This window comes from Roseateles sp. (genome assembly GCF_039595295.1).
Taxonomy (GTDB): Bacteria; Pseudomonadota; Gammaproteobacteria; order Burkholderiales; family Burkholderiaceae_C; genus Roseateles.
Genome location: NZ_JBCNLU010000006.1, coordinates 170,632 through 223,283, shown reverse-complemented (window position 1 = coordinate 223,283; position 52,652 = coordinate 170,632). Strand labels below are relative to the sequence as shown.

The following is a 52,652-nucleotide window of genomic DNA, read 5'->3' as shown; positions in this document are numbered from 1 at the left end:
TCCATCGCCTGGTTGCCGGCGAAGCCGAGGCCATACGGCGCGATGTCGAAGGCCGGAGAGAGCCTCCAGGCCCCGTCGACGAACAGCAGGCCGGTGTTGCGCGGATGGTCGTCGCCGTTGGCCAGCACGGCATTGACCACGAGGCGCCGGAACAGCTCGCGTTGATCCTCGATGACGGTGTCCTCGCCCGCCCGGCCGCCCCACCGCCTCAGCTCCAAGGCCAGGGCGACGTAGGAGCGCTCGCGGCTGCCGCGCGGTTGCTTGTCCAGGCCCAGCACGGTGTGCGCGCTGGCGTAGAGCCGGCGCGTCACCACGCCCCGCTCGTCCACGTGACGGTCGAATCGACGCACGAGGATGACTTCGCGCTGGTCCACGCGCTTGAACTGCACTTCGGCGGCGTTGACGCCCAGGGCTCTCGCCACCCGCATGGCGACGAATTCGCGCAAGGGTGAATGCGGCCGGTCGCCACGATCCTGGAGCTTGGCCAGCCACTGCTGCCCCTCATGCAGGACGGTCAGCTTGGGACGCTCCCCGCCGGCGCTGGTGCCCACGATGCCCTTGACCTCCCGAACCGCATCGCTGGCCGGGCGGGTGTCGGGGATGTGCCCGAGGATCGCCAACAGATCCTGCGACGGCGGACTGTGGAAGTCCTGCTTGCGCGAGACGTCGTCGCAGACCGCGATCGCGCCGACCGAATCACCTTCCGCCTCTTCGAGCACCGACATGTGATCGTCGACACCGACCTTGCGGATGTGGGACAACAGATCCAGGCCGTAACCCTCCGGCTTGGCATCGCGGATGACGCCGAACAAGCCGTGCTGCTTGGTCTCCTTGATCGTCCGGACCCTTGACGCGAGCGCGAGATGAACCGGGTCGAGCGCCGGGCCGTCGGCATCAAGATGGCTCTGCCGATACTCGAAAGTGCCCACCGCGTTCTTGAGCGTGAACAGGCCGCACTCGGTCGGCTGCGATTCACCGGGTCGCCAGATCCATACGGGCTTCGTGGACTCGCTCATGTCGTCTTGCGCTTGGGCGAGCGCACCTTCAAGGGCACCGAATCCGCCATCAGCTCCGACAGCTCCTTGTCCGAGCCCAGCGCCGAGAGGGTGTCGAAAGTTCCTTCCAGGCCAAGCGCCCACAGCACCATCAGCACCGAGCCGATCTGCACGGTCGGCGCGCCCTTCTCGATCGAGAGCAGCGTGCTGAGCCCGATGCCCGCCTTCGCGGCGAGATCCGGCTGCGTGAGCCGACGTGCCCGTCGCGCAAGCGAGATGCGCTCGCCCAGGTCCTCCAGGGAGTCCTCGACGATGAACGGAAAGGTCTTCAAACTCTTCATAAAGCAAGAGTTATACAGAAATACTCTTGCCAAAACAACATTTAAATCCCGCGATCATCCACCCGCGTCGTACACGATCTCCGCCGGCTTGAGCTTCTCCAGCGCCTCGTCGCTGGGCCAGAACTTGCCCGCGCCGCCCAGGCCGAGCTCGGCCACCGCGCCCTCGCGCTTGATCGGGATGCGCAGCTCCAGCCCCTGGCTGAGCACGCCCTGCTCGGTCTCGACCCGCTTGGCGGGCCAGCTCTTGATCAGGTCCAGCACCTCGGCCGCCGGCAAGTTCGGCGCCGTGCGCAGGTAGCGCCCGAAGCGCGCCCGCGCCGCCGCCAGACCGAACACCTGCTGCACGTTCATCCGCAGCCCGCCGGAGAACCGGTCGTTCTGCACCTTGCCGACCGCGATGATCAGCTCGTCCTCCGCCAGCAGCTCCTTGTTGGCGTTGAGCAGCTCCTCGTTGGCCACCGCCTCGATCGCGTCGGTCTTGTCGTCGATCTTGAAGATCGCCACCCGGCCGCGCGAGCCGTTGATCACCCGCATGTCCGACACGATGCCCGCCACCGTCGTCGGCTCCCGGCTGTCCTGCAGGTCCACGATGCGGCGCTTGACCATCTTGCGCAGCTCCGTCTCCGCCTGGTCGAACAGGTGACCCGAGAGATAGAAGCCGATGGCGGTCTTCTCCAGGCTCAGCCGCTCCTTGATGCTCCAGGGCGGGACCTCGACGAAGTCGGGCTCCGCCGTCGACGAGCCGTGCGTGTCGTCGAAGTCGAACAGACCGCCCTGGTTGACGTTCTGCGCCAGGTTGTCCGCATAGGTGTAACCCAGTGCCACGCTGGCCAGCAGCCTCGCCCGATCGGGATGCAGCGCGTCGAAGGCGCCGGCCTTGATCAGCGCTTCCACCACCCGCTTGTTGACCGCCTTGCGGTCCACGCGGGCGCAGAAGTCGAAAAAGCTGGTGAAGGGGCCGCCCTCGGTGCGCGCGCGCACGATGGCCTCGATCGCGCCGGCACCCGTGCCCTTGATCGCGCCCAGGCTGTAGTTGATCTTGCGAGCGCGCGGCGTGACGCCCGGCTTCCCGGCGTCCTTGGGCGTGGACTTGACCGTGCCCTCGTCCGCGCCCATGGGCTCGAAACGGCCCACGCCCAGGTTGATGTTGGGCGGCTCGAACTCGATGCCGAACAGCTTCGCGTCGTGCATCAGCACCTTGAGCTTGTCCGTGTCGTCCGATTCGATGGTCATGTTCGCGGCGAAGAACTCCGCCGTGAAATGCACCTTCAGCCAGCCCGTGTGATACGCCAGCAGCGAGTACGCGGCCGCATGCGACTTGTTGAAGCCGTAGCCCGCGAACTTCTCCATCAGGTCGAAGACCTCGTCGGCCTTGTTCTGATCGATGCCCTTCTCGGCCGCGCCCTTTCGGAACAGGTCGCGGTGCATGGCCATCTCTTCGGCCTTCTTCTTGCCCATCGCCCGGCGCAGCATGTCCGCGCCGCCCAGCGAGTAGCCGCCCAGCACCTGGGCGGTCTGCATCACCTGCTCCTGGTAGACCATGATCCCGTAGGTCTCGGACAGCACCGGCTCCACCAGCGGATGCGGGTACTCGACCACTTCCTTGCCGTGCTTGCGCGCGACGAAGCTGGGGATCAGGTCCATCGGACCCGGGCGGTACAGCGCGTTCAGCGCGATCAGGTCCTCCAGCCGGGACGGCTTGGCGTCCTTGAGCATGCGCTGCATGCCGCTGGATTCGAACTGGAACACCGACTCCGTCAGCCCGTCCGAGAACAGCTTGTAGGTCCGCTTGTCGTCCAGAGGAATCGTCTCGAAGGCGAAGTCCTTGTGCTCCGGATAGCGGCCGACGATGAAGTCCTTGGCCAGCTCCAGGATCGTGAGCGTCGCCAGACCCAGGAAGTCGAACTTCACCAGGCCGATGGCCTCCACGTCGTCCTTGTCGTACTGGCTGACCGCCGAGGTCGAGCCCGGCTGCTGGTACTGCGGGCAGAAGTCGGTGATCTTGCCCGGAGCGATCAGCACGCCACCGGCGTGCATGCCGATGGAGCGCACCGTGCCCTCCACCCGCGCCGCCATCTCCAGCAGGCCGGCGACCTCCTCATCCTGCGCCTCGCGCTCCTCGATCTCGGGCGACTCGTGCCGCGCGTAGACCATCTTGGCCTTGTCCGGGTCGAAGTCGGGCGGGAGCTTGGCCAGCGTCACCGTCTTGCCCGGGGGGGCCGGGACCAGCTTGGCGATCGAGTCCACATGACCGAAGCCCATGCCCAGCACCCGACCGATGTCGCGCAGCGCGCCCTTGGCCGCCATCGTGCCGAAGGTCGCGATCTGGCTCACCGCCGGGCGGCCGTACTTGTCCTTGACGTACTCGATGACGCGGTCGCGGTTGCCCTGGCAGAAGTCGATGTCGAAGTCGGGCATCGAGACCCGCTCGGGGTTCAGGAAGCGCTCGAACAGCAGGTTGTATTGCAGCGGGTCCAGGTCGGTGATCAGCAGCACGTAGGCCACCAGCGAGCCCGCGCCCGAGCCCCGGCCCGGGCCCACCGGGCAGCCGTTGGTCTTGGCCCAGCGGATGAAGTCGCCCACGATGAGGAAGTAGCCGGGGAAGCCCATCTTGATGATGGTCTCCAGCTCGAACTCCAGCCGCTCGACGTAGCGCGGCCGCGCCGCGTCGCGCTTGGCCGCGTCGGGAAACAGCAGCTGCAGCCGGTCTTCCAGGCCCTCGTAGGAGAGCATGCGGAAGTACTGCTCCATCGGCATGGGCTGACCGTCGGCCTGGATGGGCGTGGGGAAGTTGGGCAGCTGCGGCTTGCCCAGCACCAGCGACAGGCTGCAGCGCCGCGCGATCTCCACCGTGTTGGCGATCGCGCTGGGCAGGTCGGAGAACAGCTTCTCCATCTCCGCCTGCGTCTTGAAATGTTGGCTCGGGAGGAAGCGCTTGATCCGTTTGGGATTGGCCAGGGTCTCGCCGTCGGCCACGCACACCCGCGCCTCGTGGGCCTCGAAGTCGTCCTCTTCCAGGAACTGGATGGGGTGGGTCGCGACGACCGGCAGCCCGGCCTTGGCCGCCAGCGGCACCAGCTGGCGCAGCAGCGTCTCCTGGCCGGGCAGACCGGCGCGCTGCAGCTCGATGTAGAAGCGGTCCGGATAGATCGCGGACAGGCGGCGCGCCCAGTCCAGTGCGCGGGCCTCGTCACCGGCGACCAGCGCCTGGCCGATCGGGCCGAACTGGAAGCCGCCCAGGCAGATCAGGCCCTCGTTGAGCTCCTGCATCCACTCGATCTTGAGCAATGCCTGGTTGCGCTGCACGTTCTGGATCCAGGCGCGGGACAACAGCTCGCTGATGTTCAGATAGCCCTGCGTGTTCTGCACCAGCAGCAGGATGCGGCTGGGCGGCTTGTCGGCCGAGTCCGGCTCCAGCCAGGCCTCGACGCCCAGCACCGGCTTGACGCCCTTCTTGCGGCAGGCGTTGTAGAACTTCACCCCGCCGAACATGTTGGCCAGGTCGGTCAGCCCCAGGGCGACTTGCCCATCCTTGGCGGCCGCCTTGGCGGCGTCGTCGATGCGCAAGGTGCCGTCGACGACAGAGAACTCGGTGTGGAGACGAAGGTGAACGAAAGCCATCCCGGGATTGTAGGGAGGCTATGCTGCTCCCCCATCGAACACACCCGGAGCCGATGGATGAAGACCCTGCCGCTGATGGCCACGCTGGCCCTTGCCTTCCCGTTGCTGGCCCAGGCCGCCGACCCCGCGCCGGCCGCTCCGGCCACCGCCCCGGCCAGCGAGGTCAAGGCCACGCCGGCGACCGAGTCGGGCAAGGTCAAGGCGGGTGCGAAGGCCGCCGTCCGGCCGACCGCCAAGCCGGCCCGCGGCAGCGCCGACATCATCGCCACCGCGCCCGCCGCCGACTGGCGCGACGTCGACCCGGACAACCTGCTGGTCATGACCCTGCCCAAGGGCCAGGCCTTCATCGAACTGGCGCCGCGCTTCGCGCCGGCCCACGTCGACAACATCCGGGCGCTGGCCCGCGGCGGCTATTGGGACGGGCTGGCCATCGTCCGCGTCCAGGACAACTTCGTCACCCAGTGGGGCGACCCGGACGCCGACGACGAGGACGCCGGCATCAAGGGCAAGGCCAGGCCCTTCCCCACCGGCGCCAAGAGCCACCTGCCGGCGGAGTTCTCCATCCCGCTCAAGGGCCTGCCGCTGAGCGTGCTGCCCGACGTCGACGGCTGGGCGCCGCGCGCCGGCCATGTGGACGGCTTCCCGGTCGCCGCCGACCCCAAGGCCGGCAAGGCCTGGCTGGCGCACTGCTACGGCACGGTGGGCGCGGGCCGCGGCAACGCGGTCGACTCCAGCACCGGCGCGGAGCTCTACACCGTCATCGGCCACGCGCCGCGCGGTCTGGACCTGAACATCACGGTCGTGGGCCGGGTGCTCAAGGGCATGGAGTTCCTGTCCTCGCTGCCGCGCGGCGGCGGCGCGATGGGCTTCTACGACAAGCCCGAGCAGCGTCTGGGCATCGAGAAGATCGCGCTCGCCTCCGCCCTGCCCGCCGATCAGCGCCCCGCCCTGCAGGTGCTGCGCACCGACACCGCGACCTGGAAAGAGCTGCTCCAAGCGCGCCGGCATCGCGGCGGCTGGTTCGTGCACAGCCCCGATCACACCGAGATCTGCAGCGCCTCCGCGCCGGTGCGCGCCAAGCCGGTCGAGCAGGACGTGAAGCTCAACGAACCCAAGTCGCCCGATACCAAGCGCTGAGCCGGAGACAGCGTCCGAGCCCGCGTGCGACGGCCGCCCCGCGCCTACAATCGCGGGTTTTTGCTGATTCCGAGCGGTTCGATGCTCAACATTTCCTGCTACCTGTTCGTCGGCATCGACGATCCGCACGCCCTGCGCGAGCGGCTGCACGCGCACGCGCTGGCACTGGGCCTCAAGGGCACGGTGCTGATCGCCGAGGAAGGCATCAACCTGTTCCTGGCCGGCCCCGCCGGGGCGGTCAACACCTGGGTCGACGCGCTGCGCGCGGATCCGCGCTTCGCCGCGCTGGCGCCCAAGGAGAGCTGGAGCGAGGACGTCCCCTTCCGCAAGCTGCTGGTCAAGGTCAAGCCGGAAATCATCCGCATGAACCACCCGACCATCCGCCCGGATCGGGCGCCCCGCGCGCCCGCGCTGCCGGCCGCGACGCTCAAGCGCTGGCTGGACCAGGGCCATGACGACGATGGCCGCCCGGTGGTCACGCTGGACACGCGCAACGCCTTCGAGGTCGACGTCGGCGCCTTCGACGGCGCCATCGACTGGCGCATCACCAAGTTCAGCGAGTTCCCCGACGCCGTGCGCGCCCACCGCGAGGAACTCGCCGGCAAGACCGTGGTCAGCTACTGCACCGGCGGCATCCGCTGCGAGAAGGCCGCGCTCTTCCTGGAACAGCAGAACCTGGGCGCCACCGTCTATCAACTCGAGGGCGGCATCCTCAAGTACTTCGAGGAAGTCGGCGGCGCGCATTACCACGGCGACTGCTTCGTCTTCGACGAGCGCCGCGCGCTGGATCCGGCGCTGGCACCCTCGCCCATCGTCGAGCCGCACGAGGCTGCCGCTGCCGCTGCGGCCGAGGCCGCCGCGCGATCCACCGAATCCGCATGAGCCGCCGCGCCGGTCAGCCGATGAGCGACCGCCCCACCCTCGGCGCGCGGCTGATGAAGCTGCTGGGCTTCCTGGTGCTGATCACCGCCATCCTGGCGATGGCCTTCCGCGCGCCCGACCGGCCGCTGGAAAGCCTGATCGTGCGCTGGGGCGCGCCCCCATCCGATTTCCTGGAGCTGAAGCTGCCGGGCGGTCAGACGCAGCTGGTGCATTACCGCGACGAGGGGCCCCGCTCCGACACCACGCCCATCGTGCTGATGCACGCCACGCTGTCCAGCCTGCACACCTGGGAAGACTGGGTGAAGACGCTCGGCACCACGCGGCGCGTCATCACGCTGGACCTGCCCGGATTCGGTCTGACCGGTCCGTCGCCACTGGGCGATTACAGCGACGAAGCCTACGAGCAGTTCCTCCAGCTGTTCCTCGCCAAGCTCGAGATCAATCGCCTGGTGCTGGGCGGCAACTCGCTGGGCGGCGAGATCGCCTGGCTCTACACGGCCCGCCATCCAGAGCAGGTCAGCGCGCTGATCCTGGTCGACGCCGACGGCCTGGACGTCCCCAGCCCCACCGTCCCTCGCGGCGCCCGCATGCCCGACTGGGCGCCGCTGCATCAGCTGATCGGCGTCTTCTTGCCGCGCCCGCTGGTGGATCGCGGCATCCGCGGCATGTACGGGGACCCGACCAAGGTCACCGCCGCGTTGGTCGACCGCCATTTCGAACTGACCCTGCGCGAGGGCAACCGAGTCGCGCTGGCCAAGCGGCTGGCGCAGCGCGACCCGGGCGCGCACGACGCGCTGCTGGACAAGATCAAGGTGCCGACGCTGATCCTGTGGGGCGGCAAGGACCCGATCATCCCGGTCGAGGCGGCCGAGCGCTTCCACCGCGCCATCCCCGGCAGCCAGCTGCGGATCTTCCGGGAACTCGGTCATCTGGCCCAGGAGGAGGACCCCGTGTCCACCGTCCAGGCCGCTGACAAGTTTTTGCACTCTCTTTAACCCTGATGGCCGCCACGCGTGCGGCATGGCAACAATCGGACGCTTGACCGCACAAGGGTCCGCGCAGGGCGGCGCGACATGCCGCCACGCGACGGACCCGCGGTGAGAACCCACCGACCGACACTCACAAGGAGTCTTCATGCAACGACGACCACTGCTCGCCCGCCTCATCCTCTCGGCCATCGCCGTCCTCGCCGCTTCCAGCGTCCATGCCCAGTCGCCCGACTGGAAGAAGATCCGCATCGGCGTCGAGGGCGCCTACCCGCCGTTCTCCGAAGTCGGTGCCGACGGCAAGCTCAAGGGCTTCGAGATCGATCTGGCGATGGCGCTGTGCGCCGAGATGAAGGCCGAGTGCACGCTGGTCCAGCAGGACTTCGACGGCCTGATCCCGGCCCTGCAGTCGCGCAAGATCGACGCGGTCATCGCCTCGATGTCCATCACCGACGAGCGCAAGAAGGTCATCGCCTTCTCCAACCCCTACTACAACACCCCGGCCCGCTTCACCGCCAAGGCCGACGCCAAGTTCGACTTCTCGCCCGCCGGCCTCAAGGGCAAGAAGATCGCGGTGCAGCGCGCGACCATCCATGAGAAGTTCGCGACCGACACCTTCAAGCAGAGCGAGATCGTCCGCTACGCCACGCAGGATCAGGCCTTCCTGGACCTGAAGTCCGGCCGCGCCGACCTCACGCTGGCCGACCTGGTCGCGGCGGATGTCGGCTTCCTGAAGACGCCGGGCGGCAAGGGCTTCGCCTTCGTGGGCCCGAGCTACAACGACGTCAAGTACTTCGGCGTGGGCAGCGGCGTGGGTATGCGCAAGGCCGACGAGAAGTCGCTGGGCAAGAAGTTCAACGACGCCATCGCGGCGGTGAAGGCCAACGGCACCTTCAAGAAGCTCAACGACAAGTACTTCGAGTACGACATCTCGGCCAAGTGATCCGGTCCTGACCTGCAAGGCCCGGCCGGCGCTTTCTGGCCGGGCTGCTTTCCGATTGAATGAACGAGGACCGCTGAATGATCCTGCACGGCTTCCTGCCCAGCCTGCTTGAAGGCGCCGTACTGACCCTGGGCGTGGCCGTCGGCTCGATGGCGCTGGCCATGGTGCTGGGCTTCCTGGGCGCGCTGGCCAAGCTGTCGAGGTCGCGCGTGCTGCGCGGCATCGCCACGCTCTACACCACGCTGATCCGCGGCGTGCCCGACCTGGTGCTGATGCTGCTGATCTTCTTCGGCGGCCAGGTCGCGGTGAACGCGATCGCGCTGTCGCTGGGGCATGAGGCGTACATCGACGTCAACCCCTTCGTCGCCGGCGTGGCGACCATCGCCTTCATCTTCGGCGCGTATCTGACCGAAGCCTTCCGCGGCGCGTTTCTCGCGGTCCCGCCGGGGCAGCGCGAGGCCGGCCTGGCCTTCGGCATGAGCCCGCGCCAGGTGGTGTGGCGCATCACGCTGCCGCAGATGATCCGGCATGCGCTGCCGGGGCTGTCCAACAACTGGCTGGTGCTGATCAAGAGCACCGCGATCGTGTCCGTCATCGGTCTGCACGACCTGATGATGCGCGGCTCGCAGGCCGCCGCCGCGACGCGCGAGCCCTTCGCCTTCTATCTGGCGGTGGCGTTGATCTATCTGGCCTTCACGTCGGTGTCGGAGCTGCTCTTCGACCAGCTCCAGAAGCGCCTGTCCGTCGGCGTGCGCCGTCAGTCGCTGTGAGCGCGACGCGCCCCGAACGCCGAATCGAACGAGACCTCTCATGAATCTGGACGCCATCGTCGAGAACTTCCCGCGCTATCTCGAAGGCGCGCTGACCACCGCCGAGCTGCTGATCCTGTCGCTGCTGATCGGCCTGGCGCTGGCGGTACCGCTGGCGGTGCTGCGCACGCTGCCCATCAAATGGCTGTCGCGCACCGTGTGGGTCTACACCTACGTCTTCCGCGGCACGCCCATGCTGGTGCAGCTCTTCCTGATCTACTACGGGCTGGGCCAGTTCGAGTGGATGCAGCGGAGCGCGCTGTGGCCGCTGTTCAGTTCGGCCTGGTTCTGCGCGTGCCTGACCTTCGTGCTGAACACGGCGGCCTACACGACCGAGATCATCGCGGGCTCGATCCGCGCACTCCCGCACGGGGAGATCGAGGCCGCGAAGTCGCTGGGCATGAGCCGCGGCGTGATGCTGCGCCGCATCGTGCTGCCGCATGCGCTGCGCCGCGCGCTGCCGGCCTACAGCAACGAGGCCATCTTCATGCTGCACGGCACGGCGCTGGCCAGCGTCGTGACCATCATGGACATCACCGGCGTCGCGCGCGACGTCAACGCCACCTACTACATCCCCTTCGAGGCCTTCATCACTGCGGCGATCCTCTACTTCGCGATGACGCTGGTGCTGGTGGGTCTGTTCCACAAGGCGGAGGCACGCTGGCTCAAGCCGCTGATGCCGCGCTGATCGAGGCCACATCCCGATGCAAGTCCGACAACATCCCCTGCCCAGTCCCGCGCCGGGAACCCGGCGCGAGCTGGTCTCGCTGCACTACGGCCAGGCCGGTCACGGCGAGAAGGTCTACATCCAGGCCTCGCTGCATGCCGACGAGCTGCCGGGCATGCTGACCGCCTGGCACCTGCGCCAGCAGTTCGACGCGCTGGAAGCCGCCGGCCGGCTGCGCGGCGAGATCGTGCTGGTGCCGATGGCCAATCCCATCGGCCTGTCGCAATGGTGGCTGCAATCGCACCTGGGGCGCTTCGAGAGCCTCTCGGGCGAGAACTTCAACCGCCACTATCCCGATTACATCGAGGCCGCCGCCCGCGCCGCCGAACCGCGCCTGGGCGATGACCCGGCGCGCAACGTCGCGGTGCTGCGCGCCGCGCTGCGCACCGAGGTGCAGGCCGCGCCGGCCGACACCGAGCTCAAGGCGCTGCGCAAGACGCTGATGCTGCTGGCCTGCGACGCCGACGTCGTGCTGGACCTGCACTGCGACGCGCAGGCCATGATGCATCTCTACACCGAGACCCCGTGCTGGCCGCAGTGCGAGCCGCTGGCGGCCTTCCTGGGCGCGGGCGTGACGCTGCTGGCGATGGACTCGGGCGACAACCCCTTCGACGAGGCCTGCTCGCAGACCTGGTGGAAGTGGAAGCGCCATTTCGGCGATCGCTTCCCGATCCCGCAGGCCACGCTGTCGGTGACGGTGGAGCTGCGCGGCCAGCAGGACGTGCACCACGACCTGGCGTCCAAGGATGCACAGGCCATCGTGGACTTCCTGACCTGGCGCGGCGTGATCGCGCCGGACGGCGAGAAGCCGGCCGTGCCGGCACCGGTCGGGGACGCGCGCCCGCTGGCGGGCTCGATCCCGATCGCCTCGCCGGTGGCGGGCGTGCTGACCTTCCTGCGCGAGGTCGGTGAAACGGTCAAGGCCGGCGACGTCATCGCGCACGTCATCGATCCGATCACCGCGTCGGTCACGGAATTGAAGAGCCCGGTCGACGGGTTGCTGTTTGCCCGCGACACGCTGCGCCTGGTCACCACCGGGGCGCGGATCGCGAAGGTTGCCGGTCGCGAGGCGACCCGCACTGGAAAATTGTTGGGAGCCCGTTGATGTCCGCCGCCAGTCTTGTTGTCGACAACCTGCACAAGCGCTATGGAGAGCGCGAGGTGCTCAAGGGGGTGTCGCTGTCCGCCAAGCCGGGCGATGTGATCACGCTGATCGGGTCCAGCGGATCGGGCAAGAGCACCTTCCTGCGCTGCTTGAACCTGCTGGAGCAACCGCACGAGGGCTCGTTGAAGCTGGGCGCCGAGGAGCTCAAGCTGGTCCGCGATCGCGACGGCAGCTTCAAGGCCGCCGATGCCGCGCAACTGCAGCGCTGGCGCGCGCGCCTGGCGATGGTGTTCCAGAACTTCAATCTGTGGGGCCACCGCACCGTGCTGGAGAACGTCATCGAGGCGCCCATCCATGTGCTGAAGCAGCCGCGCCCGCAGGCCATCGAAAAGGCCGAGGCGCTGCTGGCGCGGGTCGGTGTGTCGCACCGCAAGGACGTGTACCCGGCGCAGCTCTCGGGTGGCGAGCAGCAGCGCGTGGCGATCGCTCGAGCGCTGGCGGTGGAGCCCGAGGTGATGCTCTTCGACGAGCCGACCTCGGCGCTGGATCCGGAACTGGTGGGTGAGGTGCTCAAGGTGATGCGCGACCTCGCGGCGGAGGGCCGCACGATGATCGTCGTCACGCATGAGATGGGCTTCGCGCGGGAGGTGTCCTCGCACACCCTGTTCCTGCATCAGGGCCGCGTCGAGGAGCAGGGTGACCCGCGCGAGGTGCTGATCAAGCCCCAGAGCGAGCGGCTGAAGGCGTTCCTGAGTGGCGGGCTGAAGTAGGCCTCAGAAGATCGCCCGGACACCGCGCTCGAGACCACTACCCAGATCTGCATCGACAAGCCAGGTGCAGGAGCGATCAGCCGCCCCGCAAGGGAAAGACCGTCTTCACACCGAAGTCCCGCACCATCCGCAGGAGTCGGAGTTCCATGCCATGAGGCTCGCGGCCTAGGCCCTGCTCCCAGCGCCGCAGACGGCGCGCGGGAATGTTGAACATCCGGGCCAAGGTGTAAACGGTGTAGGTCGATTGATCCCGGATCGCCCGAATGTCCTCCCGGGTCAAAGGCTCCGGCGGCCTGATGCACACATGCTCAGCCTCCCGAAGACCGTCGTCATCAAGGCCTCCCATCGCATGGAACTCCCGACAGTCGTCCAGGATGCGAGCGATCAACTCGGACTTACGCTTTCTCATCACAGTTCACCTCCGTCAATCTGCTGCTTCGAAATTTGGACAAGGCGGCTTCGGAGAGCGACATCAAGGCCTTCGCCTCAAGTCGACAGGCTTCCAATGTCGCAGTGTCAATGTTGTCCCTGACGCTCTTCGCATAGCCTTCAATGAAGAACCACGGGCCGCCTGGCCGATTCGCGGCAAGCACCCGATACCCGCTTCGCTTGCCCGCACCGGATCTTCCGATCCGCTTCTTCACGAGACCACTACCCAGATCTGCATCCACGAGCCCGCGCGTCATTTCCGCGACAGCGCGACACAGATCAAGCTCGCGCAGCGGCTGCTTGCGCATCCAGCGCCTGAAGCCCTCCACCACGTACACCGATGCCGCCACGCTGACCTCCTCGCATCGCTGCGATGCCAGTCAGTGCCAGGTGTTGCCGGGCGCAATCTCGTGCTGAAGGCGGCCCACCGATGGGGGCCTGCATGTCATCCAACCGCCACCCGTTCGGGGGACGATGCGCAAAGAAGAAAGCCACGCGTCAGCGTGGCTTTCAGGGGGCGTCGGGCCTGTGCCGCGATGCGGCGCGCTCAGTCGTAGACCGACACCTCCGGCCGGCGCGCCAGCACCGCGATGGGCGGCGCCCAGCGCTCGCCGCGCGGCTTCTTGCTCGTGACCAGCGTGATCTCCGAGGGCTCGAAGACCTCGACGTTGTGCGTGATCGGCGTGGTCAGCAGGTACTGCGCGCGCGTGCTCTTCAGGAAGTGACCGACCAGCTGGATGTTGCGCACGTCCAAATGGGCGAAGGGCTCGTCGATGAAGACGAAACCACCCGGCGCGTCGTCGTCCTTCATCAGGCCCACCAGCAGGATCAGACTCTTGAGCACCTGCTGCCCGCCCGAGGCCTCGCCGTCGTTCAGGCCCACCTCGCCCTTGCCGTCGAAGTTGAACTTCACGTGCAAGCCGGCCTGCGCCAGCACCGTGTCGTCGTTGTCCAGATGCGGCAGCTCGGCCTGCGCATGCACGCCGGCCAGCTCGCCCAGCTCCTGGACGTTCTTCTTGTAGCGGCGCACCGTCGCGCGCAGCACGTCGATGTAGCGCTCTCGCGCGTTGAACGCGGCGATGCGCGCCATCTCGTTGCTCGCGCGGCGGTCGTCCAGCTGCGTGGTCTGCTCCAGCACCGCCAGCTGCATGCGCGCATGACGCTCCTGCACGCCGGCATCGGTCTCCCAGACGCCGGTGTCCAGCTCCTGCTGCACATGGCGCGAGGCGATCTCCGCCTGCTTGGCGTTCTCGAATTCGTCGCGCAGGGACTGCAGCCGCATGGGGTGCACCCAGGCGGCGGGGAACTTGAGCTTGGCCTCGCGCGAATGCTTGGCCAGACCCAGCAGGTCGTCGCGCTTGGAGGCCCAATCGCGCTCGGCGCGCAGCACGTTCTCCTCGCTGGCCTTGAGCCCCGCCTGCGCGGCCTCGTAGTCGCGCTCGGCGCGCGTGGACGCGGCCACCGAGCGGTCATGCTCCTGATCCAGCGCGCCCATGCGCGTGGCCGCCTCGATCCGCGCCTGGCGCAGACCCGGCAGACGCGCGCGGGCTTGCGCGAACTCCTCGGCCCGCTCGACCAGTTCCTGCGCCGCCTTGTGGCCTTGCGCGGCGCGCTGCGCGTCCTTGAGCTGGCGCTCGATCTCCAGCTGCTCCTTGGCGAGCTTGGACAGCTCCAGGTCGTAGCGCGCCAGCTCCTTCTCCAGCGAAGCGCGGCGCGCATCCAGCGCCGAGTCGCCGAATTGGTACTCGCGCGGCTCGACCCACAGGCTGCGGCCGCCGCGGCCGTCGCGGTAGTAAGCCTCCGGCGTGATCCACTCGCCGCCGGACTGCGCGCCCTTGTCGGTGTCGCCGACGCAGCGGATCGACGCCAGCTGGCGCAGCAGCCAGCCCGGCACCTTCGCGTTGAAGCGCAGCACCGACATCAGGCTGTCCTTGGGGCTCACCGCGGGCGCGTGCTCGCCGTCGGCGACGACGTAATGCCGATAGCGTTCACGCGACGCGAGGCGATAGGCCTGCCCTTCGTCGCTGGCCCGCGCCAGCACCACGACCCAGCGCGAGGGTCGCAGGAAGCCCTCGGCGGCGGCGCGCCACTGCTCGTCGGCGATGTCGATCGCGTCGGCCAGCACATGGTGCGCGATGCCCGCCTCGTCCAGCGCCTTGCGGAAGCGCGTCACTTCTTGCGGCGGCGGCGGCAGGCGGTGGCCGGTCAGCTCGTCCATCGCCGCCTGCGCCTTGCGCTGCTGGTCGTTCTGACGGGTGAAGCTCTCGCGCAGCTGATGCTGGCGGGAGCCCAGCTCTTCCAGCTTGGCGGTCAGCGCGGCGCCGTCGGTCTCTACCGCGGCCAGCGCTTTCAGATCTTCCTCGCGCTTGGCGAGCTGCTCCATCGGCCGCTCGCCGTCGCGCGCGGCTTCGAAGGCCTGACGCGCGTCCTTGCGCTGCTGCTCCAGATCGGCCAGCTTGTCCTTGGCGGCCTCCTGGGCCTTGAACAGCGCCAGCAGATGGGCGCGCTTGTCGCTGATGCCGCGCTCGTCCGAGCGGGCGAAGAGCCGCTGCCGATGCAGCTCGCGCAGCTGCTGCGCGGTGCGCTGACGCTGCTCGCTCCATTGCAGCACCGGCACCACCTCGGTGGCCAGGCGCTCGCGCTCCTTGAGCCGCAGCTGGTACTGCTGATAGCTGGTCACGCGGTTGGACAAGTCCGACAGCTGCGCCTGCGCATGCGACAGCTCGTGCGAGGCCTGGTCGACTTCCTTCAGCAGCTGCTGCTGGTGATTGCGGGCGAGCTCATAGCGGTCCAGTACCTCCTGATCGCCGAAGACCTCGAAGACCAGACGCAGCAGCTCCTTGGAGGAGAGCTCGCACAGGCGGTCGGTCTGGCCCTGCTCCAGCGCCAGCACGCGACCGATGGCGCGCGTCAGGCCGGCGGCCTCCAGGCGCTTTTTCCAGGCCTCGATGCCCAGCCAGTCCTTCTCGGCCTTGGTGTCGAGCTCTTCGATCTCCTGGACGCCGTCCACCAGGATGTAGCGGCGCACCCAGTCGCCCCCCTGGCGCGAGATGCGGCAGGCCAGGGTCACCTGGTCCGAGTACAGCAGCGAGCTCGCGAACGGGCGGCTGCTGTTCTGGCGGCTGCGAGGTCGGTTGTCGACCAGGGCGCGCAGCCACGCATGCTCGGCGTTGGCGTGGCGGGCGTAGGTCTTGTAGGTCCGGCCGCCGGAGCACTCCAGGCCCAGCAGCGTCCGCATCGCATCCAGCAGCGTGGTCTTGCCCGAGCCGTTGGGCCCGGCGATGGTGATGATGTTGCCGTCCAGCGGCATCGAGACTCGGCGGCAGTAGTCCCAGTGCAGCAGTTCCAGGGATTGCAGGTGAAACATCAGGCGTCGCTCAGGTCGGATTCTTCGTTGTGGCGGGCGGCCAGGATGGCGGTCAGCATCGGGCCGGCCTCGCCGTCGGTGCTGCGCGCGAGCACGTCGGCCAGTGCCCCGTCGAGGATGCGCGGCGCCAGCGTGTCGTAATCCAGCAGCAGGTCCAGCAGCGGACCTTCGCAGATGTCCTCGCCCTTGCGGGTGATGAAGCCTTGGCGCTCCAGCAGCTTGAGGTTGGAGTCCAGCCGCATCTTCTTGCCCAACTGGTTGCCGAAGTCGGCCAGCAGGCTGCGGTAGGACAGCGTGGGCGCGCTGCTCGCGGCGCTGGGCAACGGCTTGTCCTTGGCGAACATCTCGCCCTGCCCTTCCGCGGCCTCCTCGGCGCGGGCGAGCTGGCGCTGGCGCTTGGGCAGCACGATCAGCGCCCACAGCACCACCAGCAACGCGACGCCGTCGCGAGGCAGCTCCAGGTTGTTGTTGGAGGCCAGGCCGGTCTCGCCGAACACGGCGACCTCGGCCGGACGCAGCATTGCCAGGGTGATGTGGTCGGCGTAGACGTTGTCCACCACGCGCAGGCCGACGGCGGCCACGCGCTCGTTGACCGCGCGCCAGAGTTCCTGATCGATCAGGGCCCGCTTCACCAGCGGCTGATTGCGCGGCAGCCAGCGGCGCGCCAGCAGTTGAGCCGCCAGTTGGGCGGCGTCGTCGAGTTGATTGCTCATGACTGGAACGGGGTGTCGTCCACGGCCGGCGGCGCGTCGCTCGCGGGCGCGTCGGTCGTGGAGGGAATGTCGGAGGGAGCGGCGGCCTCGGCCGTCGCGTCGGAGGAAGGCGGGCTCGACGCGTCCACGGCATCCGCGGCATCAGCGGCGACCGCTTCGACGACCGCGGCCTTGCGGCGACCCCGCTTCGGAGCCGGCGGCTCGGCCGGGCGCCACTTGGGTTCCGGCTCAGGCTCGACGGGCGGCTCCACGTCGGTGGCGTGCAGCACGCCCTGGCTCATCCAGCGGACGAATTCATCGTCGACCTCGCCCTGCTGCGCGGACCAGCGCACCCGCCAGGGCTGGCGCGCCATGTCGCCGGTGGCGCCGGCCAGATGCTGCGCCTGCGGGTCGCCCAGCAGCGGCAGCAGCTGCGCCCGATAGGCGGCGCGCGCATAGCTGCCCCCCAGCACCGCCGGCCGCAGGTCGTTCATCGGCACGCTGTCGCTGCTCCAGCGGCCCAGCAGCGCCTGCAGCTGGTTCATCTCGGGCGGCAGGCTCATCACGGCCAACTCGCCCGGCGGCGCGGCCAGCCCGGTGGGCAGCGGCTCGGGCGTGGGGGGGACCGGACGGTCGCGCTCGAACTCGGCCTCGCAGCCGTCCAGCAACTCATGCTGCGCGACGAAGACCGGATGCACCGGCCGCGACAGCGCGCCCAGCGCCAGGTTCTCGAGGAAGGGGACGTCCTGCAGCCAGCGCCGCACGTCGGTGGTCGTGATGCCGGTGGAGCCCAGCGTCACGCGCTGGCGGTCGGCCTGCTGCAGCGCGCGGTTGAACTGGCTGGCCATCGCCAGCAGCCGGGCCTGCGCCAGGCCGAGCTCGCGCGCCAGACGCTCCAGCCGTGCGTTCCCGTCGGTCTGCGCCTGCTGGATGATGGCGGACAGCGCCTCGCTGGCGCGCTCGACCAGCTTGAGCGCGCGTTCGAAGCGCATGCGCGCGCGGCGCAAGTGAAATTCGGAGCCGGACGCGATCGCGTCTGCGAACTCGTTGTACAGCCGCGAGAGCTGCGCCAGCAGATGCTGCAGCTGCGCCGGCTCCAGCGTGCCCAGCTGCTGCGCGCCGGCCACGTTGGCCAGCAGGCCGGCCAGATCGCCGTCCTCGTCCAGCCCCTGCCCCTGCGTCAGCGGCGAGACCATCGCCATCAGCTGCTGCGCCAGCGGCGTCACGCCGTACTGCTGGTTGGACGCGTCCCAAGCCAGCAGCTGCGCGTCGCGCAGGCGCTTGAGCACCAGCTCCAGCGCGTCGTCGCGCAGCACGTGGAAGTGGCGGTTCAGGTCGTCTCGGGAGAGCTTGGACTGGGGTTGGCTCATCAGCTCGATGAACACCCACACGCGCAGGCGCACCAGCGTCGCCGGGCCGTGGAACAGCGCGCGCTGCGCGCTCAGCAAGGCCTCGTTGCGTTCGAGCTGCCACCACAGGAGCGAGTCCTGCGGCAGCTGTCCATCCCGGAAGTAGTCCTCGAATGAGGGTTCGGGGAGATCGTCGCGCAGCGCCTCGTCCGCGCCCCCCTGGTTCACTGTCATGGGGCGGGATTATCTCCGCCCATCAGACCGGACTGAGCGCCCTGTGCATCAGGGTCGCCCCGGAGCCGAAACTCGCGACCTTGTGCGCCATCGCGGAGCCCGCGTCGACGTCGGACACCGCGAAGCCCTGGCGCTCCCAATAGCCCTGCGAGCCCTGCACCGCGATCAGCGCGATGCGCGCCAGGCCCATGTCCTGCGCGCGCTGGACGACCTGTCGTACCAGCTTGTGACCCAGGCGCTGAGCGCGCCCGGCCGGCGACACCGCCAGGTCGTGCAGGTACAGCGTGCGCGGCGCGCGCGCGGGCGCCACGGTCGGGGCATCGAGCGCGGGGAGCTCGCCGTCGTCCACGGGCAGGCTGACCACGTAGGCCAGCGGCTCGTCGCCGTCGACGGCCAGATAGCTGCAGTGCAGATGACGTGCGGCATCCAGCTTGGCCTGGAACGCCTCGGCGCTCTCCAGGAAATCAGGCCCGTAGCACTGGGCCTGCAGGGCGAGCACGGCGGGAACATCGGCCGTGGCGATCACTTTCAACTGCAGCATCAAACCGGATCAAACGGAGACACCGCCCCCGGACGCGTTCCAAGGACCGGGAAGCCCGGACAGGAACGGCGCCAGCAGCGGCGTGAAGAGAAGGACAAATCCGAGGATGTTGAGCACGACGCTCAACCAGAAGAGGCGCCGGAAGCTGGGCTTGGCGCTCTTGTGGCGCAGCAAGTGCTGTGCCAGCAGCGCGCCCGGCCAGCCGCAGAGCAAGGCCAGGCCGTGCAGCGTCGCCTCTTTCACCCGCCACTGGCCCAGACGCGCGGCGCGCTTGTCCAGGAAGTAGACGATGAAGGTGGCCAGGCTCATGGCCATGTAGGTGCCCCACAGACCGCGCGGCAGCGGCCACGCCAGATGCGTGATCAGCACCAGCAGCGCAAAACCTGGCACCAGCCAGAGCGCCGCCCCGGTGTCGGCCGATGGCGTCTTCGATGGAGATGGGGATGCGGGCGATGCGCCCGATCGGGGCGGCGGTGCGCGGAAGCGACCGCCCTGCCCCGCCGACGCGCTCTTGACGCCGCCGGAGCCCGCTTTCGGTGCGGGACCGGCCGGAGCCGGCTTGGGCTCGAGGCTGCGGATCTTGAGCGCGCGGGGCTTGCCCTGCGCATCGGATCCGGGCTCGTAGCTGACGCGCTCGCCCACGAAGGGGCGGCGCGGACGCAGACCGAAAGCGCTCAGATGCGCGAAGCGTTTCGGGCCGCCGTCGGACGGCGCGATGAAGCCGTAGCCCTTCGCGTCATCCCACTGGACGATCCGCCCCTCCACGCGCATCCCTCAGCGCCCTCGCTCAGCTGCGGCGCTCAGGCTCAGAAGCCCTTGCGCGGGCCCTTCTTGACGAAGCCGCCGCGGTCGTCGCCACGGTCGCCGCCTTCACCGCGCGGACCCTTGCCGAAGGCCGGCTTGGCCGGGCGGCCTTCCGGACGCTCGAAGCGGTTGTCGTTGCCCTTGAAGGCCGGACGCTCGGTGCGCGGACCGTAGCGGTCGTTGCCTTCGGCGGAACGGTCGAAGCGGGCATCGAAGACGCCGCGGCGCTGCTCGAAGCCGCCGCCGTTGCCGCCTTGCCCGCCACGCGGGCCGCCGAAGTCACGCTGCGGACGATCCTGGAACTTGCCGCGCGGCGCGCCGCCGAAGCCCTGGCCGTCACGCTGCGGACGATCACCGAAACGCGGACGGTCGCCGAACGGACGATCACCTTGCGGGCGCTCGTTGCGCTCGAAGCGATTGCCGCCGCCGAAGCCGCCTTCACGACGCTCGCCGAAGGCCGGACGGCCTTCCGGACGTTCGAAGCGGGCGCTGTTGTCGAAGCGGTTGTCGCCGCCGAAGCCGCCACGGTCGTTGCCGCGGAAGCCGCCGCCTTGCGGACGGTTGCCGTAGCCGCCTCGATTGCCGCCGAAGCCGCCACGGTTGCCGCCGAAGCCGCCGCGATCACCGCGGTCGAAACCGGGGCGCGACGGGTAGATGCGCGGCTCTTCGTTCTTGGGCTCCAGGCCTTCGATGCGCGAGACCGGGATCTGCTGCGTCGTGAACTGCTGGATGCGCTTGATCATCGAGATGTCACCGCGCTCGGCCAGCGTCACCGCGATGCCGGAGCGACCGGCACGACCGGTACGGCCGATGCGGTGCACGTAGTCCTCGGCCTTCATCGGCAGGCCGAAGTTGATGACGTGGGAGATGGTCGGGACGTCGATGCCGCGGGCGGCCACGTCGGTGGCGACCAGCACGCGCAGGTCGCGGCGGCGCAGCGCCATCAGCGTGCGGTTGCGCTTGCCCTGCGGCATGCCGCCGTGCAGCGCGGCCACGCGGTGGCCGATGGCTTCGAGCTGCTCGGCCAGCCACTCGGTGTCCTGCTGGGTGCTGGTGAAGACCACGGCCTGATCCACGTCACGCTCGCCCAGGATGTGCTCCAGGAGCTTGCGCTTGTGCATGCCGTTGTCGGCCCAGTGCAGGCGTTGCTCGATGTTCTCGTGCGATTCGGTGTGGCCCGACACGTCGATGCGTTGCGGATCCTTCATCAGCTGCGAGGCCAGACGGCCGGTGTTGCCGGCGAAGGTCGCGCTGTACATCAGGGTCTGGCGCGAGGCCGGGATCTGCTCGGCGACGAAGTTGATGTCGTCGATGAAGCCCATGTCCAGCATGCGGTCGGCTTCGTCGAGGACGAACATCGTCACGTTCTCGAGCTTGCAGCGGCCGCTGTTGATGTGGTCCAGCAGACGGCCCGGGGTGGCGATCAGGATGTCCAGATGGCCGCTCAGGGCGCGCAGCTGATGGGCGTAGGGCATGCCGCCCAGCACGGTGGCCACGCGCAGGCCCTGGATGTGACGACCGTAGGTCATCGCGGACTTGGCGACCTGCATCGCCAGTTCACGGGTGGGGGCCAGCACCAGCACGCGCGGGCCGATGGTCTTGGTCTTGTTGCCGGCGGCGCGCTCGGCCCGGGCGTTCAGCACCTGCTGCAGCGCCGGCAGGATGAACGACGCCGTCTTGCCCGAGCCGGTGCGCGACGAGACCATCAGGTCCGCGCCGCCCAGGGCCGGGGGAATGGCTTGCGCCTGGACTTCGGTGGCGTTCTCGTAGCCGGAATCCTTGACGGCGCGCAGCAGCGCGTCGTGCAGGCCCAGGGCCGCGAACGGGGTGCCGGTCGTAGGGGCGTCGGCGCCCAGTTCACCCGCCTCGATCTCTTGATCGATCGCTTCGTCGAGCTGCTCGATCGGGGTCTCGTTGTGGTTCTTGGCGTCGGCGTTCATGTCTTTGTCGAAACTCATCTTGCAATCCAAATGCGGCACGCCGGTGCCGACGCCGTCAGGACGGACGTCGCGCCGGAGCGCCTGCCCGCCGCGCGATAACGAATGAATCGCGGCGGGACCGTGATGTCGCTGGGAGAAAGCTCGCGTCGATCACCAGGAATGCGGAGTCAAGAGAACGACAAGCGCGCCGCAATGCCTCAAAAGAGTGCTGCAAGACGCGATGTACAGGGGCCTGGTGAGGCGCCGGGGAACAGTCAAAGCGACGGCATCGCCGCCGACCGAACCCGAGGGTATGCAGATGCGCGGTCCCCGTCGCGGGAATCGGCTGCGGCCCAGGGCCGAAGCCTGCGTGGCATCTCTTATCGAGATGCCGGCGCAGCAGACTGCAAGAGGTCAGAGGAGACGTACGAAGCACCGTACGAAACGGTGAAGCCCATGAGTATAAACAGATTTCGGGTTTTCACCTAGCGTTTTGATACGACCTCGGCGCTCCGGGGCTGGCTCCTTGCCCCTCGCCCGCTTGCGGGAGAGGGGTTGGGTTGCAGGCCGTGCCACGCCAGAGCCTCCATCAGACCGGCGCCTCAATCCCTCGCCTCAAAGCCCCTCAATCACCTTCGGCAACACCGCCATCAGCGTCCCGAGCTGCTCCCCATCCAGCCACACCGGTGCCGCATCCAGCCACCCCGGGAAGACCACGCCGTCGCGCTGCGCCCGCAACACCGCCGCATCCAGCGAATCCTCGATCAACAGCAAGGCCGCCGGCACGCCACGCGCCTCCTCGCCGACCGCGGCCCACAGCCGCTGGTCCATCGCCTCTCCCTGCCAAGGCAAGTCCGCATGCACGATGGCCACGCGGTCATCCGCCAGCGCCCCCTCATCCAGACTCGCCAGCGCGTCATCGCTGGCCAGCAACACGCCAGCCTCCGCCGACCGCCAAGCCGCCAACGCGGCCTCACGCGCCTCCACGCTGTCACCCGCGCGCAGCCGCTGCGGCGGCAGCCGACGCAGCTGCGGCGACATCGACAAGCTCTCCAGCAGCGTCTCCGACCGCGCGCAGACCAGCAACCGCGTCGCGGCCGGCACGGCGCCCTGCACCCATTCACGCCGCAGTGCGAGCACCGCCTCGGCCTTCGCGGCCAGCGCCTGACGCGAGGCCGGCGGCAGCAGCGCCAGCGCCTCCAGCAACTGCTGCTGCTCGGCACTGCCGAGGAAGCGCAGCGCGGTCCAACGCTCGATCAACTGACGGATCTGCTTGAGCGGCGCGCTCGGCAGGCTCGCGCCGGCGGCTTCCAGCCACAGCGGCGACAGCAGCGCCTCGGGCAGGCTGTCGACCAGCTCGCGCTTGCGGCGTGACAGGACGACCGCCTCCAGCGCCTCTCGCTTCTGCTTCTTCCCGGCTTCGGCCGGCAGCGCCCGCAGCGCCGCGAGCGGACCGCGCCGGGCCTCATCCAGCCAATCGATCCACTCGGGCAGACGCGCGTCGCCCAGCGGCTCCTGATGCGCGATCAACAGCAGCTGCGCCGCCGACGTGGCGCGCAACGCGGCCAGCGCCTCGGCATCCACGGAATCGATGCCGTCGACGACCAGCAGCGCCGCGACCGGCTTGGCCGGCGGCGTCGCGGCGACGGTCACCGACGACGCGTCCTCGCCCAGCCAGCGCCGCAGATCGCGTCGCCATGCGGCCTGCGCCGCTTCCGGCGCGATGACCACCGCCGGCTTCACGCCGAACAGCTCGCCCCACAGGCGGATCGCCGCGATCGCCGCGCCGCGCTGACCCAGCCCCAGGTCATCGGCGATCAGCGCCCTCCCCGCGCAGACGGCGAACAGCGCCGCCTCCCAGGCATGCACCGGCAGCTCATCGCGCAACAGCGCGCGCATCGCGGCGCCGTCGGCCATCAGCGCCTCCAGCCGCTCCACGCGGGCCTGCGCATCGCGTCCCCAGCACAGCTGCGGCCACACCGGCGCGTCCACGCGCAGCACCACGCCCAGCGCGCGCGCATCGGCCAGCACCTGCTGCAACCAGGCGTGAGCGCCCTCGGCGCCGCGGCGCAGCTGCTCGTCCAGACCCGGTTGCTCGCGCAGACGCTCGGGCACGTCGCGACCGCAGACCCATTGCACGCGGCGCTCCGCGCCCGGCACCAGCCAGACCTCGGCCTCGCGCGCCGGCCAGCCGGCGTCCAGCGCTTCCTGCTGCGCCGCGTCGACCATGGCCAGCAGATGGCCGCCATGCTCGCAATCGCCCTGAGCCAGATAGCCGGCGCAATCGCAGCGCCAGGTCTGACGGCCCAGCAGGCGCAGGCGGAAGGTGCCGCCGGTCTCGCCGTCGCGCAGCTCGTAATCGCCGAAGACGCCGTCGTCCTCGCGCGCGCCGAGCGTGTAGCGCGGCGGCGCGGCCGGGACCTCTTCGACCACCGGCTCGGGTTTGGCCTTCGGTTTGCGACGTCCGCGAGCGGGGACCGCGTCCACCCCGCCGTCGAGGTCGGCGGCGACCTCGGATGGGGCCCCGACGTCCGCCGCGGCTGCGGCCTCGTCAGCGGCCACGACGTCGGCGATCAGCCCGGCCACGACCTCGGCCATTGCGGCGCGCTTGCGCGCGGGACGCTTCTTCAGCGCAGGCACCGGGGCCGGGGCCTCGACGACCTCTGCCATTCCCTCGGCGGCGTCCTCGGCGAGGATGTCGGCAAAGATGGCGTCTGCTGCCGCGGCAGCGGCGTCCGTGACCTCGGCAGCGACGACAACGTGGCTGACCTCGGCGGCATCGGCGGCATCGGCGGCATCGGCGGCATCGGCGGCATCGGCGGCATCGGCGGCATCGGCGGCATCGGCGGCATCGGCGCCGGCGACGACAGCATCGGAGAGAACGACGCCAACGGCGACTTCGCTCACGTCGACGGCATCGACCGATTCAACGGCGAGGGTCATGTCCGCCACGTCGCTCGCGACGCGGGGAGTCTTGGCGCGGCTGGCGCGCTTGCGGGCGGGCTTGGCCGCCGGCTCGGCCGGCGCGGCGACCGGGGCCGGCTCGACCGCGACCGCGGTCTCGACGGCGGCCTCGGTGCCCGCCTCAGTCTCGCGTGTCTTGCGCGCCGTCGGACGGCGCCGTGTGGTGGTGGTCGTCATGAAGATCCTCGTGCCGCAGCCGCGCTTCGCGCCAGCCCCGGACACTGTTGAAGATGGCGAGCGCATGCGCCCGCCGCAAGTCGTTCAAGGTCAGCCGCGCCTCGCGCAGCCGGCCCTGTTCCAGCAGTTCCTCGCGCAGCGTGCCCGGCAGCAGGCCGGCGTCGGCGCGCGGCGTCAGCCACGGCCCGTCGGCCTCGAGCCGCAGCGCGAGGTTGGTCAGGCAGCCCTCGGTGAGCTCCCCGTCCCGATTGAAGAGCAGCACATCGAAGCAGTCCGCCGGCTTGCCGTCCAGGAAGGCCTGGTACAGCGCGCGGCGCGTGGTCTTGTGCTGGATGAATTCGGCCTCGGAGCCGCGCGTATCGATGGGCACCAGCGCCAGCGCCACGTTCAGCGGCCCCTCGGTCGACGTATCGCCGGCAGGCGGCAAGGCCGTCACGGTGTGCGCCAGCGTGCCGTCGCGGGCCAGCGTCAGCCGCACCCGCCACGATCCCAGCGGATGCGCCCGCGCGATGCCGGCCAGATGCAGCTTCACCGCGTCCGCCGAGCACGCCAGCCCGAAATGCCGCGCGCAGCGCTGCAGACGGGCCAGATGGCGTGTGGCGCGCGCGAACTCGCCGTCGTCCATGCGCAGGGTCTCCAGCGCTTCGATCGGCGCGCGGGCGCGGGAGAGGAAGCGCGCCTTGGCGCGCCACTCGTCGATCTCGTCGCGCGGCGACGAGTCCAGCGTGATGCCGCTGCCCACGCCGCAGCGCAGCGCGTCGCCCTGCTGCTCGACGGTGCGGATCGGCACGTTGAAGGTCACCGCGCCGCCCGGCTGCAGCAAGCCCAGGGCGCCGCAGTACCAGCCGCGCGGCTGGGGCTCGAGCTCGGCAATCACTTCCATCGCCCGCTTCTTGGGCGCGCCAGTGATGGAGCCGCAGGGGAAGAGCGCGGTCATGACCTCGTCCAGCGCGAGCGCGGGTCGCGTCACCGCGCCGATGGTCGAGGTCATCTGCCAGACCGTGGGCAGCGCGTGCAGCTCGAACAGCCGCGGCACCCGCACCGAGCCCGGCATCGCCACGCGGGAGAGGTCGTTGCGCAGCAGGTCCACGATCATGAGGTTCTCGGCCCGCTCCTTGGCGCTGGTGCGCAGGTAGGCCTGGGCCGCCTCGTCGCCGGCGCGGTCGCGACCGCGCGGCGCGGTGCCCTTCATCGGCTGGGCCGACAGCAGCCAGGTGTGGCTGGCCTGCGGCGGCTCCGGCAGCGGGCGCCAGTCGAAGAACAGCTCCGGCGAGACGCTCGCCACCGTGCCCGCCCCCGTGCGCAGGAACAGCGCGAAGCCGCCCGGCTGCGCCGCGTGCAGCGCGAAGAAATGGGCCTCGGGATCGAAGTCCTCGCCGGCCGTCGCGGCCAGCCGCGTGGTCAGGTTGACCTGGTAGCAGTCTCCGGCGCGGATGTACTCGCGGATGCGCTCGACGCCGGCCATGCCGTCGGCGTCGGACTGGACATCGGTCCAATCGGACATCGCATGCGCGCGCGCCGCGCCGGCCGCCGCGAGTGCCTCCGGCCAGGGCGCGGGCGCCCGGTCCCAGACGAGGAACTCCGCCAGCGGTGGCGCGTCCGCGCAGACCGAGCCGTGCCGCGTGCGCAGCACCGGATCCAGCGCCCCCGCCGCCTCATACCGCAGCCCGCCCAGCACCCAGGCGCCGGCGCGCGCCGCCGCATGCGCCAAGCGCAGCACGACGCGCAGTCGCCCCGGATCGCGCGCGATCAGGTGCTCCACGGGCGGCGCGAAGAAGGCGCCGCGCACGCGTTCGCCGTCCTCGCGCGCCAGCGGATGGCGCGGAAAGTCGAAAGCCGCCCACAGCGGATGCGGGCGGCGCGGGGTGTCCATGGGCCTCAGCCGCGCTCGAGCGCGCTCCTCATCGGTCTCGCGGGAAATCCAGTGCTCGCGTCGCGGGCCTCAGTCCAGCTTGAGGAACTGCTCGCGGTAATGGATCAGCTCGTCGATGGATTCGTGAATGTCTGCCAGCGCGGTGTGCTTCTGGGCCTTCTTGAAGCCCTCCATCGCGGCCGGCTTCCAGCGGCGGGCCAGCTCCTTGAGCGTGGACACGTCCAGGTTGCGGTAATGGAAGAAGTCTTCCAGCTTGGGCATGTAGTTGGCCAGGAAGCGGCGGTCCTGGCAGATCGAGTTGCCGCACATGGGCGACTTGCCGGCCGGCACGTAGGCCTTCAGGAAGTCGATCACCTGCTGCTCGGCCGAGGCCTCGTCCACCGTCGACGCCTTGACCCGGTCGATCAGGCCGCTCTTGCCGTGCGTACCCTTGTTCCAGGCGTCCATGGCGTCCAGCGCCGCGTCGCTCTGGTGGATCGCGAAGACCGGGCCCTCGACGCGCGTCATCAGATGGGCGTCGGTCACCACGACGGCGATCTCGATGATGCGGTCCTTGTCCGGGTACAGGCCGGTCATTTCCAGGTCGATCCAGATCAGGTTCTGGTCGTTCAGCGCCAGCTCGGGGTTGTCGCTCATGGCGAGGGTCCTTGTGTCTTGTCTCGGATGCGCGGCCGTCCTCCCGTCAGAGAGGCGGCGGCCGTCGAATCGGCAGATTGTCGCAGCCTTGCGGGGCGGTCCGGCATCTCCCTGAGACCGACCCGGTCCGGCCGCGTCCGGTGCCGATGCCCAGGGGCTTTGGCGGCGTCAGCGGGAGATCTTCGAGTCCTTCCCGGATGCGCTGGGACCTCATGACTGTGTGCATGGAGGCCGGTCTGGGCACCGAGGCCGCGATGCTGCGGGTGGCCGACGACTTGCAGCTCAAGAGTCCGGCGCTGGCGGACGAACTGCGGCTGGTGAATCTGGAGCTGCGGGCGGGCGCTGATCGCGAGCGGGCCTTGCGCCATCTGGCGATCCGCACGGGGGTGGAGGAAGTGGACGGCTTCGTCACGATGATCAGCCAGGCGGAGCGCTTCGGGACCAGCATCGCGGCCTCGCTGCGGATTCATGAGGAGATGCTGCGGACGCGGCGGCGGCATCGGCACCACCGGCATGGCCGCCAGGGTCGACCGCTGGATGGCCGAGCAAGGCATGCCGAAACTCCTACACTCCGGCCCCATGCATGCCGTGCTTCCGTCCCCGGGGACGACCCTCTTCCCCACGCTGGCCTTCATCGCCGCGGTGATCCTGTCCTTCCTCCTCAAGCTCTGGCTCTCCTCCCGCCAGATGCGCCACGTGGCCGCTCACCGCCGCGCGGTCCCCGAGGCCTTCGCCGGCACGGTCCCGCTCTCCGCGCATCAGAAGGCCGCCGACTACACCATCGCCCGCGGCCGCCTGGGCACGCTGCACCTGGCCTGGGACACCGCGCTGCTGATCGGCTGGACGCTGCTCGGCGGCCTGGACCTGCTGAACCAATGGGCGCTGAGCTGGCGCGACGCGCTCGGCGGCATGGGCTACCAGCTCGCGCTGCTGACCGCATTCGCCCTGCTGTCCGGCCTGCTCGACCTGCCCTGGTCGCTCTACAGCACCTTCCGCCTCGAGGAGCGCTTCGGCTTCAACCGCACCACGCTCAAGCTCTTCATCGTCGACGGCATCAAGGGCCTGGCCATCGGCCTGGTGCTGGGCCTGCCCTTCGCCGCGCTGATCCTGTGGCTGATGGGCGCGGCCGGTCATCAATGGTGGCTGTGGGCCTGGGGCGCCTGGGTCGCCTACAACCTGCTGATGATGGTCGTCATCCCCTTGTTCATCGCCCCGCTGTTCAACAAGTTCGAGCCCCTGTCCGACGTCGCCGTCGTCGAGCGCGTCAACGCGCTGCTGCAGCGCTGCGGCTTCACTTCGAAGGGCCTGTTCGTGATGGACGGCAGCAAGCGCTCCGCCCATGGCAACGCCTACTTCACCGGTCTGGGCGCGGCCAAGCGCGTGGTCTTCTTCGACACCCTGATCGCCCGCCTGAACCCGCCCGAGATCGAAGCCGTGCTGGCCCACGAGCTGGGCCACTTCAAGCGTCGCCACGTGCTGCAGCGCATGCTGCTGAGCTTCGCGCTGAGCCTGGCCGGCTTCGCCCTGCTGGGCTGGCTGAGCGGACTTCCCAGCTTCTACCTGAGCCTGGGCGTGCGCCCCAGCCTGCAGGCCCCCAACGACGCGCTGGCGCTGCTGCTGTTCCTGCTCGCGCTGCCGCCCTTCACCTTCTTCGTGACGCCGCTGATGTCTTTCTGGTCCCGCAAGCATGAGTTCGAAGCCGACGCCTACGCCTGCGCGCAGGCCAGCGGACGGGACCTGTCGAACGCGCTGCTCAAGCTGCACGAGGACAACGCCGGCACGCTGACGCCGGACCCGGTGTTCGCGCGCTTCTATTACTCGCATCCGCCCGCGAGCGAGCGTCTGGCGGCCATCGCCGCGGCGGGGCATCCGGCATGAGCAAGACCGCGCAAATCGGCCTGGTGGTCCGCGGCCACGGCCGGCATTACCTGATCGAGGACGAGACCGGCACCCGCGTGCACTGCCTGACGCGGGGCAAGAAGAGCGATTGCGTGGTCGGCGACCGCGTGCGCTGGCAGCGCAGCAGCGATCACGAAGGCGTGATCGAGGGCATCGAGCCGCGCCGCAACCTGCTGTTCCGTCAGGACGAGTGGAAGACCAAGAGCTTCGCGGCGAATCTGGACCGCTTGCTGATCCTGGTCGCGGTGGACCCGCAGTTCTCGGAGTCGCAGCTGACCCGCGCGCTGATCGCGGCGGACAGCGCCGGCATCACGGCGGACATCGTCCTGAACAAGACCGACCTGCCCGGCGCCGACGTCGCGCGCCGCCGTCTGGCGCCCTACAAGGCCATGGGCCAGCGGGTGCTGGAACTCAGCTTCAAGGGCCGGCCGGACGAGACCCGCGAGACGCTGATGCCCTTGCTGGAGGGGCAGTCCACGCTGGTGCTGGGGCCTAGCGGCACCGGCAAGAGCACGCTGATCAATCTGCTGGTGCCCGATGCGCAGGCGCAGGTGGGCGAGATCTCGCAAGCGCTGAATTCAGGCCGCCACACGACGACGACCACGCAGTGGTACTGGATGGATGCGGAGCGGCGCAATGCGCTGATCGACTCGCCGGGCTTCCAGGAATTCGGTCTGCGGCAGATCGCGGCGCCGGAGCTGGCAGCTCACATGCCGGATTTCAAGCCGTATCTGGGCGAGTGCCGCTTCCACAACTGCAGCCACCGGCATGAGCCGGGCTGCGCGGTGCTGGGGGCGGTGGAGGCGGGGAAGATCAGCCCGCAGCGGTATCGGATCTATGACGAGCTCTGGGAAGAGCTGAGCCGGCCGCCGAACTATTGATGAGGCTTGGGGAGCGCGTGGGAGGGCGGCAGTCCGCCAGTGCGCCGAGGCTCAGCGCTCCAGGCGCGGATCGGCGTTCGGCACCTCCCGCACCTCCGCGTCGATCACCTCGCCCTGCGAAGCGCCGCGCGTCCCCATGCCCGCGCCCGGCCGAAACGCCTGCGCCCGAAACTGCGCCGCCCGCTTGAACGCCGCGTTGTTGAGCGTCGGCCGACGCCCCCGCACCAAGCTCCACAGCAGCAGCACGCCGAAGATCACCAGTCCCGCCCCCAGCACCACCAGGAACAGCACAAGCGCGGCCACCGCGAGCACGATGCGGGCGGCGAGGGAAATCAGGGTCGAGATCAGGTTCATCTTTCTTTCGTCGAGGGAAGGCAGACCAGGCTCACGGAACGCTCCGTCCGCATCAGCCTCGGCCAATGTAGGGCATCTTGGAAGCCATCACCGTCAGGAAAGGCACGTTGGCCGACAGCGGCAATTCCGCCATGTACAGCAGCGCGGTGGCCGCGTGGTCGACATCCATGACCGGCTCCACCATCGTGCCGCCATGCGCCTGCGGCACGCCCTGCTTGAAGCGCTCCGTCAGATCGGTCTCCGCATTGCCGATGTCCAGCTGCCCGGCGCAGATGTCGTGCTTGCGTCCGTCCAGCGCCAGCGTCTTGGTCAGGCCGGTGATCGCGTGCTTGGTCGAGGTGTACGCGATCGACCCGGGCCGCGGCGCATGGGCCGAAATCGACCCGTTGTTGACGATGCGCCCGCCGCGCGGCGCCTGCCGCTTCATCAGCCCGAAAGCCGCCCTCGCGCACAGGAAGCTGCCGGTCAGGTTGACGTCCACCACCGCCCGCCAGGTCTCGACGCTGAGCTCGTCGATGTCCATCGCGGGCGCGCCGCGACCGGCGTTGTTGAACAGCAAGTCGAGCCGGCCATGCCAGCGCTCGATGGCGGCGAAGGCCGAGGCGACCTGCGCCTCGGCCGACACGTCGCAGGGCAGCACCAGCGCGCGCTCGGGATGGAGCGACGCGGTCTCCCGCAGCGCGTCCTCACGACGCCCCAGCAAGGCGACCTGCCAGCCGGCGTTCATCAGCTTGCGCGCGGCGGCCCGGCCGATGCCGGAGCCCGCGCCGGTGACGGCGGCGATGCGGAACAGGGGCACTGCGTTCGCGGGCGCCGCCTGCTCGCCGGCGTCGGGGGAGTCGGCGGAGGGGCTCACAAGGGCAGCGGCGGAATCGAGGCGGGGGTCGGCGATGTCCATCCGGCCATGATAGGCAGGGTCGACGGGTTCATCGCGCGGCCACCTGTTGGCCGTCGATCGCACGTCGCCCGGTGACGACCACGGTGGGCAGGCTGCGGGTCGCCTTGCCGGAGATGACCACCGTGGGCAGCTTCTGCACTTGCGCCTGGGCCAGCGCCTGCGGCTGGGCGGCGCGGGCCGGCAGGGCCAGCAACAGACCGGCGGCGATGCCGGTGGTCACGCCGATCAGCGCAGCGATGCGCTTGAGGTTGGCGAAGCGGTCGTAGCAGCGAATGGTGTTCATCTCGTCCTCCTGCGCCGCGTTGTGGTGGGGTGCGGCATGGGGCGAATGATGGCCAGGGTAAACCCTCGGCGAAAGCCGGCTGCGACCAACTCCCGGCTACGGGCGACGAGTTGCGGATCGGCGCGATGAACGGGGGAACCGATTCGGGTTTACCCCAAATGCCAGGGGCCCCTGTCGGGACCCCATCGCATGACCGGGTTCAGGCCCCGGCTTGAATCCAGATGCTGGCCCGCATCAGGCCGGCAGCAGCCCCCGGCCCTTGAGCATCGGCTCCACCCGCGCATCACGGCCGCGGAAGGCGCGATAGGTCGCGCCGGGCTCGCGGCTGTTGCCCACCGACAGCAGATGGTCCACGACCGAGCGGGCGACCGTCGGGTCGAAGGGGTCGCCCGCCTCGACGAAGGCCTCGAAGGCGTCGCACTCCAGCACCTCGGCCCACAGGTAGACGTAATAGCCCGACGCGTAATACGCACCCGAGAACAGATGCTGGAAATGCGTCAGCCGGTGCTGCATCGCGATGCCCTGCGGCAGGCCCAGGCGCTTGAGCGTGTCGCGCTCGAAGGCGACGACATCCGGCACCTCCGCGCTCTCCAGCGCGTGGATGTCCAGGTCCACCAGCGCCGACGCGCAGTAGGTCACCGTCGCATAGCCCTGGTTGAACGTGGCCGCGGCATTGAGCTTGGCCAGCAGCGCATCGGGCAGCGGCTCGCCGGTGCGGTAATGGCGCGCGTGCTGCTTGAGCACCGCCGGCTCGGCCATCCAGTGCTCCATCAACTGCGAGGGCAGCTCGACGAAGTCGCGCAGCACCTGCGTGCCGGACAGGCGCTCGTACTCGACATCCGACAGCAGCCCGTGCAGGGCATGGCCGAATTCATGGAAGAGCGTGCGCACGTCGTCGAAGGACAGCAGCGTGGGCTCGCCGGCGGCGCCCTTCGCGAAGTTGTTGTTGTTCAGGATGATGGGCAGCGCGTCGATGCCGTTGCGAGCCTGCCAGCGCAGCGCGTTCATCCAGGCGCCGCTGCGCTTGGTCGGCCGTGCGAAGTTGTCCTGGACGAAGATGCCGCGCAGCGCGCCGTCCTCGCCGCGGACCTCGTGGACCTTGACGTCCGGGTGATAGCCGGCGACCTGCGGCTGCGCGACGAAGCGCAGGCCGTAGAGCCGCTGCGCGCAATCGAACATCGCCTGCACCATCGCGTCCAGCGGGAAGAAGGGTTTGACCTCGGCCTCGTCCAGCTGATAGCGCTGCTGGCGCACCTTTTCGGCGTAGAAGCGCCAGTCCCAGGCTTCGATGTCCTGCTCATGGCCGAGCTGCACCCGCACCTCGTCGAGCATGGCCCGCTCGCGCGCGGCGGCCGCCTTGGCCGGCTCCCAGACTTGATCCAACAGACCGCGCACGGCGGACTGCTTGCCGGCCATGGTGTCGGCCAGCGCGTAATCGGCGAAGCATCGGTAGCCGTGCAGCGCGGCCTGCTCGCGGCGCAGGGTGAGGATCTCGCGCACGATCTCGCGGTTGTCCGAGGCGCCGGTGCCGGCGCCGCCGTCGCCGCGGCCGATCCAGTGGCGCCAGGCCTGCTCGCGCAGGTCGCGGCGCTCGCTGAAGCTCAGGAAGGGGACGATCAGCGAGCGCGACAGCGTCACCACATGCAGGCCCTCCTCGGTCAGCCCGCGATCGAGCGCGGCCTGGCGCGCGGCGGCCCGGACGAAATCCGGCAGGCCGGCGAGCTCGGCTTCGCCGCGCAGCTGCAGCTGATAGCCGCTCTCGTCGGCCAGCACGTTCTGGGCGAAGCGGGTGTGCAGCTCGGCCAGCTGTTCCATGATCGCGGCGTAGCGGGCGCGGGCCTCGCCGCTCAGGCGGGCGCCGGCGCGGACGAAGTCCAGATGGATGCGCTCCAGCATGCGCAACTGCTCGGGCGTCAGGCCCAGGGACTGGCGCTGCTCATGCAGTTGCTCGACGCGGGCGAAGAGCGCGGCGTCCATGTAGATCGCGTTGCCGTGGGCGGCGAGCGGGGCCGCGAGGCGGCGGGCGGCGGCGCGCAGTTCGTCGGAACTGGCGGACGAGCTCAGCGTCGAGAACAGGTGCTCCAGCGCGGTCAGCGCGCGGCCGCTGCGGTCGAAGCTGGCGATGGTGTTGTCGAAGCTGGGGGCGTCGGTCTGCGCGGCGATGGCGCGCAGCTCGGCGCGGTGCTCGGCGAGAGCGGCTTCGAAGGCGGGCTCGAAGTGCTCGGGGCGGATGGCGTCGAAGGGGGGCAGGCCGTAGGGGCCGGTCCAGGCGCTGAGCAGCGGGTTGGCTTGTTCGGTCATGTTGTCTCCTGGTCTTAAGACCCTCTCCCCTGCCCTCTCCCGCAAGCGGGAGAGGGAGTCATTCGTGCGTCGACCGAGGCAGTCGGCAACGGCGCTCGTTGGGTATTACTCCCTCTCCCGCAAGCGGGAGAGGGAGTCAGCGCATCGCTCATTGCACCTGCGCCGACCCCGGCGCCTGATCGCGCGGATCGGTGAAGAGCTCGCCCACGTCGACCGGATCGAAGACATAGTGGTTGCCGCAGAACTCGCAGCCGATCTCGACCCCGCCCAGCTCGGCCAGGATCTCGTCGACCTCCTGCCGACCCAGGCCCAGCAGCATGCGGCCCACCCGCTCGCGCGAGCAGGTGCAGGCGAAGCGCGGCGATTGCGGCTCGAAGCGGCGCATCGTCTCTTCCCAGAACAGGCGGCGCAGGATGGTGTCCGTGTCCAGCGTCAGCAGCTCCTCCGAGGTCAGCGTCGCGGCCAGCATCGAAATGCGGTTGTAGGCGTCCTCCATCTCCTCGCGCGCGACGCCCGATACGGCGCCCGCTTCCAGGTTGCCCTCGCCCTCGATGGGCAGGCGCTGGATCAGCAGGCCGGCGGCGACCTCGTCGTTGGCGGCCAGCACCAGCGTGGAATCGAGCTGCTCCGACTGGCGCATGTAGTGCTGCAGCACCTCGCTGAGCTTTTCCAGCGGCTGGCCCTCGGGGCCGTTCAGCGGGACGATGCCTTGATACGGCTGCTGGCCGGGCAGGCGGTCCTTGGGGTCCAGCGTGATCGCGCAGCGGCCCTGGCCATGCACGTTGAGCATCTGCTGCAGCGACGTGCCCTCGGCCACTTCGCCGCGGGTCTTGGCGGTGGCGCGGAAGGACATGTCCGGCTGAACTTCGGCCACGGCCAGCTTGAGCGGGCCGTCGCCCATGACCTGGAAGATCAGCGCGCCGTTGAACTTGATGTTGGCTTGCATCAGCACGCCGGCCGCGGTCATCTGGCCGAGCAGATCCCGCACGGCCGGAGCCAGCGGCTCCTTGCGGCGCCCGACCAGATCCTTCCAGCCGCGGTCCAGACGCACCAGCACGCCGCGCACGGGCAAGCCCTCGAACAGGAACTTGTGCAGTTCGTCGGGGGCGGCGGGCTTGGGTGTGGAGGTGGTCATGCGAGATTCCTGAGGGTCGAACTGTTCGAGTTTTGGGGCGATCGGCCCGCCTGCAAGGCCCGGCGACCGCATCGGGCCGCCCGTGGGCGAGGCGCGCCTCGGCGCAAGCCGATAATTCTACGAATGGAACTCAGAACTTGCGCCTTGCAGGCCCTTCTCATCCGGGACCCGCAGGAGAAAGCGCAGGCGGCCCGCGCGCTCCACGCCCGCGCCACGGCCGGCGAGCGCGACGCGGCGCCGCTGGACACCGCCGCCGTCCTCATCCCCGACACCGATCCGCCCGGCCGCCCGGAGCGGCCGCGCCTGGTCGAGGCGGTCAAGGTGGCCTCGCGCTCCCCGTTCACCGTCGAGGGCCGGGCCGCGCTGCTGCACGCCATCGCCCACATCGAGTTCAATGCCATCAACCTGGCGCTGGACGCGGTCTGGCGCTTCCCGGGCATGCCGCGCGATTTCTACTTCGACTGGCTGCAGGTGGCGGCCGAGGAAGCGCTGCACTTCTCGATGCTGGAGGCGCATCTGCGCGAGCACGGCAAGCAGTACGGCGACTTCGACGCCCACGACGGTCTGTGGTCCATGGCGCGCCGCACCGAGGGCGACGTGCTCGCCCGCATGGCGCTGGTGCCGCGCACGCTGGAGGCCCGCGGACTGGACGCGACGCCCCCCTTGCAGGCCAAGTTCGCCAAGGCGGGCGATCAGCGCGCGGTGGAGATCCTGGCCGTCATCCTGCGCGACGAGGTCGGCCATGTGCGCATCGGCAACCGCTGGTACCGGCATCTCTGCCTGGAACGCGGCCTGGATCCGATCGCGCTCTATCCCGAACTGGTCGAGCGCTTCGAGGCGCCCCGGCTGCGGCCGCCGTTCAATCTCGAGGCGCGCGGCGAAGCCGGCTTCAGCCCCGAAGAAATCGCTTATCTCAGCTCATGAAGGCTGACGCCGCGCGGCCATCGCGCGACGCCGGCGCCCTGCCTCACACTCCTCCCCCATGACCCGCATCCAAGCCAACCTGCTGCTGACGCTCATCGCGATGATCTGGGGCTCGGCCTTCGTGGCCCAGGCCCATGGCATGGAGAGCATCGGGCCGATGATGTTCACCGGCATCCGCTTTCTGATCGGCGCGCTGGTGGTGCTGCCGCTGATCCTGCGCGAGCGCCGCACCCCGGGCGTCAAGCCGCTGCGCCGCGCGGATGCGCTGAAGATCGCCGGCCTGGGCGTGCTGCTGACGCTGGGCGCGGCGCTGCAGCAGATCGGCATCAAGTACACGACCGTCACCAACGCCGGCTTCCTGACCGCGCTGTACGTGCCGCTGGTGCCGCTGCTGGGCTGGGTGCTGCTGCGGCATCTGCCGCACTGGTCGGTGTGGCCGGGCGCGGCGGCCTGCCTGGTCGGCGCTTTCCTGCTGTCGGGCGCGCACGAGCTCAACGTCGGCCTGGGCGACGCCTGGGTGATCGCCTCGTCCCTGCCCTGGGCGGTGCACGTGCTGCTGGTGGGCATGGTCGCGGACCGGATGAACGCGCCCTTCACCGTCGCAGGCGGGCAGTTCCTGTTCTGCGGACTGGCGGCGCTGGCCTGGGCGCTGGGCTTCGAGGCCTGGAGCTGGCACGGCATCGCTTCTGCTGCCGGACCCATCCTGTACACCGGCGTGCTGTCGGTGGGCGTGGCCTTCACCGCGCAGGTCGTGGCGCAGCGCTACGCGCATGCGGCGGACGCGGCCATCATCCTGTCCTCGGAGACGCTGTTCGCGGCCGTCTTCGGCTACCTGCTGATGGGCGACCGGCTCAACGGCGCCGGCCTGCTGGGCTGCGCGCTGATCCTGGGCGCGATGCTGCTGATCCAGCTGCTGCCGATGCTGCGCGTGCTGCGACCGCGCACGGCCTGAACGCCAGGATCGCTCCCCTCAGCCGACGCTCATCCGAAGCTGTTCCGACAACCGTCCCGACGTCCACTCGACGCCTCGACGCCTCGACGCCCCCCCTCTTCATCGCCGCCATCCCGCCCATGTCCAGCACCACGCCCGAGCCCGGTTCCTCCACGAGCACCGCCCGCCCCGCGGCGCCGTACGGCGCTCCTGACGGCGTGCATCACGCGCCCTGGTGGGCCTACCTCAGCCTGGCCGCCAGCACCAGCGTGATCGGCAGCTACGTCGGGCTGTCCAAGCTGCTGGTGCTGGTGTTCCCGGTCTTCCTGCTGGCCTGGCTGCGCTTCGGCATGGCGGCGGTGTTCATGCTGCCCTGGCTCAAGCGCGGCCCGACCGAGGCGCCCTTGTCCGGCCGGACGCGGCTGCTGCTCTTCCTCGAATCCTTCTTCGGCAACTTCCTGTTCTCGATCTGCCTGCTGTTCGGGATGAAGCACAGCTCGGCGGTGGTGGCGGGCGTGATCATGGCCGGCATCCCGGCGACGGTGGCGCTGATGAGCTGGCTCTTCCTGCGCGAGCGCATCGCGCCGCGCACCGTCGCCGGCATCGCGATGGCGGTGGGCGGCATCGCGCTGGTGGCGCTCAACAAGTCCGGCGCCAGCGCCGGCGGCGAAACCTCCGGCTGGGGCGCGCTGCTGCTGGTCGGCGCGATGTGCTGCGAGGCGTCCTACGTCGTCATTGGCAAGAGCCTGACCGCCAACCTGTCGCCGCGCCGGATCAGCGCGCTGATCAATCTTTGGGGGCTGGTGCTGGTCACACCGCTGGGCATCTGGCAGGCGATGTCCTTCGACTTCTCGGGCGTCCTGCCCAAGGACTGGGGCCTGTTGCTGTTCTACGCGATCGCGGCGAGCACCGTCACCGTCTGGCTCTGGATGCGCGGGCTGCAGCATGTGAGCGCCGCCAAGGCCGGCGTGTTCATGGTCTTCCTGCCGATCTCGACGGCCGTCATCGGGCTGGTCTTCCTCGGCGAACGGATGAGCGGTGTCCAGCTGCTCGCCTATGCGCTGGCGCTGGCGGGCGTGGTGCTCGCGACCTGGCCCGGCACCGAACGGCGCGGCTGAGCCGGCTCCACACTGGCCGGGCGGGCGTCGATGTCGCCGGATGGTCCCATTAGGGACTTCACCGGTCTGCGTGTAGTTCTACTACCAATGTAATACCATTTAGGCATTCGACCGCTAAGATCGGTCGCCAGATCCACCCGGGGACCGCGTCCAATGCAGGCGCACCCGCAGTTTGCTGTCGATGCCTGTGATCACTTCTCCTCTGTCGAGCGCCCTCCCCGTCAGCCAAGCGGAATGGGAATCCTGGATCGACGGCTGGTATGCCCAGTTGCGGCAGCCGGTGCGTACCGGTGTGAGTCCTTTCGCGCCGAATGGTCCCGGTACCACGTCGTCGCCGCGGGTGCTGGTCTTCGCGCCTCATCCGGACGATGAATGCATCGTCGGCGCGCTGCCGCTGCGGTTGCGCCAAGAGGCGGGCTGGCGCGTGATCAACATCGCCGTGACCCTGGGCAGCAAGCAGGAGCGCCGCGCCGAGCGCTGGGCCGAGCTCAGCGCCGCGTGCGACGTGCTGGGCTTCGATCTTCGACTGCTGTCGGTCGATGGGTTCGAGCAGGTCAAGCCCGACGCGGCGGACGCGCAGACGCCGCTGTGGCAGGAGCAGGTGAGGCTGGTCGCCGAGCTGCTAGCCGCCGAGAAGCCGGCGCTGATCTTGGTCCCGCATGCGGGCGACGGCATCCCCACGCACATCGGCGTGCATCGGCTGGTGACCGAGGCGCTGCGCCAGTCCAAGCTCAGCACGGTGATGGCGCATACCGAGTTCTGGGCCACGCAGCCCGACCCCACGGCGCTGGTCGAGACCGGCCGCCGCGACACCGCGCTGCTGGTGCGCGCGCTGGCCTGCCATCACGGCGAGGTGGCGCGCAATCCGTACCACCTGCGCCTGCCGGCCTGGATGGCCGACAACGTGCGCCGCGGCGGCGAGCTGATCGCCGGTCCCGGCGAGACCCCGCCCGATTTCGCCTTCGGCACGCTGTACCGGCTGACGCGCTGGGTCGCGGGCGCGCCGGCGGGCGACCTGACCGCCGCGCAGTTCCCGGCGGACACCGCGCTCGACACGGCCAAGCTGCTCGGCGCCTGAGCCCAGGCTATCCCCGCCCTCGCATTCGGCATACGCGCCGCGCACGCACGGGCGCGCGGCGGGCCTATGCTTCCGGCTTCTTTCCGAGACCTACTTCCCCAGCCATGAGCGATCTCGCCGCCAGCGCCCTCCCTCACCCGACGCACCTGCGCGTGCACCAGTTCGCCGGCCTGAAGGCGGGCCCTCGCCTGCTGGTGTCGGCCGCGGTACACGGCAACGAGGTGGCCGGCGTCGGCGCGATCCAGCGCGTGATGGCGATGCTGGACGAGGGTTCGCTGACGCTGCTCAAGGGCACGCTGACGATGATCCCCATCGTCAATCCGCTGGCCCACCGCCTGCAGCGCCGCGAGGGCGAACGCAACCTCAACCGCAACCTGCGCGTCAATCCGATCCCGCAGGACTTCGAGGACCGCATCGCCAACCAGCTCTGCCGCTGGATCGGCGACAGCGACGTCATGCTGGACCTGCACAGCTTCAACAACCCCGGCCCGGCCTTCGCGATGCTGGGCCCGCGCGACAACGACGGCGAGCTGGAGCCCTTCCGCCACCAGGCCGCGGAGAGCGCGCTGGCGCTGTCCGTGGGCACGAGCCGCATCGTCGAGGGCTGGCTGTCGACCTACGCGCTGGGCCTGAAGCGCCGCGCGGAGAAGGCGGCGGACGGCTCGCGCAAGACGGCGCTGCTGCAGGACCCGCATTACGGCGTCGGCACGACCGAGTACATGCGCAGCACCGGCGGCTACTGCATCACGTTGGAATGCGGCCAGCACGCCGATCCGCAAGGTCCCGAGGTCGCCTTCAAGGCGATCCTGCGCACGCTGGTGCTGCTGGGCATGGTCGCGCCGGGTTGCGTGGATCTCGCCGATCCCAAGCGACCGGTGGAACTGTTGCAGCTCTATGAGGTCATCGACCGCGAGAGCATGGACGACAAGTTCGAGCGCGCCTGGGCCAGCTTCGACGCGATCGCCCAGGGCGAGCGCATCGGCACCCGCGCCGACGGCACGCCGGTGCTGGCGCCCTTCGGCGGCCGCATCGTCTTCCCCAACAACAACGCCGAGCCCGGGCAGGAGTGGTTCTACTTGGCAAAGCCCAGCGACCGCGTGTTGGCTTGAGGGCGCGGCTAGAGTCGCGGGCATGAACGACACCACGCCCGCTTCTTCCGCCGACTCCTCCGCCGCCTCGGCGCCCTCCTCCACCAGCAAGCTCGAGCCGCTGCGCATCGACTTCGTCTCCGACGTTGCCTGCCCCTGGTGCGCGGTCGGACTGAAGTCGCTGGAGACGGCGCTGGCCCGGGTACCCGAGGTCCGCGCCGAGCTGCATTTCCAGCCCTTCGAGCTGAATCCGCAGATGGTCCCCGAAGGCGAGGACATCGACGAGCACCTGACCCGCAAGTACCGCTCCACGCCGGAGCAGCGCGCCCAGATCCGCGGCCACCTGCGCGATCGCGGCGCGGCGGTGGGCTTCACCTTCACCGAGGGCGCCCGCAGCTGGATCTGGAACACCTTCGACGCGCACCGCCTGCTGCACTGGGCGGGTCTGCAATCGGCGAAGGCGCAGCACGACCTGAAGCTGGCGCTGCTGACGGCGTATCACACCGACGGCAAGAACCCCGGCGACCGCGGGGTGCTGCTGGAGACCGTCGGCGCGATCGGGCTGGACAAGTCCGAGGCGGCGCGCGTCTTCGACAGCGGCGAGTTCGCGGATGCGGTCCGCGAGGCCGAATCCTTCTGGCTGGGCCAGGGCATCAGCTCGGTGCCGTCGGTGGTGATCAACGAGCGCTATCTGATCTCGGGCGGCCAGCCGCCGGAGGCTTTCGAGCAGGCGCTGCGGCAGATCGCCGCCGAGCAGCAGCAAGCGCAATCGTGAGCGCAACGGGGATCACCCGTTGCCGGAGCGGTCGTCAGACCTGAGACAATCCGCCCATCGTTTTGAACGGGGCCCGCGTCGTCCGCGTGGCCCCGTTGTCATTCTGTCGTCGAGAGTCGTTGCTAGATGTTCAAGAACCTGATCGTTTATCGCTTGTCCAATGATTGGCAGCCCGATGCCGAGAAGCTCGAGGACGCGCTGGAGCAGGAGCGTTTCAAGCCCTGCGGCGCGACCGAGGCGCTGTCGGCGGGCTGGGTGCCGCCGCGCGGCGAGCCCGGCGCCCGTCTGCTCGAGGAGATCGACGGCCACTGGCTGCTGAGCCTGCGCATGGAAAAACGCGTGCTGCCCGGCTCGGTGGTGCGCGAGCACGTCGAGGAGATGATGGAGAAGATCGAGCTGGAGACGGGTCGCCGTCCCGGCAAGAAGCAGCAGCGCGATCTGAAAGAGCAGGCCACGCATGAACTGCTGCCGCGAGCTTTCACGCTGCAGTCGCATCTGCGGGTGTGGATCTCTCCCAAGCAGGGTTTCCTGATGGTGGACGCGGGATCGATCGGCAAGGCGGATGAGCTGATCACGCTGCTGGTCAAAGCGGATTCGTCGATCAACCTGCATCTGCTGCAGAGCGCGGAATCGCCGGCGGCCTGCATGGCGGCGTGGCTGATGGATGGCGTCCCGCCGAAGGACTTCGTGATCGACCGCGATTGCGAGCTGAAGGCCGCGGACGAGATGAAGGCGGCGGTGCGCTATGCGCGGCACAACCTGGACACCGACGAGGTCAAGGCGCATCTGACCAGCGGCAAGATGCCGACGCGCCTGGCGATGACCTGGAAGGAGCGGGTGTCGTTCACGCTGACGGACACGATGCAGATCAAGGGCATCAAGTTCCTGGACGTGGTGTTCGACGGCCGCGACAAGCCGGCGAAGGATGAGGCGTTTGATGTGGACGCGGCGCTGGCCACGGGCGAGCTGTCGCAGCTGATCCCCGACATGATCGAGGGCCTGGGCGGCGAGCTGGACTTCATCGGACAGTCGGCCAAGATCGCGGCGGAGCATGCGCCGGGAGGGGCGAGTGCGCCGAAGGCGGCATCCTCGGCGAAGGACGAGGACCTGGCGACGGAAGCGGCGCCCTGGGATTGAGGCGGCGCGGGGGCGCTGCGGGGCTCGTTGACAAGTGGCGCTCTGCGTAGCTTCAACGGCCCTCACCCCAACCCCTCTCCCGCAAGCGGGCGAGGGGCTTCAACCGCGAAGCACGGTGCATTGGAGCCCCTCTCCCATGAAGTGGGAGAGGGGTTGGGGTGAGGGCCGGCGAGCGTCCAGAGCGCTTCTAGAACAGATCCTGCTGCTCCCCCGCCTGCTGCCCCGTCGCCCGAGCCTCGATGGCGAGGATCTTCAACTTCGTCACCACCCCACCCGCCGCCGAGAACCCCGTGAGGTTCGCCGCCTTCCCCGCTGACGGCGCCCCCATCACCCGATGGCAAGGCACGATCGGCGCGAACGGGTTGTGCCCCTCCGCTCTCCCGACCGCCCTGGCGGCGCCCGGCTGCCCGACCCGCGCCGCGACCTCCCCATACGTCAAGGTCTGCCCGACCGGAATCCTCCGCGTCAGCGCGAGCACCTCCCGATCGAACGGCGCGAGCGCGCTGTCGTCGAGTTCCACCTCCAGCAGATCCCTCGCCTCCCCCTCGAGCAAGGCCCGCACGCCCTCACAAGCGTGACGCACCGCCCCGGGCAGATCCCCGAAGTCGACGACCTCTCTCCCCGCCGGAAACCTCACCCGCATCCGATCCCGCGTCGCGGACGCGCTCTCCTCGGGCAGCTGCGAGCCCACGATCCCGCGCTCGGTCCACGCGACGCCGCAATGGCCGAGCGCTGTCGGATAGCAATGGAAGAAGACCTGCGGCGCCATGACCCGATCCCGCTCCGCCGAACGCTCAGCCCCCGACACGCGCCTGAAACGCCGGATGCTGGCTCGCGATCTCCGCGGCCTGCGTGCGCGCCTCGGTGGCGAGCTTGGCGACCTCACGCGGCGCGAGGTGCTTGAGCTTGTGGTCCGACCACACCTGCCGCCAGCGGCGCGCGCCCGGCAGCCCGTTCCACAGGCCGAGCGCATGCCGCATCGCCTGCGCCCAGGGCCGGCCCGCCGCGACCACCCGATCCAGGTAGTCCAGCCAAAGCGCCTCCAGCTCCTCGCGGCTGCCGATCGGCGACTCGCTCGCGCCAAAGAAGCGCTGATCCCAAGCGGCCATCTGCCAAGGCTCGTGATACGCCTGCCGGCCGATCATCACGCCGTCGACGTGATCGAGCTGAGCCGCGATCTCGTCATCGCTCTTGAGCCCGCCGTTGATCGCGATCGTCAGCCCGGGGAATTCCTGCTTGAGCCGATGCACCAGCTCATACCGCAGCGGCGGGATGTCGCGGTTCTCCTTCGGCGACAGGCCTTGGAGCCAGGCATTGCGGGCGTGGACGATGAAGACCTCGCAGCCGGCCTCGGCGACCTGGCCGACAAAGTCGCGCACGAAGTCGTAGCTCTCGATCTTGTCGATGCCGATGCGGTGCTTGACGGTGACCGGGATGGACACCGCGTCGCGCATGGCCTTCACGCCGTCGGCGACCAGCGCGGGCTCGGCCATCAGGCAGGCGCCGAAGGCGCCGCGCTGGACGCGCTCGCTGGGGCAGCCGCAGTTGAGGTTGACCTCGTCATAGCCCCATTGCTCGGCGAGCTTGGCGCAGGCGGCCAGATCCGCCGGCTCGGAGCCGCCGAGCTGCAGCGCGACCGGGTGTTCCTCGCCGTTGAAATCGAGATGACGCGGCTTGTCGCCGTGCAGGATCGCGCCGGTCGTCACCATCTCGGTGTAGAGCAGCGTGTGGCGGGTCAGCAGGCGGTGCAGATAACGGCAGTCGGCCGTCGTCCAGTCGAGCATCGGCGCGACCGACAGGCGCCAGGGGGAGAACGTCGAAGACATAAGGGGGCGATTATCCCGCCCTGGCCTTCTCCCGCGTGTCCACCGGCTCTTGCGTTTCCATCTTCTCGGGCGTTCCTTCTTTCTCCCTCGCCCAGAACTCCACCATCACCGTCATCGCGATCCACACCAGCAGCGTGGGGCGGATCTTGTCGGGCACGTCGACCGTGCCCTTGAAGATGAAGTGCATCGCCTCCGGAAATGTCGCCGCGTAGAACAGCGCCAGCGCCGCATACGCCAGCCGATGCCGACTGCCGGAGATGTACAGCACCGTGATCACCACCCCGGCCAGCGACATCAGCAGAAAGCCGAACTGCCAGTTGTTCAGCTTCTCCGCACCCGTCAGCACGAAGCCCAGCACCGCCCCGAAAAACATGTTCAGGCCGTTCATGTTGGCCTGGTACTCGCTCTTGCTCATGCGGCCCGCCGGCCCCAGGCCCAGCAGGGCCTTCCATTTCTTCGCCATGTCCGCTCCCCTGTCCTTCCCTTGCCTCGTCTTGATCAGCGCCGTGATCAGCGCACCGGATCCCGCAGCCCCTCGATCGCGTCCAGCTGTGCCTTCAGCATCGCCGCGTTGGGATCGTGTCCGGTGCGCGCGAGCGGCACGAACCGCTTGTCCGGCGCCTTCAGCTCGTCGAACCAGGCCCGCGATACCGTCATCGGCGTCACCAGATCCTCGACCCCCTGGATCAGGATGACCGGCATCGCGAAGCGCGTCCCCAAGCGCCGCAGGTCGATGCCCGGCCCCATCCCGTCGCCGGCCTTGCCGACGAACTCGAGGTAGGAATAGTCCTCGCCCTCGGTGTACGCGCGCGCATAGGCCGGCGTGTCGTAGCCCGCCGCGGGCTTCCACCAGCCGGCCGGTGCGGGATCGGTCACCTGCGCCTCGTACTTGCGCGTCGCACGGCGCAACTGGCCGAAGTGGCGCGGGTCCTTCCACGGCGGCGGCCCCATGGCATCGAGCTTCGCGAGCGTCGCCGCATCGCTGGCCTGCCGGGCCAGCGCGTGCGTGCGGCGGTAGCTTTCGCCAAGGTCCTCGCCCCAGCTCACCAGCTGCGACGACCCCACGTAGGCCCGATACAGCGCCGGCGCCCGCATCGCCATATGCACCGCCACCGCCGATCCCCACGACCCGCCCATCAGGATCACCGGCCGCTCGCCCAGTCCCAGCCGGACTTGCAGATAGCGCGTCAACTCGTTGCCGTCATCGGCGATGCGCTCGATCGTGAGCGGATCCTCGGCGGCCTGCGGGTTCTCGCCGAAGGTCTTGCCCGCGCCGCGCTGGTCCCAGTGGACGACGGTGAAACGCTGGGCCCAGTCGCCGAAGAGCGCATGCGCGTACGGCGTATACGGATTGCCCGGCCCGCCATGGACGATGAGCACCACCGGATTGCGGCAATCCGCGCCCTCGATGAGCACCCATTGCCGCAGCCCGCCGAGGCGGACGAAGCCGGCCTCGTCCACAGGGCGCGCATTCGCTCCCGTCGTGCCCTTGGCCGCCTCCACGCATGCCGGATGGCGTACGGCGGGCTCCACCGAGGACGACTGCTGCGCCTGAGCCGGCAGCGTGGCTGAGCCAGCCCAGGCCACGGCCAGCCACATCGCCGCCCGCAACCTGGTCCGCGGCCGTCCTCCCGATCGCGGCGCCGATCCGGCCCGCGCTTCCTGCATTCGATTCAAACCGTCTCTCCCTGAATCAGGGCGCGTCGTCGCGCGCCGTCGGCGGCGATTCTCGGGGAGCCTCGGCGGGGGAGGCACCCGGAATGCCCCTCACCGGTCATCCGCGCCTCCCTCTTCAGGCCGATCCCCCCAGCCGGGAAAGCGCGGACAGTGCCTACATCCCCGATCGCAACTCCGTGAGGTGCCCGATGTCCGCCTTTCCGCCCCAGGCCGAGCGCCTGCAAGCCGAGCTCTTCCCAGCCGACTTCGGCAGCCCGAACTCGTCTTCCGCCTCCGGGTCGGTCAGCGCCGGCGCCAGCAACACCTCCCCCAGGGTGGTCTCCGGCTGGCCCGACGTCGGCCCGCTGCGCGACGCGCAGTTCGACTGGATGCGCGTAGCCTTCAGCCCGGTGGGCGGTCTGCTCCACAGCGAGGAATGCCAACGCCGCCTGCGCCAGCAGACGGACCAGCCTGTGTCCCGTTTGGCCAGGGCGATCGTCGCCCGATCGGTACTGAGCCTGTCGTGGGAGGGAGACACCTGGATCCCCGCCTTCCAGTTCGGCGAGGACGGCCTGACCGTGCGGCCCTGCTGCGCCAAGATCTTCGAGGAGCTGGAGCCCATCTTCGACGACTGGGAGTTGGCCTGGTGGTTCGCCATCCCCAACGCCTGGCTGGGCGGCGACGCGCCCGTGAACCGCCTCGATGACACGGAGCTGCTGCTCCAGGCCGCCCGCGCCGACCGCTTCATCGCGCGCGGCTGACAAAAGCGCGCACGCGGGCGGATCGCGTTGCTTGCGGGCGATCTCGCGTGATCGCCGCGTCAACATGCGGGCGACGCGTCCGGCTAGCCCAATCCAAGCGTGCTTTCCGGCATATCGATACGCCGAAAGGTTTCTCCGCCTGAGGCGCCCTCTTCCCTAGAGTGAAACCCTGATGGCGATCCACCACAGGTCCCACGGTCCGGCGACAGGCCGACCGCGCGGCGGTCGCCCGGTCCACGTTTCACCTCCAAGAAGAATGAACTCCCGTCTGAAAGCCGTTTCCTTCGCCGTCGCCACGCTGCTGGCCGGCGCTGCCTCCGCCCAATCCACCGCCACGCACATCGCCGTCACCGACGCGCCGGACATCCAGAGCGCCCCGGCCGCCGACGCGCCCGCCAGCACCGCGCTGTCCCGTGTCACCGTGCAGGGCGCGCGCGTGCGCGAGCTGCCCATCAGCAGCGGCGCGCTCGGTGCCCGCACCGACCTGGAGACGCCCTTCTCTACCCGCCAAGTCACGGCCGAGGACCTCGACGCCCGCCAGGTGAAGTCGCTGGGCAAGATCTTCGCCAACGACGCCTCGGTCATGTCGTTGGGCGACACCTTCTCCTTCAACGCCTACTCGATCAATGTGCGGGGCATCCCGCTGGACGACTACAACGGCTACAAGATCAACGGCCTGCCGTTCTTCATGACCACCGTCGAGCTGCCCGTCGAGACCTTCGAATCGGTGCAGCTGCTCAAGGGCTCGTCCGGCTTCATGTACGGCTTCGGCGCGCCCGGCGGCATCATCAACTTCGTCACCAAGAAGCCCACCGACAAGACGCAGTTCAGCGCCGACCTGGGCTATCGCTCCGACGGCGTCTTCAGCGAGCACATCGACGCCGGCGGCCGTGTCGGCGAGGACAACCGTTTCGGCTACCGCCTCAACCTCACGCACGAACAGGGCGAGACCTACAACGGCGCCCATGTGCTGCGCAACTCGGGCTCGCTGGGCGTGGACGCCAAGCTGACGTCCGCGCTGACCTGGACCGCCGACGCGATCTACCAGTCGCGCCGGGTCAGCGGCGGTGTGCAGGACTTCTTCCTCGACGACTTCACCGGCACAGACCTGCCCAAGGCGCCGAGCGGCCGCAAGAACCTGGGCGCGGCGTACGACAACACCTTCTTCAACTCCAACGTGTTCTTCGTCTCCAGCGGCCTGCGCTGGCAGATCGACCCGAACTGGAGCGCCAAGGTCGACGTCAGCCGCAGCCAGGATCGCCGCCGCTACTCGGGACAGTGGATGGGCCTGCTGAACGAGGCCGGCGACGACACCGTCTACCTCAACAAGGCGCAAGGCGCCGCAACCTATGAGCAGGCGCAGGCGCTGATCGAGGGCGAGTTCAACACCGCCGGCCTGCGCCACCAGGTCACGCTGGGCCTGGCCTGGCAGGGGCTGAACAAGCAGACCGTGCCCAAGTCGCTGTACACGCCCATCGGTCAGGAGAACCTCTACGCGCCGATCACGCCGCTGAGCTGGAGCGGCAGCTACGACGACTCGCTGCAATACCACAACTACCACTCGGCGCAGAAGGCGGCCTTCGCCAGCGACACGGTGCAGTTCAACAAGCAATGGTCGGTGCTGCTGGGTCTGCGTTACTCGGATTACGACCAGACCTCGTACAACACCGCCGGCGCGGTGACCAACCAGTACAACAAGAAACCGGTCACGCCGACGGTGGCGGTGATGTTCCGCGCTCGTCCGGACACGCTGCTCTACGCCAGCTACGTCGAGGCCATCGAGCAAGGCAGCACCGTGGGCGTGACCTACGCCAACGCGGAAGAAGTGCTGCCGCCGATCAAGAGCAAGCAGTACGAGATCGGCGCGAAGCTGGAGGGTCGCGACTGGGGCGGCACGGCTGCGCTGTTCGAGATCGACCGCGGCGCCGAGTACGCCAACGCGCAGAACTATTACGTGTCCAACGGTCAGGTGCGGCTGCGCGGCGCGGAGCTCAACGGATACCTGAACCTGTCCACCGGCCTGCGCCTGACGGGCAGCGCCGCCTGGACCGCCGGCAAGTACCGCCAGACCGATGCCGCGCTGGTCGGCCATCGTCTGGAAGGCATCCCCAAATGGCAGGGCTCGATCGGCGCGAGCCAGAAGATCCCCGGCGTCGAGGGCCTGTCGGCGAATGCGGAGCTGCACTACTACGCCCGTTTCGACGCGGACGCGGGCAACAAGTACCGCCTGCCGGGCTACTCGACGGTCAACCTGGGGGTGAGCTACGAGACGCAGATCGCCGCCCATCCGGTGACGCTGCGCGCCGGCGTGGACAACGTGTTCAACCGCAACTACTGGGGCTTCCTGGCCTCGGGCTACACCTTCGTCGGCGCACCGCGCACGCTGGGGCTGAACGCCAAGATCGAGCTGTGATCAGGGGCCGGTGGGCGCTGATCCGGCGCTCATCAGGGAGAGGTCGTCGCCGATCGCGACGACCTCGCGCCTGGTCCTCTCAGACCGCCGGCAGCGCGTCCGGCGGCAGACCGGCCACCGCCCGGTCCCACATGCGCCGATACAGCGATTCCAGATCGCGCGCGAAAGCCGCCGAGGCGATCCAGGGCCGCACCACCGGACGGGCCGCCGGCCACGGCGCTCTCGCCAGCTCGCACGCTTGAAGGACGAAGTCCTCCGGCGTCGCGCAGACCAGATCCGACAGACCGGCCGCATCGAGCAGGCTCTCGGCGACGCGTCCCGCGAAGCCTTCTCCCTTCACCGTCAGCACCGGCACGCCCGCCGCGAGCGCATCGCTGGTGGTCGTGTGGCCGTTGCAAGGCCAGGTATCCAGCGCCAGATCGGCGGCGGCCAAGCGCCGCCAGTGCTCGCTCATCGGAACCGGCGGCATGAAGACGATCCGGGCCGCATCGACGCCACGCTGCGCCGCCTCGTGGCGCAACTGCGCATCCGCCTGCTCCCCGCCGCTGAGCTGCCACAGCAGCGCTCGTGGTGACTGCCGCAAGATCTCCATCCAGGCGTCAAAAACTGACGGCGTGATCTTGTAGACCGGGTTGGCGCCGAGCAGGACGAAGGCGTCTTCGGGCAGACCGAGCTCGGCGCGCAACGCCGCCAGCAACGGCAACGGCAACGGCAATGGCAATGGCAACGGCAACGGCAACGGCAACGGCAACGGCAACGGCGACGGCGACGGCGACGGCGACGGCGATGAGATCGTGCGCGTCGAGTCGCCCGGCTGATAGCAGCGCGGCAGCTGCGCGATCCGTTCGCTGTAGAACGGGGCGTCGCTCAGCGGCGTGACGATGCGGTCGCCGACGATGTAATCGATGAAGTCCGCGCCGCAAGTGCCGGGGAAGCCCAGCCACGCCACCTGCACGGGCGCCGGTCGGCAGGCCAGCGCGGCGAAGCGCGTGCCCGCCGTGTGACCCTTCAGATCGACCGCGATGTCCACCTGCTCGGCCCGCATGCGCGCGGCGATGGCGGCGGGGTCCAGCTCGCTCACGTCGATGAAGCGATCGCAGGCGGCACGGATGCGCTGCTGCAACGCCGAGCCGTCGTCCGGGCCATGCGAGAACAGCAGCACCTCGAAGCCCTCGCGGTCGCGCGCTTCCAGCGTCTCGACCAGCAGCGCGGCGGTCGCATGCGAGTGAAAGTCGCCCGAGAGATAGCCGATGCGCAGCCGCTCGCCGGGCCGCTTGGCCCGCGCGCGCACGGCGGGCAACGGCTGCAGACCGCGGCTCAGGAAGCGCGCGCTCATGCGGGCGACCTTGAGCAGATCGGCCGGATCGTGCGGCAGCCCCACCAGCGTGAACGGGACGCCGAACTCATCGGCGGCGTCATCGGCCTTGCCGCGGATCGCGCCGATCAGCGCGCGCAGGTTGGCGTCGAAGTCCTGCCAGCGTGCGCATTGCTGATCGCCATGGGCCTGATAGGACTGGGCCATCACGCTGTCCGGCTGCAGCGCCGCGACGGTGCGGAAGCATTCGGCGGCTTCGGCCTTCATGCGCAGCGATTCGAAGGAGAAGGCCAGTTGCAGGTAGGCGTCGACGTCGTCGATCTTGAGCGCGAGCGCCTGCATCAGCGCCTCGATCGCCTCCTGCGGCCGGCCGCTGCGGCGCAGCGATTCGCCGTAGTAGCGCAGCAGCTCGTTGGACGGCAGATGCGCGAACGGGGCCAGCAGGTCCGCGGCCTGCGCGTAGCGCTGCCTTCTCATCTCCGCGAGCGCGGCACGCAGCAGATCATCGAGGGTGTTCATGAGGTCCTCGGGACGCGGGTCCCTGAGATGAGGCGCCGCCTCGGGTGGGCGGCCGCGGGGACATTGTCGGGGAATCTCGTCCCGGCATCGGCCGGGCTCAGCCCGCACACAGGCGAAACACCCAGTCGACCGCGCTCAACTGCGCCTCCAGTTCCTTGGGTACGACGGTTACCGGAAGGCGATAGTCGGCCTTGACACGCAGCACCTTCTGCTTGAGCAGAAGCTCTCCCAACTTCCTGGAGCACGCCTTTTGCGACCCTGTGCAACGCGGGTCCGGTGATAGAAGGCGTTCGATCAACTGCTGATGCGAGCCGAAGGTCAACGGCTCCGCCTTTCCGAGACGAGGCAGTCGGTCCTCCCAGGCCTGGCAGGCATGGTATGAGGCGTAGTAAGCCCGCGAGATGGCGGAGCGGCGCCATGCCTCACCGGACCTTGTGGACTGCGTTTTTGCCAACGCATGGAGCTGACTCGGTTTGATGGCCATGCTCACCCCTCCAGGTCGACCTCAAGATCGCGCGCCGTCGCGACCCTGCGTGCCAGAGAAGCCTCAATGTCCTCCTCCCCGCCCTCGCCGAGGGTGAAGTAGAAGCTGAAGCCGCGATGGGGGATGTCCAGGAACAGCGTCATGTCCAAGAGCTCGTCGTTCATCAACTCCACCTGGTCGCACGAGGCATCGACGCTGAGATCCACAACGATGGACATCAGCCCCTCTTCCCAGAGGAAGTTGAGGGAGGGCTCGCCTCGACAGATCCTTACGCCGTGCCGGCGCGCGATGTTTGCCGCGATGCCGATCAGCAGCATCGCGTCGCCGCAGCGGGTACCCCAATACGCCAGGTAACGGCGGAGCTCATAGGGCGCTCGCTGCCAGTCAACCGCGTCACCGGAGTCGTCAGCCCGCCGCTCGCTGGGCTCGCCGAAATCGAACTCGGGATGGCGAAGCAATCGAGTCAGCGCCAGGAGCCCCGGCATTCGATTGAGTTCGAACCACTCCTCGCCCGCCATCTCGTCCGTGGGGTGCACGATGAACGGCACCTCTCGTCCATCTTCGATCACCATCATCTTCATGCTCCTTGCTCGTCGATCCCGGCCACGATGAGCAGCCGGGTTGTAGTCCGCTCATTTGCGCCCGGTGCGCGAGATGCTGCCTGTCGGGGTGACACGCCCATCGCAGAAGTCGAAGACCTTCTGCGTAAGAGACATCTGCTCATCTCCCGCCGGCCCGGTCACCGTCGCGGTCAGCTCGTAGTCCGCCTGCGCGCGCAGCTCACGCTGCCGCATCAACAGGGTCGCCAGCTCAATGGACAGCTCACGCTGCGCCTTCGAGCAACGCCCGCTTGGATTGGCCAGACGATCGATCAACTGCTGATGAACGCCTCCCGTGACCTTGCGAGGAACGCCCCGAGCAGGCAACGACCGCTCCCATTGCAGACAGCGCTGGTAGCTGGCGTAGTACGCGCGGCTGGTGGTCGTCCGCACACGGGCCTCCGGATACGGACTTGCCAGGCGCTTCGCGTCTCGCAGCGTGTCGTGGCTTTTCACTGGCATGACGACGCTCCTTCCCGCACTCCCGAAGCCGCCGATTCCGCATCACTGCCCATGAACGAGAAGCGCAAGCCGCCTCGGGAAATGTCGCGGCGGACCAACCGGCCGATCAAGGTCATGTTGAGTTCGCGAGCCGCTGCGGCATTCGCATTGATCTGCAGCCCGTACGCGACCCCGGGCTCCCGGCCGTACTCCGTCTCTCCGATGATGGCCAAGAGCGCCGGATTGCCCCGCAGGATCCGGTGACCGGATTCGGACAGGACTTGCGCCGCGACCTGCAACATCTCGAGCACGACAGAGCATCGCGAGTACGTCGCCGTCGTGCCCAGATACAGGCCGTCCAGCACCTCGTCCCAATCCGGCCGGTACTGCGTCATGTCGAGCTCGACCGATTCCTCGGAGGGCTCGCCGAACAGGACGCTCGGCTCCCGCAGCAGCAGCACCAGATCGCGGAAATCCACATTCGCCTTGGGCGCCAAGGGCGGCACCTTCGCCATCAGCGCTTTGGCTTCTTCCA

The 52,652-nt window shown here is 69.1% G+C and carries 47 protein-coding genes and 1 pseudogene (1 of these 48 running past the window's edge); 20 read left to right on the top strand and 28 right to left on the bottom strand.

What is annotated here, in order from left to right:
* The 3 genes from ABDW59_RS07230 to dnaE all read right to left on the bottom strand — a co-directional run.
* Positions 1–1,016 (bottom strand): type II toxin-antitoxin system HipA family toxin (locus ABDW59_RS07230; RefSeq protein WP_343628911.1); only part of this gene is annotated, 1,016 nt, incomplete at its 3' end.
* Complete coding sequence (locus ABDW59_RS07225) at positions 1,013–1,336, bottom strand: hypothetical protein (RefSeq protein ID WP_343628910.1); 324 nt, start codon at positions 1,334–1,336, stop codon at positions 1,013–1,015. The genes ABDW59_RS07230 and ABDW59_RS07225, both read right to left, overlap by 4 nt.
* A 54-nt stretch (positions 1,337–1,390) precedes the next feature.
* A complete protein-coding gene (dnaE, locus tag ABDW59_RS07220) occupies positions 1,391–4,957 on the bottom strand; it encodes a DNA polymerase III subunit alpha (protein ID WP_343628909.1) in 3,567 nt (1,188 codons plus the stop codon).
* Between the two features lie 57 nt (positions 4,958–5,014).
* Here dnaE and ABDW59_RS07215 point away from each other — a divergent pair, with 57 nt between their 5' ends.
* The 8 genes from ABDW59_RS07215 to ABDW59_RS07180 all read left to right on the top strand — a co-directional run bounded on the left by ABDW59_RS07215 (position 5,015) and on the right by ABDW59_RS07180 (position 12,316).
* Positions 5,015–6,094, top strand: coding sequence for a peptidylprolyl isomerase (locus ABDW59_RS07215; RefSeq protein ID WP_343628908.1), 1,080 nt, complete (start codon positions 5,015–5,017; stop codon positions 6,092–6,094).
* Between the two features lie 81 nt (positions 6,095–6,175).
* Positions 6,176–6,976, top strand: coding sequence for a sulfurtransferase (locus ABDW59_RS07210; protein ID WP_343628907.1), 801 nt, complete (start codon positions 6,176–6,178; stop codon positions 6,974–6,976).
* Positions 6,973–7,971, top strand: a complete 999-nt coding sequence (locus ABDW59_RS07205; protein WP_343628906.1) for an alpha/beta hydrolase — start codon at positions 6,973–6,975, stop codon at positions 7,969–7,971. Before ABDW59_RS07210 ends, ABDW59_RS07205 begins: the two co-directional genes overlap by 4 nt.
* A 139-nt stretch (positions 7,972–8,110) precedes the next feature.
* Positions 8,111–8,905: an ABC transporter substrate-binding protein gene (locus tag ABDW59_RS07200; RefSeq protein WP_343628905.1), complete on the top strand. Its 795-nt coding sequence runs from the start codon at positions 8,111–8,113 to the stop codon at positions 8,903–8,905.
* Positions 8,906–8,982: 77 nt separating this feature from the next.
* Complete coding sequence (locus ABDW59_RS07195) at positions 8,983–9,675, top strand: ABC transporter permease (RefSeq protein ID WP_343628904.1); 693 nt, start codon at positions 8,983–8,985, stop codon at positions 9,673–9,675.
* Positions 9,676–9,715: 40 nt separating this feature from the next.
* Positions 9,716–10,402 (top strand): ABC transporter permease, encoded by a 687-nt coding sequence (locus ABDW59_RS07190; protein WP_343628902.1) that lies wholly within the window; start codon positions 9,716–9,718, stop codon positions 10,400–10,402.
* Between the two features lie 16 nt (positions 10,403–10,418).
* Entirely contained in the window at positions 10,419–11,546 is a 1,128-nt protein-coding gene (locus ABDW59_RS07185) for a succinylglutamate desuccinylase/aspartoacylase family protein (protein ID WP_343628901.1), read from the top strand.
* Positions 11,546–12,316, top strand: a complete 771-nt coding sequence (locus ABDW59_RS07180) for an ATP-binding cassette domain-containing protein (RefSeq protein WP_343628899.1) — start codon at positions 11,546–11,548, stop codon at positions 12,314–12,316. Before ABDW59_RS07185 ends, ABDW59_RS07180 begins: the two co-directional genes overlap by 1 nt.
* Before the next feature lie 76 nt (positions 12,317–12,392).
* Here the strand turns inward: ABDW59_RS07180 and ABDW59_RS07175 are convergent, their stop codons facing one another.
* From ABDW59_RS07175 to orn, 11 genes are all read right to left on the bottom strand, one after another.
* Complete coding sequence (locus ABDW59_RS07175) at positions 12,393–12,725, bottom strand: hypothetical protein (protein WP_343628898.1); 333 nt, start codon at positions 12,723–12,725, stop codon at positions 12,393–12,395.
* On the bottom strand, positions 12,712–13,095 hold the full coding sequence (locus ABDW59_RS07170) for a type II toxin-antitoxin system RelE/ParE family toxin (RefSeq protein WP_343628897.1): 384 nt from the start codon (positions 13,093–13,095) through the stop codon (positions 12,712–12,714). The genes ABDW59_RS07175 and ABDW59_RS07170 overlap by 14 nt, the downstream gene beginning before the upstream one ends.
* A 197-nt stretch (positions 13,096–13,292) precedes the next feature.
* On the bottom strand, positions 13,293–16,112 hold the full coding sequence (locus ABDW59_RS07165) for an AAA family ATPase (protein WP_343628895.1): 2,820 nt from the start codon (positions 16,110–16,112) through the stop codon (positions 13,293–13,295).
* Positions 16,112–16,825, bottom strand: coding sequence for a hypothetical protein (locus ABDW59_RS07160; protein WP_343628893.1), 714 nt, complete (start codon positions 16,823–16,825; stop codon positions 16,112–16,114). The genes ABDW59_RS07165 and ABDW59_RS07160 overlap by 1 nt, the downstream gene beginning before the upstream one ends.
* Complete coding sequence (locus ABDW59_RS07155; RefSeq protein WP_343628892.1) at positions 16,822–18,387, bottom strand: hypothetical protein; 1,566 nt, start codon at positions 18,385–18,387, stop codon at positions 16,822–16,824. Before ABDW59_RS07155 ends, ABDW59_RS07160 begins: the two co-directional genes overlap by 4 nt.
* Positions 18,388–18,409: 22 nt before the next feature.
* Positions 18,410–18,928: a GNAT family N-acetyltransferase gene (locus ABDW59_RS07150; protein WP_343628891.1), complete on the bottom strand. Its 519-nt coding sequence runs from the start codon at positions 18,926–18,928 to the stop codon at positions 18,410–18,412.
* Positions 18,929–18,937: 9 nt separating this feature from the next.
* Positions 18,938–19,699, bottom strand: a complete 762-nt coding sequence (locus ABDW59_RS07145; RefSeq protein ID WP_343628890.1) for a DUF1294 domain-containing protein — start codon at positions 19,697–19,699, stop codon at positions 18,938–18,940.
* A 35-nt stretch (positions 19,700–19,734) separates the two neighbouring features.
* Positions 19,735–21,690 (bottom strand): DEAD/DEAH box helicase, encoded by a 1,956-nt coding sequence (locus ABDW59_RS07140; RefSeq protein ID WP_343628889.1) that lies wholly within the window; start codon positions 21,688–21,690, stop codon positions 19,735–19,737.
* A gap of 576 nt (positions 21,691–22,266) precedes the next feature.
* Positions 22,267–24,792 carry a hypothetical protein gene (locus ABDW59_RS07135; protein ID WP_343628887.1) on the bottom strand — a complete coding sequence of 842 codons (2,526 nt, stop codon included), beginning with the start codon at positions 24,790–24,792 and terminating at the stop codon, positions 22,267–22,269.
* On the bottom strand, positions 24,737–26,665 hold the full coding sequence (locus ABDW59_RS07130; RefSeq protein WP_343628886.1) for a chorismate-binding protein: 1,929 nt from the start codon (positions 26,663–26,665) through the stop codon (positions 24,737–24,739). Before ABDW59_RS07130 ends, ABDW59_RS07135 begins: the two co-directional genes overlap by 56 nt.
* Positions 26,666–26,734: 69 nt before the next feature.
* A complete protein-coding gene (orn, locus tag ABDW59_RS07125; RefSeq protein ID WP_343628885.1) occupies positions 26,735–27,301 on the bottom strand; it encodes an oligoribonuclease in 567 nt (188 codons plus the stop codon).
* Between the two features lie 146 nt (positions 27,302–27,447).
* Between orn and ABDW59_RS07120 the strand changes: the two are divergent.
* The 3 genes and pseudogenes from ABDW59_RS07120 to rsgA all read left to right on the top strand — a co-directional run.
* A pseudogene (locus tag ABDW59_RS07120) lies at positions 27,448–27,747 on the top strand (type II secretion system F family protein); the annotation flags it as partial.
* Between the two features lie 133 nt (positions 27,748–27,880).
* Complete coding sequence (locus ABDW59_RS07115; protein WP_343628884.1) at positions 27,881–29,179, top strand: M48 family metallopeptidase; 1,299 nt, start codon at positions 27,881–27,883, stop codon at positions 29,177–29,179.
* On the top strand, positions 29,176–30,081 hold the full coding sequence (gene rsgA, locus ABDW59_RS07110) for a ribosome small subunit-dependent GTPase A (protein WP_343628882.1): 906 nt from the start codon (positions 29,176–29,178) through the stop codon (positions 30,079–30,081). The genes ABDW59_RS07115 and rsgA overlap by 4 nt, the downstream gene beginning before the upstream one ends.
* A 51-nt stretch (positions 30,082–30,132) precedes the next feature.
* Here the strand turns inward: rsgA and ABDW59_RS07105 are convergent, their stop codons facing one another.
* From ABDW59_RS07105 to ABDW59_RS07085, 5 genes are all read right to left on the bottom strand, one after another.
* Positions 30,133–30,435, bottom strand: coding sequence for a hypothetical protein (locus ABDW59_RS07105; RefSeq protein WP_343628881.1), 303 nt, complete (start codon positions 30,433–30,435; stop codon positions 30,133–30,135).
* 52 nt (positions 30,436–30,487) lie between these two features.
* A complete protein-coding gene (locus ABDW59_RS07100; RefSeq protein WP_343628915.1) occupies positions 30,488–31,234 on the bottom strand; it encodes an SDR family oxidoreductase in 747 nt (248 codons plus the stop codon).
* Positions 31,235–31,361: 127 nt separating this feature from the next.
* Positions 31,362–31,616, bottom strand: a complete 255-nt coding sequence (locus ABDW59_RS07095; protein ID WP_343628879.1) for a hypothetical protein — start codon at positions 31,614–31,616, stop codon at positions 31,362–31,364.
* 234 nt (positions 31,617–31,850) lie between these two features.
* Positions 31,851–33,917 carry a M3 family metallopeptidase gene (locus ABDW59_RS07090; RefSeq protein ID WP_343628877.1) on the bottom strand — a complete coding sequence of 689 codons (2,067 nt, stop codon included), beginning with the start codon at positions 33,915–33,917 and terminating at the stop codon, positions 31,851–31,853.
* A 148-nt stretch (positions 33,918–34,065) separates the two neighbouring features.
* Positions 34,066–35,052: an Hsp33 family molecular chaperone HslO gene (locus ABDW59_RS07085; protein ID WP_343628876.1), complete on the bottom strand. Its 987-nt coding sequence runs from the start codon at positions 35,050–35,052 to the stop codon at positions 34,066–34,068.
* 123 nt (positions 35,053–35,175) lie between these two features.
* On the opposite strand from ABDW59_RS07085, the gene ABDW59_RS07080 reads away from it, so the two are divergent.
* From ABDW59_RS07080 to ABDW59_RS07050, 7 genes are all read left to right on the top strand, one after another.
* Positions 35,176–35,976: a ferritin-like domain-containing protein gene (locus ABDW59_RS07080; protein WP_343628875.1), complete on the top strand. Its 801-nt coding sequence runs from the start codon at positions 35,176–35,178 to the stop codon at positions 35,974–35,976.
* A 58-nt stretch (positions 35,977–36,034) separates the two neighbouring features.
* Positions 36,035–36,928: a DMT family transporter gene (locus tag ABDW59_RS07075; RefSeq protein ID WP_343628874.1), complete on the top strand. Its 894-nt coding sequence runs from the start codon at positions 36,035–36,037 to the stop codon at positions 36,926–36,928.
* Positions 36,929–37,047: 119 nt separating this feature from the next.
* Complete coding sequence (locus tag ABDW59_RS07070; protein ID WP_343628872.1) at positions 37,048–38,025, top strand: DMT family transporter; 978 nt, start codon at positions 37,048–37,050, stop codon at positions 38,023–38,025.
* 181 nt (positions 38,026–38,206) lie between these two features.
* A complete protein-coding gene (locus tag ABDW59_RS07065; protein ID WP_343628870.1) occupies positions 38,207–39,103 on the top strand; it encodes a PIG-L family deacetylase in 897 nt (298 codons plus the stop codon).
* Positions 39,104–39,207: 104 nt separating this feature from the next.
* Positions 39,208–40,212 carry a succinylglutamate desuccinylase/aspartoacylase family protein gene (locus ABDW59_RS07060; RefSeq protein WP_343628869.1) on the top strand — a complete coding sequence of 335 codons (1,005 nt, stop codon included), beginning with the start codon at positions 39,208–39,210 and terminating at the stop codon, positions 40,210–40,212.
* A 22-nt stretch (positions 40,213–40,234) separates the two neighbouring features.
* On the top strand, positions 40,235–40,966 hold the full coding sequence (locus tag ABDW59_RS07055; protein ID WP_343628868.1) for a DsbA family oxidoreductase: 732 nt from the start codon (positions 40,235–40,237) through the stop codon (positions 40,964–40,966).
* A 126-nt stretch (positions 40,967–41,092) separates the two neighbouring features.
* Complete coding sequence (locus ABDW59_RS07050) at positions 41,093–42,103, top strand: recombination-associated protein RdgC (RefSeq protein WP_343628867.1); 1,011 nt, start codon at positions 41,093–41,095, stop codon at positions 42,101–42,103.
* A 187-nt stretch (positions 42,104–42,290) separates the two neighbouring features.
* Here the strand turns inward: ABDW59_RS07050 and ABDW59_RS07045 are convergent, their stop codons facing one another.
* From ABDW59_RS07045 to ABDW59_RS07030, 4 genes are read right to left on the bottom strand one after another with little or no spacing between them, the layout of a single operon-like run.
* A complete protein-coding gene (locus ABDW59_RS07045) occupies positions 42,291–42,872 on the bottom strand; it encodes a methylated-DNA--[protein]-cysteine S-methyltransferase (RefSeq protein ID WP_343628865.1) in 582 nt (193 codons plus the stop codon).
* A 25-nt stretch (positions 42,873–42,897) separates the two neighbouring features.
* Positions 42,898–43,929: a tRNA dihydrouridine(20/20a) synthase DusA gene (gene dusA, locus ABDW59_RS07040; RefSeq protein ID WP_343628863.1), complete on the bottom strand. Its 1,032-nt coding sequence runs from the start codon at positions 43,927–43,929 to the stop codon at positions 42,898–42,900.
* A gap of 10 nt (positions 43,930–43,939) precedes the next feature.
* On the bottom strand, positions 43,940–44,392 hold the full coding sequence (locus ABDW59_RS07035) for a hypothetical protein (protein ID WP_343628862.1): 453 nt from the start codon (positions 44,390–44,392) through the stop codon (positions 43,940–43,942).
* A 47-nt stretch (positions 44,393–44,439) separates the two neighbouring features.
* Positions 44,440–45,597 (bottom strand): alpha/beta hydrolase, encoded by a 1,158-nt coding sequence (locus ABDW59_RS07030; RefSeq protein ID WP_343628913.1) that lies wholly within the window; start codon positions 45,595–45,597, stop codon positions 44,440–44,442.
* 197 nt (positions 45,598–45,794) lie between these two features.
* Between ABDW59_RS07030 and ABDW59_RS07025 the strand changes: the two genes are divergently transcribed.
* Together ABDW59_RS07025 and ABDW59_RS07020 are read left to right on the top strand one after the other, a co-directional pair.
* The gene (locus ABDW59_RS07025; protein ID WP_343628861.1) at positions 45,795–46,346 is read left to right on the top strand and encodes a hypothetical protein; all 552 of its coding nucleotides are present in this window, start codon (positions 45,795–45,797) and stop codon (positions 46,344–46,346) included.
* Between the two features lie 256 nt (positions 46,347–46,602).
* On the top strand, positions 46,603–48,759 hold the full coding sequence (locus tag ABDW59_RS07020; RefSeq protein ID WP_343628860.1) for a TonB-dependent receptor: 2,157 nt from the start codon (positions 46,603–46,605) through the stop codon (positions 48,757–48,759).
* Between the two features lie 79 nt (positions 48,760–48,838).
* Here ABDW59_RS07020 and ABDW59_RS07015 read toward each other — a convergent pair whose 3' ends face one another.
* From ABDW59_RS07015 to ABDW59_RS06995, 5 genes are all read right to left on the bottom strand, one after another.
* On the bottom strand, positions 48,839–50,593 hold the full coding sequence (locus ABDW59_RS07015) for a UDP-N-acetylglucosamine-peptide N-acetylglucosaminyltransferase (RefSeq protein WP_343628858.1): 1,755 nt from the start codon (positions 50,591–50,593) through the stop codon (positions 48,839–48,841).
* A 97-nt stretch (positions 50,594–50,690) separates the two neighbouring features.
* Positions 50,691–51,077, bottom strand: coding sequence for a hypothetical protein (locus tag ABDW59_RS07010; RefSeq protein WP_343628856.1), 387 nt, complete (start codon positions 51,075–51,077; stop codon positions 50,691–50,693).
* A gap of 2 nt (positions 51,078–51,079) precedes the next feature.
* Positions 51,080–51,658 (bottom strand): hypothetical protein, encoded by a 579-nt coding sequence (locus ABDW59_RS07005; protein ID WP_343628854.1) that lies wholly within the window; start codon positions 51,656–51,658, stop codon positions 51,080–51,082.
* Positions 51,659–51,709: 51 nt separating this feature from the next.
* Positions 51,710–52,138 (bottom strand): hypothetical protein, encoded by a 429-nt coding sequence (locus ABDW59_RS07000; protein ID WP_343628853.1) that lies wholly within the window; start codon positions 52,136–52,138, stop codon positions 51,710–51,712.
* On the bottom strand, positions 52,129–52,652 hold the 3' portion of the coding sequence (locus ABDW59_RS06995; protein WP_343628852.1) for a hypothetical protein. 22 nt of this gene lie beyond the right edge of the window; 524 of the gene's 546 nt are visible here — the last part of the coding sequence; its start codon lies off the right edge, out of view; its stop codon occupies positions 52,129–52,131. Before ABDW59_RS06995 ends, ABDW59_RS07000 begins: the two co-directional genes overlap by 10 nt.

What these genes read in the sequence shown, in the direction of transcription:
- ABDW59_RS07225 (WP_343628910.1), bottom strand. Translation starts at nt 1,336, where the DNA reads ATGAAGAGTTTGAAGACCTTTCCGTTCATCGTCGAGGACTCCCTGGAG.
- dnaE (WP_343628909.1), bottom strand. Translation starts at nt 4,957, where the DNA reads ATGGCTTTCGTTCACCTTCGTCTCCACACCGAGTTCTCTGTCGTCGAC.
- ABDW59_RS07215 (WP_343628908.1), top strand. Translation starts at nt 5,015, where the DNA reads ATGAAGACCCTGCCGCTGATGGCCACGCTGGCCCTTGCCTTCCCGTTG.
- ABDW59_RS07210 (WP_343628907.1), top strand. Translation starts at nt 6,176, where the DNA reads ATGCTCAACATTTCCTGCTACCTGTTCGTCGGCATCGACGATCCGCAC.
- ABDW59_RS07205 (WP_343628906.1), top strand. Translation starts at nt 6,973, where the DNA reads ATGAGCCGCCGCGCCGGTCAGCCGATGAGCGACCGCCCCACCCTCGGC.
- ABDW59_RS07200 (WP_343628905.1), top strand. Translation starts at nt 8,111, where the DNA reads ATGCAACGACGACCACTGCTCGCCCGCCTCATCCTCTCGGCCATCGCC.
- ABDW59_RS07195 (WP_343628904.1), top strand. Translation starts at nt 8,983, where the DNA reads ATGATCCTGCACGGCTTCCTGCCCAGCCTGCTTGAAGGCGCCGTACTG.
- ABDW59_RS07190 (WP_343628902.1), top strand. Translation starts at nt 9,716, where the DNA reads ATGAATCTGGACGCCATCGTCGAGAACTTCCCGCGCTATCTCGAAGGC.
- ABDW59_RS07185 (WP_343628901.1), top strand. Translation starts at nt 10,419, where the DNA reads ATGCAAGTCCGACAACATCCCCTGCCCAGTCCCGCGCCGGGAACCCGG.
- ABDW59_RS07180 (WP_343628899.1), top strand. Translation starts at nt 11,546, where the DNA reads ATGTCCGCCGCCAGTCTTGTTGTCGACAACCTGCACAAGCGCTATGGA.
- ABDW59_RS07175 (WP_343628898.1), bottom strand. Translation starts at nt 12,725, where the DNA reads ATGAGAAAGCGTAAGTCCGAGTTGATCGCTCGCATCCTGGACGACTGT.
- ABDW59_RS07165 (WP_343628895.1), bottom strand. Translation starts at nt 16,112, where the DNA reads ATGTTTCACCTGCAATCCCTGGAACTGCTGCACTGGGACTACTGCCGC.
- ABDW59_RS07160 (WP_343628893.1), bottom strand. Translation starts at nt 16,825, where the DNA reads ATGAGCAATCAACTCGACGACGCCGCCCAACTGGCGGCTCAACTGCTG.
- ABDW59_RS07155 (WP_343628892.1), bottom strand. Translation starts at nt 18,387, where the DNA reads ATGACAGTGAACCAGGGGGGCGCGGACGAGGCGCTGCGCGACGATCTC.
- ABDW59_RS07150 (WP_343628891.1), bottom strand. Translation starts at nt 18,928, where the DNA reads ATGCTGCAGTTGAAAGTGATCGCCACGGCCGATGTTCCCGCCGTGCTC.
- ABDW59_RS07145 (WP_343628890.1), bottom strand. Translation starts at nt 19,699, where the DNA reads ATGCGCGTGGAGGGGCGGATCGTCCAGTGGGATGACGCGAAGGGCTAC.
- ABDW59_RS07140 (WP_343628889.1), bottom strand. Translation starts at nt 21,690, where the DNA reads ATGAGTTTCGACAAAGACATGAACGCCGACGCCAAGAACCACAACGAG.
- ABDW59_RS07135 (WP_343628887.1), bottom strand. Translation starts at nt 24,792, where the DNA reads ATGACGACCACCACCACACGGCGCCGTCCGACGGCGCGCAAGACACGC.
- ABDW59_RS07130 (WP_343628886.1), bottom strand. Translation starts at nt 26,665, where the DNA reads ATGGACACCCCGCGCCGCCCGCATCCGCTGTGGGCGGCTTTCGACTTT.
- orn (WP_343628885.1), bottom strand. Translation starts at nt 27,301, where the DNA reads ATGAGCGACAACCCCGAGCTGGCGCTGAACGACCAGAACCTGATCTGG.
- ABDW59_RS07115 (WP_343628884.1), top strand. Translation starts at nt 27,881, where the DNA reads ATGCATGCCGTGCTTCCGTCCCCGGGGACGACCCTCTTCCCCACGCTG.
- rsgA (WP_343628882.1), top strand. Translation starts at nt 29,176, where the DNA reads ATGAGCAAGACCGCGCAAATCGGCCTGGTGGTCCGCGGCCACGGCCGG.
- ABDW59_RS07105 (WP_343628881.1), bottom strand. Translation starts at nt 30,435, where the DNA reads ATGAACCTGATCTCGACCCTGATTTCCCTCGCCGCCCGCATCGTGCTC.
- ABDW59_RS07095 (WP_343628879.1), bottom strand. Translation starts at nt 31,616, where the DNA reads ATGAACACCATTCGCTGCTACGACCGCTTCGCCAACCTCAAGCGCATC.
- ABDW59_RS07090 (WP_343628877.1), bottom strand. Translation starts at nt 33,917, where the DNA reads ATGACCGAACAAGCCAACCCGCTGCTCAGCGCCTGGACCGGCCCCTAC.
- ABDW59_RS07085 (WP_343628876.1), bottom strand. Translation starts at nt 35,052, where the DNA reads ATGACCACCTCCACACCCAAGCCCGCCGCCCCCGACGAACTGCACAAG.
- ABDW59_RS07080 (WP_343628875.1), top strand. Translation starts at nt 35,176, where the DNA reads ATGGAACTCAGAACTTGCGCCTTGCAGGCCCTTCTCATCCGGGACCCG.
- ABDW59_RS07075 (WP_343628874.1), top strand. Translation starts at nt 36,035, where the DNA reads ATGACCCGCATCCAAGCCAACCTGCTGCTGACGCTCATCGCGATGATC.
- ABDW59_RS07070 (WP_343628872.1), top strand. Translation starts at nt 37,048, where the DNA reads ATGTCCAGCACCACGCCCGAGCCCGGTTCCTCCACGAGCACCGCCCGC.
- ABDW59_RS07065 (WP_343628870.1), top strand. Translation starts at nt 38,207, where the DNA reads ATGCCTGTGATCACTTCTCCTCTGTCGAGCGCCCTCCCCGTCAGCCAA.
- ABDW59_RS07060 (WP_343628869.1), top strand. Translation starts at nt 39,208, where the DNA reads ATGAGCGATCTCGCCGCCAGCGCCCTCCCTCACCCGACGCACCTGCGC.
- ABDW59_RS07055 (WP_343628868.1), top strand. Translation starts at nt 40,235, where the DNA reads ATGAACGACACCACGCCCGCTTCTTCCGCCGACTCCTCCGCCGCCTCG.
- ABDW59_RS07050 (WP_343628867.1), top strand. Translation starts at nt 41,093, where the DNA reads ATGTTCAAGAACCTGATCGTTTATCGCTTGTCCAATGATTGGCAGCCC.
- ABDW59_RS07045 (WP_343628865.1), bottom strand. Translation starts at nt 42,872, where the DNA reads ATGGCGCCGCAGGTCTTCTTCCATTGCTATCCGACAGCGCTCGGCCAT.
- dusA (WP_343628863.1), bottom strand. Translation starts at nt 43,929, where the DNA reads ATGTCTTCGACGTTCTCCCCCTGGCGCCTGTCGGTCGCGCCGATGCTC.
- ABDW59_RS07035 (WP_343628862.1), bottom strand. Translation starts at nt 44,392, where the DNA reads ATGGCGAAGAAATGGAAGGCCCTGCTGGGCCTGGGGCCGGCGGGCCGC.
- ABDW59_RS07030 (WP_343628913.1), bottom strand. Translation starts at nt 45,597, where the DNA reads ATGCAGGAAGCGCGGGCCGGATCGGCGCCGCGATCGGGAGGACGGCCG.
- ABDW59_RS07025 (WP_343628861.1), top strand. Translation starts at nt 45,795, where the DNA reads ATGTCCGCCTTTCCGCCCCAGGCCGAGCGCCTGCAAGCCGAGCTCTTC.
- ABDW59_RS07020 (WP_343628860.1), top strand. Translation starts at nt 46,603, where the DNA reads ATGAACTCCCGTCTGAAAGCCGTTTCCTTCGCCGTCGCCACGCTGCTG.
- ABDW59_RS07015 (WP_343628858.1), bottom strand. Translation starts at nt 50,593, where the DNA reads ATGAACACCCTCGATGATCTGCTGCGTGCCGCGCTCGCGGAGATGAGA.
- ABDW59_RS07010 (WP_343628856.1), bottom strand. Translation starts at nt 51,077, where the DNA reads ATGGCCATCAAACCGAGTCAGCTCCATGCGTTGGCAAAAACGCAGTCC.
- ABDW59_RS07005 (WP_343628854.1), bottom strand. Translation starts at nt 51,658, where the DNA reads ATGAAGATGATGGTGATCGAAGATGGACGAGAGGTGCCGTTCATCGTG.
- ABDW59_RS07000 (WP_343628853.1), bottom strand. Translation starts at nt 52,138, where the DNA reads ATGCCAGTGAAAAGCCACGACACGCTGCGAGACGCGAAGCGCCTGGCA.